Below are 55,904 nucleotides of genomic sequence, written 5' to 3' on the forward strand. Positions count from 1 at the left end.
GCAACATGTTCAACTTCGGCAGGGGTCCACTTTTTCACTTCCTCACGGATACGTTCCATACCGTATACACGTTGGTCGATGAATGTTTGGTCTTCCCAACCATTTTCAAAAATGTGCCACAACAAACCATAAATGTAAGGAATATCCGTACCAGGACGAATATGCACGAACTCGTCAGACTTAGCTGCAGTTCGAGTGAAACGCGGGTCGACTACGATAATTTTCGCGCCGCGCTCTTTACCTTCAAGGATGTGTTGCATTGAAACCGGATGAGCTTCACAAGGGTTCGAACCGATAAACATCATCGCTTTCGAGCTACGCATGTCGTTAAAAGAGTTTGATTGCGCACCGTAGCCCCAAGTGTTTGCAACACCGGCTACAGTGGTAGAGTGACAAATACGTGCAGAGTGGTCGACATTGTTGGTGCCCCACATTGCTGCCAATTTGCGGTACATATAAGCTTGTTCGTTTGAAAACTTCGCACTACCCATGAAAAATACTGAATCAGGACCAGATTCTTGACGAATATCGAGGGCTTTTTGACCCACTTCTTCAATGGCTTGTTCCCAAGAAAGTTTCTTCCATTTGCCTCCTTCTAGCTTCATTGGGTATTTAAGACGTTTTTCACCATGACCATGTTCACGCAGTGCAGCACCTTTGGCGCAATGGCCACCAGCGTTAAATGGGTGATCAAATGCAGGTTCTTGACCTGTCCATACACCATTTTGCACTTCAGCATAAATACCACAGCCCACTGAGCAGTGAGAACAAATAGTACGTATCACTTCAGTCGGCGCATCGTAAGCAACATCTTTTGCTTCAGCTTTACGCATCATTCCGGCGCCCAGCATTGAAGCGGCAGCAATACCACCTGTAGCAAGGGTTGCAGACTTCAAAAATTGGCGACGATTGAGTCCAAGTGCAGGTTTATCTGCGACTTTGACTGCTTCTGTTTTGCGGGTTAATCGCATCACATATTCTCCTTAAATTACTTGCTACTACGTAATGTGTCGTAATAACTACGTACATGGTCTGTTTCTCTATAACCATCACTTTTACCTACAACGGGTGTAGCTTCTGGTGAGGCGGCAAGAGCTTGTCCGCTAACAGTGGCAACTGCGCCAGCGGCACTGCCGACAGCCAATGCTTTTAGCATTTGACGACGACCCATGTCGGAAGCTTGCTTCTTCATAGTCTCTCCTTAATTTAACGCGTGTTATAAGAGTAAAATTACTCTCTGTTTTTATGGAAGTTGCCTTCCTTTTCAGTCTATGCCACAGAGTCAAACTCTGTGGCATAAATCTTTGCACCAACAGCCTAAAAATTACCTAAGAGGCAAGTTCATTGGTTGATGGTTCAATCTTGTCTGCTTCATCAGCAGCAGTTTTTTCGGCTTCAGAACCTGGGCAATTAACTGGAATATCTAAGCTTAGTTGCTCAAACTCATTGGCTTCAATGATGAAAAATGCTTTTGCTAGCTGCGCCACAGGCACATAAAACGCTGCACTCGGTGTTTTCTCTAAGGTGTCACAAAAGCGCGCAATCCAGCTGCCAATATGGCGCTGATAAAATGCTAATTGACGATAACCTGGCGCCTCTAAAATCAAGGTACCCATCACTTCACATAATGCTGCAACATGATCTTCTGGCTCTTTAACGTCTTCTTCGCGAGCAAAACCTAATTGCATTAAATCTTGGCGTAACAGTGCTAATGGCTTATCCATTAACGAGCCTGTCATAAACCAGCTGCCGTATGGCAATACTTCACCACGGCCAACACCGAAGAAAATATTGAAGTATTCTTCTTCAAGTTGCTCTTGTGTGTACTGGGTCGCAGCTGCCTTTAGCGCCAGCCAAGCCGTGCTCATGTCGTTATCATCTTCAGCTTCTGTTTCTATTTCGATGTCAGCTAAAAATGACAGCAGTTCTTCACTCGGATGGCGACGTAGTAATGCAGCTAATAATTGGTAAATATCTGCCCGTAGCTGATCGTTTTCTGAAATTTCTCTAACTAATTCGGTCATATTGGATCTCTTATCGAAGTTGCTTCTCTGGGTCTTCAAGAATGTCTTCAAACATATCTTTTACGCGGCAATCACCACACATTTTTAGGCGCTCAATATTGGCGTTAAATGCAGAATGTCCACCAATCATATCGATCATTCTATGAACCATCGATTGTGTAGCAAAAGCGGTTCCGCAACGAATACACTCGAACGGAGCCTCTTCTTTTAACGTTTGACGCTGCTGACGTGCTGCTTGGTCCAAATTGATTTGCGGCGTTAAGCTAATCACGTTTTCAGGACAAGAGGTTTCACATAAACCACATTGCACACAGTCTTGCTCTACAAAATGCAGTGACGGTGATTCACCACCATCGGTTAATGCTTGTGTTGGGCAGGTTGCTACACAAGACATACACAAGGTACATTTATCAACTTCGACGTTAACTACACCGTAAGGCACATTGCTCATTGCAATGGCACTATCAGTCGCTGCTGCTTGTTCATTTAAATGATCAATTGCAGCGTATAATGTTTCGCGCTTGGTACTTGGCGTGAACGCAGCAGGTACGATTAATGGCCAATCTAGGCTTATGGCTAACTTATCATCTAAGGCTGCTAATGCTTGGGTGTCTATCAAGCTAATGCGCTGTGGCTGACCCATTTCATCTAGAATGCTATTAGCTAATATCAGTTCACCATTTAACATTTGCGTTAACGTGGGTGCAGTCGCATCGGTATTTAAAATTAATACCTGACGTGCGCCCCATGCTAATGCTGACATCCAATGATCAATGCTAGCAACCGTGATTTCTTCCAGCTCAACTGGAATGATGTCACCCACTAGATCAGCGGTAATGTGCTCTGCACCAACGGCACCGTCATGGAATAAGATGACAGGGGCAGCTTGTGCTTGCTCAAGGTAACGACTAACCAGTTTTTGAATATAGCTATGAAGTGCTTGTGGCGTTGGTAAATCAAATGCGATAGCCCCTGTAGGACAAGCATTAGTACAACTACCCGCACCATGACAAAGGTAAGGATCAATTTCGATTTTTTGTTCGATGCTACTAATTGCATCAGCAGGGCAGAAGTTTAAACAGCGATTACAGCCATTGACGCCATTACGGTTATGAGCACAGATATCACTGTTCACCTTCACATAACGTGGCTTATCAAATTCACCAACTAAATCTGGAATTTGCTCCAGCGCATCAGCTAATTTATCTGCATCTTGACCGACATAGAAATAACCTGGTGGTAGCATTTCAAGGTTAAGACATGGCGACATGCTCAGGTCTAAAACCATATCAAAATGCGGCTTACGAATAGCAACAAGACTTAACTCAGTCGCCGCTTGGTTTTCACCCGCGCCTTCATTCTCAACGGTTACCTGAAACTGACCTAAAAAGCCTTTAACAGAAATAAGTTTGTTGTAATAGCTTTCGCTATTTACTGCAGCGTTCATTACCGCTTCAAGATGAGCTTCATCTTGGCTGGTAATGGCTTCATTTGCCAAAATAACCGTATTGGCCATGGTTGACAGTTTATCCGCAGCTAATCGGGCCAAATCTTCTGGGCCGATGACTAACACATTGCCTTCAGTCGTATAACTGACTGTTGGCGGGATCAAGTTTTGGATCACTTGAGTCTGTGCTAATACCTGCTGGCGAACTTGTTTTAGTTCTAGCGGGGTTTGACTATTGCTCACATTGCGTTCCTGAACAGTTTTTTAACGCTTAGGTGATTTATCAGGGCTGCAAATCCATTTTGTATTTAAACATTTATTTAAATACATCAGCTTAAAATGATAAACAAAACACCTTATACGCTAAATAGTGGACTAAAATTTTTAACTACACACTAAGCCTTAGCGCTACTTGAAGCCGTTATAGCTTCTTCATCAACCATTCCCAGAACATCACTCTGGTCTTGGTTGGTATCTAAGTCAGTGGCAGACACGATTTCGCTCTTATCATTTAATACTGGTGAGGCATCAGTTGTATCAACAACTGTGTCATCATCCTCACGAGCAAGTAACTCTTGCTCTTCCGTTTCTTCTTTGTCTTTTACGACGTTACGGAAGACTTTTTTGGCTAATTCAGCCGAAACTTCGGCAGACAATTTAGGTTGATTACTGTAATCAAGGGCGTACTCGAGTAAGCCGTCGATTTCATTGTATTGGGGTTGTTTCCACAGTGCTTTTAACGCTGCTGATTTCGCTTGAGGTGATACATTCGCCCCCATAAACGAAGCAAAACTGCCTCCAACTTCAATTTTTTCGGGATCCGGTAAATCTTCAGCTTCAAGGATCTTCTCAGGCTGAGGCGCTTCTTGTATGGCATCCTCAGTGGAAGAGTCAGCAAGGCTTTCTTCCTCTGCCGCCACACTCTTTTGCTGCAGTTCAGTCTCACGAGCAGCTTCAGCTTCAACTTGCTCACGACGCTCAGTCCAACGAGAGAAAAAACCTTTCGAATTATTGCTCATTAATGTCTCCGAAGGTGATCTGTGCTAGGGCCAGTATCCTTTCGGCGGTTCACATGCTTACGGCGTTTAGCTGATATTTCAACTTCGCCATGACGGGTGATGAAAGCTTCAACCCAACATGCCAGTGCTTCTGGCATTGGGATATTCAGCACTGGGGTTTCAGACTCCAAACAGGCTGCGGCAATATTTTGGTCTGCAGAGATAGCAGCAGGAACCCAAGTGCCATCCGATAACTCATCACAAACGATATATAACATGGTGTTATCCATGTCTAAATTTATCCGGTAACTGCCACGTTCATCTTTATAAAGTTGAAACAATATTAATTTGGCCCCTTCAGGTGCCTCATGAGTCGCAGGAACCATTTGTTCCACTTCCCAAGTGATTGAGGGCCAACGCCCCATCATTTTTTCGACTTTTCTAAGCGAAACATACATAGGCCAAACATTTTCAGTGTGTTGCATACAAGCCTTGCCCTTAAAACATAAATCCACAAGAAATAAATAAAATATATATTAACAACGACTTAAAAGTTGCTCTTGATTATTTTTAGAAGCTAAAAACCACTTTATTTCTCTTAACTAATCAGTACACTGCAAAAATAGTGCCAGATAAATAAGAACAAAAAGCTAGATCCAGATCTCCTAATTACCACTAAGAGTAGGACAATTTGTCTATATTGCTAATTATACTAGGACATAAGGCTACGTTAATTAGTCGCTGCTGATTAACATCAGAGTTAGATCACGCATTTACAAACTACATTGCCGCCTCGGGAATAAAAGTTGCTATGCTGATAGTTAATTAGTTTTCATTACCATCCTCACTACCGAGCTAGTTAACTATTTCAGAGGCCACACTTTCAATGACCCAATCAAATGCTAATAAATCGCTAAAACTGGTCAAAACCAATGCTGAAGTTCCCCTTACAATTGCAGTTAAAGCAATTAATGAGCAAGGAGAGAGTGTTGATAAATTCGTGGCCTGTGAAAGACCATTAACGGTATATTTGAACTGGCAACCCATAGTGACCTTAATGACCTTGGGCGCAAAACCTGAGTCATTAGCTTTGGGTTACTTGAAAAATCAGGGCTTTATTAACGATGCCAGCTTACTTGAATCAATTATCGTCGATTGGGATGTTGACTCTGCAGCCATTTTGACTAAAGAGCAAACAGCTGATTTAGATAAACAATTATCTGAAAAAACCGTCACTTCAGGTTGCGGTCAAGGTACTGTTTACGGTGGTTTCATGCAAGGGCTCGATGATATAAAGCTGCCAACGCCCCAATTACAACAATCAACCTTATATAACCTGCTAAAAAACATTAGTGCTTATAATGAAACCTACAAAAATGCCGGTGCCGTCCATGGTTGCGGCATTTGTAAAGACGACCAAATTTTAGCTTTCATTGAGGATGTTGGCCGCCATAACGCAGTTGATACCCTCGCGGGCGACATGTGGCTTGAAGGTGAAAATGGGCACGATAAGATTTTCTATACCACTGGCCGTTTAACCTCTGAAATGGTGATAAAAATTGCCAAGATGGGTATACCAGTATTGTTATCACGCAGTGGTGTCACTCAGATGGGGTTAGAACTAGCTCAAAAGTTGGGGATCACTATTATTGCCAGAGCCAAGGGGCGTCACTTCTTGGTTTACCACGGCGCAGAAAATATTGAATTTGATGCGATGAAAGTTTAGCGTTACCTATTAACGCAAACAATTGATAACAAGGTGATGACCACCTTGTTATCACTCATCATGTAACCCTATGCTAAATAGCATTATGCCTAAATTTAGCCCACTGCTTTCTTGCCGCTTCGGGCAAATAACTCCAAGCTAAAACCCGGGTAATTTTATTGCCTTGCTTCATGTCAATGGTCTGCACACTATCGGCATGTAACTGTTTTAATAATTGATAACAGGGCTTTAGGTTTTCTGACTTGGACACTAATGAGCTAAACCACAAACATTGTTGCCCAAACTGCTGACTTTCTTTAATCATATTCGTTAAAAACTGCTGCTCACCACCTTCACACCATAACTCAGCTTTTTGCCCACCAAAATTAAGTGCGGCACTACTTGAGCTAACGGCTGGCTTTTGGCTGTGCTTTTTAGCTCTGTTGGCGGCTAAATTGGCATTTTTCTTGGCGCTGCCTTGACTCGCTTCGGCTAATGAGCGATGAAATGGCGGGTTGCACAGAGTAATATCAAAGCGCTCATTATCCCCGATAATTCCGCTAAAAATAGCTTGAGGATTAGTCTGTTGGCGCAGGTCAATTTTCGATGCTAAATCAGGGTTATGGCTAATAATTTCAGCGACATTTGCAATTGAAACTGGGTCAATATCGCTGGCGACAAACTGCCAACCATAGCTTTTAACCCCTAATAATGGATAAATACCATTAGCACCGGTGCCAATATCCAATGCACGGATCTTATTTCCTTTAGGCGCTTTACCATTAACAGCCAGTAAATCAGCAATGTAATGCAAATAATCTACTCGACCTGGTACTGGCGGGCACAAGAACCCTGCCGGAATATCCCACTGCTCAATGTGATAATCAGTCAATAAAATTGCTGCGTTGAGGCTTTTGACCGCTTCAGGATCTGAGAAGTCGATTGAAAGATTACCGTAGGGGTTTGGTCTGACAAAGTGGGACAATTTGGGACACTTTTTTATTAATCCTTCGAAATCATAACCTTGATTATGCTTATTTCGCGGGTGTAGTGTTTTCACTTGAGTATGAGCGACGCCTTTGCTTGCCACCTTAGTCGGCTCAGATGTTTGCTTGTTCGTTTTGTTGCCAGCTTTACTGTTTTTCATGCAAATGTTCATTAATCATATAGGTATTTAGTAAACAGTAAATTAACCACGGACTGTTCACCCGTTTCAGCTTCTAGCAGTCGATTAACCGTTTCAAAGCACGCACGACGAATATCCTCTCTTCCGGTCAAGGACTTAACCTTGTCTTCAGGCTGATTTCCTAGCACTTCAACGATGGCGGCTCGCAGTAACGGATCATGGTGCTCTATCTGCTGCAATTGTTTAGGATCTTTAACCATTAACTCAACACTGATTTTTACAAAACCGAGTTTTTTGCGGTTAGAGATATAGTTAGTGACAATGTCAGGTTCGAAACCATAGTAAGCAAAGTTCCCAGTGGCTTTGTCATCTGCGCTATGCGCATTGGGGAAAAAAAACAGTGCAACTAACACTGCGAATAGGTACTTTGCCATAGTTAATCAAACTCCATTATTTAAATCTGCCTAATAGCAGCGGCTATCCAGCCATTGCTCTGTCATGATAAACTGCACTCGTTTGAGTATATTGTAACGAGTATTGAATGAACGTGACCAGTCTTAGCTTCCCGTATGGTGAATCAATCCAGTGGTTTTCACCTGATGCAATCAATTCTATGCCGCAATCGGCACTAAAAGAATGGTTACTCGCTACCGGTAGTTTAACCCAAAAGCTTAAAGGCTGTTGCCACGATTTTGAAGTTAAAGTCCTTGGCGAACAACTTACTACACCATTAGCAGGGGAATGCCCGCAGCAAAAGCAGGTTTGGGTAAGAGAAGTACTGCTGTGCCTTGATGGCGAGCCTTGGGTGTTTGCACGCACCTTAATCCCTGAGAACCTAGCCAATGATCAACACAACTTTAAAGCCTTAGGTAAGCGCCCATTGGGTGAACTACTGTTTACCAGTGCTGATATTGTCCCGGGCAAAATAGAGGTCGCTGAATTTGAAAGCTGCACTAAGCTAGCCCAACTGGCAACCCGCCTGTCCCAACCTGTCACCTCTTCACTTTGGGGGCGTCGCCGTTACTTTAACTTAGCCAACCAAGACATTATTGTTAGCGAAATTTTCCTTCCTTATGCGGTTAAGCAAATTAACGCCTTAACACTAAAGCAATCTTGTTAAAGTTAGTCCAACAAAGCCATGCGGTTTACCATACGTTGGCAACATCATGGCTATTTGTAAAGTAACCATAAAGCTTATGGCCTTATGTTTTAGTCGAGAGCCTTACAAGAAGTAAGCTCAGTAGCAACAAATACACCCCAGCTAAACTACCGCCACTACTGCTTTGAGATCCATCGTCGCCAGCAATTGTCTGGTTTTCGCCCATAAACTCTGAAGTAACTACACCATTTAGTTTAAATTCGACTATTGCCCTTGAGCTGTCTGACGATTGCGCCTGCACCTCCATAATTAAGCCCAGTTCAGGTAACACCATGCCTGATTGCGGTTGCAGGGGCGCTGAGTAATCAGCATTATCATCAAATAAACTAAAGTTACTTAGAGCGCTATCGTTAGCGTAGCTTGACTGAGGATATAAGCTAAAGCTGGCATCACGTACCTGCACACTTGAAGACCCGCCAGTTATTAGACTCTGGTCAGCATCAATAACCCCAATAAAGCCATAACCTTCATGCTCGGCGACATTGTTATCTTCATAGTTGTTATTTTCGAGCCATAATAAAATACCGGGCTCGTAGCCGACACTTTGCAAGCCCGCATCAATACCTTGATGGTTTCTCAGTTGCACAATATAGCGTTGCGGCAAACCGGGTAAGGTATCATCGATCCTTGAAAAACCCACTAAATCAACTTTGCCTTGCTCTTCGGCCCCGTCTTGGTAAATGTTGACGCCTTGCTGATTAATTTCAATTTGGTCAATAACAATACCGTAGTCACCTACAGCTTGATCCGTTACATAGCTCATTTCAACTTGCACACTTTGCCCTGAAAAATCGCTCAAGTCATAAACCAGTTCAACCCAAGCATCTGTTCCTGAAGCGCCAGCTATATCGCTCGATACCCCAGAAATATAGTGCTCTACATTGTTGAACAGAGGGTTACTGGCACTGGTATGGTTGCCGACAATGGCTACGCCATCAATCAACAATTGCATATAGTCATAATCTGTTTCTATGCTCCAATGTGCCTGCATAACAAGCTCAATCTGTGCGTCAGCGGGTAAATCTACCTCGAAACTCAGACTATTGGTAAGTTGATGGCCTTTACCTGAATGGTATTGATAGTCGCCAACTAAAGGTGACTTAAAGGCGAAGGGGGGATTGGGTAATGCGATGGACAATTGATTCACAGCATCAGCATTAACTGCTGCAAAAACCTCAGCAGTCAAACCTTCAGCAGTAATATCGGCCAAGTCGATGGCTTGCTCATTGACCCACTTGCCTTGGTAACGTTGTTGCAGATATGAACGGGCATAAGGACTTAAGCCCGCAGGCTTACTGCCAGCAATATAAGGATTACCCGCTTGCGCTTGACCCACCCAAGTACCACTTGCCATTAACGACCAGTAACCCACTGGCGCGCCATCCCCCAGATTAGTGTCGTATTCATCAGGCAGGCCTAAATCATGACCAAACTCATGGGTAACGACCCCGGTACCTGAGTCGATAGGCTGAATGGTATAGCCATAAACTTTCATTGACGTGCCAGGAAGAGCTTGTCCTTGGCTATTGGCACCAACAAAAAAGCGATGCGACCAAATAGCATCGGTGCCTAACACGCCGCCGCCCGCCTCTTCACCAATACTGGAATGAAATATGACAATGTGGTCTATGATGCCATCAGGCTCATTTTCATTGCCGTTGTTATTAAAATCAAATGGATCTTCACTATCGAATTCAGCTAATTCTGTCGCGCTCATCCCTTTAACGGCCTGAGTAACGGCTTCCATAACCAATTCAGGTACTGCAATATCATTATCACTGAAAACCGAATTATTGGCGCCATAGTAAGCAGCATTGTTACTGGCGGTTACCCAGCCTTTAACCTGACCACGAAAGAAAAAACTCTCACCAGAGGCTTGAGCAAAATATTGATAAGCCGTTTGAAGCACCTCACGGTTAGGTCCAGAAAATCCAGATCGAGAAAAAAGCAAATCTTGATAATGTTGTACGGAATAATCGTCATAAAACATTGACGTATCAGACTTGGTTAAACGATTGGCGTTATAGGGTAAATCAGGAAAGTCGACCAATACCGCCAGCACATTCACGGTTTTGGTGACATCCGTGTCAGCCAATGCCGGAGCTGATACTGGTGAGACTTTTATTCGTTGGGATCGATTCTTGGCAGCTATTTGCTTTAGTATTTTGACCTCAGCAGGCAGATAATTATGACTTGCTTTGCGAGTGAACTTCTCTACCGCAGCTTGCTTTGCTGCCTCGCTGGCATCAATTGCCAGCTCACCGCGCTTAATCAACCAGTATTGGATCTGTTGCTGATTCATTACCCCAGCATCTGCAGGAGAAGCGTATTGACTCGGCGCTGCCATGGCGTTTAACGAAAAAAGAGTCATTGCCAATATGGTCATAGCACCAGTAAAGATTTTACTCCATTGAATAGGCATCCTATGCCTCCTTTACTTCCTTTGATTGCACTTTTTAAATGCATTGTTACGCTTGGCGATATAACGACGAACAATCTCTTGTTGCTGTTGTTCACTCATATCTGTCGTTATTTCACCACTTTTGATTAAATTCTGTTTAACGCCGGACATATCTAAAGGAGGAGGTATTGCCCCACATTGAATGGTATTATTTTGATGCGTTAATTGGGTCTGATTAGAGCCGTTTTCGGCGCTATTACTATGGCTACAGCCCCAAATAACCCAGCTAAAAAAGATAGCGAATACAATGCGCATAATGAACGCCCAAACAACGAAGATGAATCAAAGAGTAATATTAAGTAAAGTTGCTAAAACGGCTTTACACAACTTTTTAGAGCGATTTTTATACAACTAAAGAAGTAAAAAATAATCGAAGATAAACTGAAAGGTAGAGAATATTGCGTAGAAAACCAAAAGGCCGCATTAAGCGGCCTTGTTGACTATAGCGATGCCTGACATGAGCTGATTAGCCGGCAGTTTTTAAATAGCTCGACACCCCGTCTAAGAACATTTGCACCGAAATCATTACCAGCACCATACCCATTAGACGCTCGACTGCGGTTAAGCCTTTTTCGCCTAATATGCGAGTAAAGACTTTATAGAATAGTAAGATAACTGCGCTCACACCCCAAGCCGCCACTAAGGCAATAGTCCAATCCATCATTCTGCTACTGTCACTGTGCGCCAATAATATTAATGCAGCTAACACTGATGGCCCAGCCATTAACGGTATAGCCATAGGAACAATAAATGGCTCTTCACCGGCGGCTAAACCTACCACGCCGCCCGGTTGTGGGAAAATCATCCTAATGGCAATTAAGAACAAAATAATCCCGCCTGCAATACTCACTGACTCTTGACGCAGGCTAAGAAAATTAAGGATCACCTCGCCGGCAAACAAGAACAGCAACATGATTGCCAGCGCAAACAATAATTCACGAATAAGCACTCGGCGGCGTTTTTTGGGTTCAATATGCCGCAAAATTGAAGCAAAAATAGGCAAGTTGCCCAAAGGGTCCATAATCAGGAAAAGCATGACTGCAGCAGAAAAGATGTCCATTACATTAGTTCTATTAATTATTAACAATGAACTACTATTGTATACTTAATACAGTCATTTGGCAGAAATAACCGTGACTTTCGCTCTATCTTGCAACGCTGAAGGCTATCTTTACCGTGTAAATTGTCATCATGAGTGATAATCAAGCAAAGCAAGTATTAAGTTAATTGAAAGACTGCGATATACTGCGGTGTTTTTTTCGTTTCATTGATTCTTTGGATCCCATGCTCTATCTAGCTGCTAGTTGTATTGCACTTTTATTCGGACCGCTTTTTTATCGCTACTTCTCATCAGGGAGTGGGCTACAAAAAGGCTTAGATGGATTTATCTTCGTCTCATTAGGCGGGTTGGTGCTTATCCATATTTTGCCTGAACTCCTTGAACATGGTGGTTTTATCACTTTGCTGTTCGTGGTGCTTGGCTTATGGGGTCCCACAGCCAGTGAACGGCTTTTCCACCGCTACTCAGATATTACCCATAACGTGACCCTAACTTTAGGGATTGGCGGACTATTGCTGCACACCATTACCGATGGTGGCGCCATGGTTTTAGCCCAACAAGAGGGTAACTCTAGCTTATTAGCGCTGGGAGTGATTATGCATCGCTTACCCGTTGGTGTGGCAATTTGGTGGCTATTAAAACCCCAGGTTGGTACCCGCTGGGCCAGTGCGGTATTAGCTGCGATGATGGTACTCACAGGCTTGGGTTACTTTGCTGGCGAGCAACTACTCGATAGCCTCAGCTTAGATAATACCGTTTATTTACAAGCCTTTGTTACCGGATCAATTTTGCATGTGGTGCTACATCAGCCCCACGGACAACACGAAGAAGATCATCAAGGTCGCTATCAATACCAAGCAGGCATTGGCAGTTTATTGGGGGTCGCATTACTAACTGTATTATTGTTAATGGACAGTGGTGGCCATGCCCACGCACACGCCCATCACAGCCATGGCTCGGATCAGTTTATGTCTTGGTTACTGACCATCTCGCCAATATTAATTGCCAGTTACTTAATTGCCACTGCGCGCTTCAAAGCTGGGTTAACCCCGCAAAACAGTAGCCTCTCCAGTCGCTGGTTACAGCGTCTAGCGGGCCCTGAAGCCTTGCTGATCACCTTGCTATTATTGGGGCCTTGGTTTGCCATATATCAAGCTATTTCATTGTTGGCGATTGGCACGTTACTCAGCTTGGGTAAAGTTGAACTTACCGATCCCCACGAGAATTTACCGCAATCGGCTTGGCGCTTTGGGTTTGCACATTTAGTGGATCGCAGCGCGCCCTGGATTGCCCTTAGCTTAATTTTAGCGAATCTCATTGGTCACCCCTCGGTGCATTTAGAGCATCCAGCGCTGCAAGTATTAATCTTGTTAGTCGTCTTTCTACCGATGCGTTTTTGTAATTTAGGCGCGGCAGTACTGGCATTATCATTAGCCTATAGCGGCTGGAGCAATGTCGCAGTGGCATTTGCACTTATTGCAGCGCCTGTGCTTAGCCTTAGCCAGTTAAAGCTAATGAGCTGGAGCATGCGCTTGTCATTGTCAGCTGTATTAGCCGTCGCGTTGTTATTCGCACACCAGTATCTGGTTGATTGGCACCAGTTACTCACCTTGCCAAATAACGTTAATATTGCGGGATTAGTTGTGGTGGGATTAATCTTTAGTGCTAGCTTACTGCGCTTAGGACCACGTAAGTTCTTAAGTCGCTTAATGATTAAGTTTAGCGGTCATAACCATGATCATAACCACAATCACTCCCATGGTGCTAATACCTCAGATAAATCTGCGGCTGCGCCAACAGAGCATAAACATCACCACTAATTAAGCCGCCGCATTAAGCGAGGGTTACTGTCAGGTTCATGTTATTCAGGCTATGATGTTTTATCATCGACCGAATAACTGAGCCGACTTAACCAAGCCTATGTGTATTTTATTTATCGCGGTAGACATGCATCCCCAATGGCCACTGATTGTGTGCGCTAATCGTGATGAGTTTCATCATCGCGCCACCGATCCAGCCCATTTTTGGCAAACAGTTGCTAACAGCAATTTACCTCAATCTCAGTCGATATTAGCAGGCAAAGACCTACAAGCTGGCGGCACTTGGCTTGGAGTGAATCAACAAGGTCACTTTGCAGGCCTTACCAATATTCGCAATCAACAAGCCGATGGCCTAAGAAGTCGCGGCGAACTGGTGGTTAACGCTCTCGATCTTCGCCAAGATGTCAGCCTTGATTGGCTACGCCAACACAGCGCTAATTACAGTCCGTTTAATCTTGTTTATCAGCAACAGCAGCAACTTTACTGTTTTAATAGCGTCACTGCTGAGAACACGCCATTAACTAAAGGTTTTCATGCTGTGAGTAATGGCGCTATAGATGACGTCTGGCCGAAAATGGCCAAGGGATTACAGGCGTTAGAGCAGCATCTATTAGCTGAAAAGCAGCCCAATATTGAACAAATGTTGGCATTTATGCGTGATGAATCTCAAGCTGAAGATCGCAGCCTACCTAGTACTGGCATTGAAATTGAGTGGGAAAGGCTGTTGTCGTCGATTTTTATTCGCCATCCAGAATATGGCACCCGTTCAACCAGTGTGGTAATGCGAGATAAAAACGGCAACATCGACTTTTATGAAGTGCGTTATGACGGCAAAGCTCGAAACTTAGGGCAACAGCATTTTGTTATAACACCCTAAGTCCGAATTAATCTATTCGCAGCCAAGCAATTAATCAGATGAATGATCATGGGTTATCACCCACTTATCATCAATACGCTCTATCAGTAGGGTGAACACACCATTAGGTTTGTCTTTTGTACGTTCTAATTGCCAACGACCCACAACCAATGCGGCGTAGTTGCTGAGCATTTTAATCTCTTTCACATTGAACGACAGTTTGCCCATGCGCGCTGAATCAGGATAACTTTTTTTATAGCTAGCAAGAATTACATCCCAACCGTAGCTAAACTTACCATTAGACACAAAACGTAAATTGTCACTTTGCCAATAGCCTTGCATGTAGGCATCAATATCGCCGCTATTCCAGGCTTGTTCTTGCTGTGAAATCACTGCTCTAATTCTATCTGTAGGTATAGCACTATTGGTATTAACTTCGTCTAGTGACACGGATTGTTGTTCAAGTGAGACAACTGCGCTGACGGCATCAGGCTCAGTCTCAGCCTCAGCCGGCGCTGAAGTTAAGGTGTCGGTAAAGGCACTAACTAGCTGCTCTGCTGCAATATCTGCTGTATTCGTGGTTTTAGGTGAGCTATCTGAAGGGCTTGGCTCTACCTTTAAATCGGCAACGGGTTCAATCACGCCAACTTCGACCTTGGCAGTTGAAGCAGGTTTTAATGGCACGATTTTTAATTCAGCTTGTTTGAGTGCAACATCTGAGGCGGTTTGAGTCGCTGTTGGTTTATCTTCTGCCGCTAACATAGTAGTAAAACCACCAAAAATAACGGCGAATAAAATAATTATCGGGTGCTTCACACACTCTCCTTAATTTGTACCAAGGTTGAAATTACCCAACACGAGTGCCACAGTAATAACAATGATTTAGTACTTTTGCATTAGATTAATAACCCAGTAAGCATGCTGTGTCGTGTTTATCCCAACTGCGGTTTGGCTTATAAAACATGTTGAGATAAGCGATATCTGTAACATGAGATTCTGTGAAATTAATATATAAATTCATTCTGTTATGGTTAGATTCTAGCGTATCAGAGTGAAATAAACTGGAAAATAGCGCATGTTTAGTAAATTTTGTTTATGGCTATTGGCCATTAATGGCTGGAAATTAGACGGCCAGGTCGCCGCTGATGGACAATTCATTATGGTGGTTGGCCCACATACCAGTAATTGGGACTTTATTGTCGGTATTATCGCCCGCTTTGCTATAGGGGTAAAAATTCACTTTTTAGGCAAACATCAGCTGTTTATTCCCCCTTGGGGTTGGTTTTTTAAAGCCTTAGGCGGCAGCCCTGTGGATCGACGCAAAAACAACAATATGGTCGATGCTGTGGTGCAGCTATTTAATGACGATAACCAATATAAGTTGGCGCTGGCCCCCGAAGGAACCAGAAGCGCGGTTACTCGCTGGAAAACCGGCTTTTATCATATTGCCACTAAAGCCAAGGTGCCGATAATCACCGTGGGATTAGATTTTAAAACCAAGTCTATTGTGATTAATCAACCGCTGCATCCCAGTGGCGATGTTGCCACTGACATGAATCGTATTTTAGATTTTTTCCGTAATATTAACGGTCGCCACCCTAAGGTTATCCCGCACTATATTCCCTCGGATGAGCAGCCAAAAAGCTAGTGTGGCTTGATGCTACGAATATCATCCCCAGTAGGGCTTTGAAAAGCACGTAAACCAAATTCAGGTAAGATGGCAAAGACGTGATCAAAGATATCTGCTTGAATGCCTTCATAAAAGGCCCAGCGGACGTCATTGGTAAACACATATAACTCGATAGGCAGACCTTCTGGCGTTGGCGCAAGTTGGCGCACCATCAGAGTCATGTCTTTGTGTAGCTTATTATTTTGACGTAAATAGGCATCTAAATAAGCTCTAAACGTCCCCACATTGGTTAAGCGTCTGCCATTAACCGGCATATCAATATCACTAACCTGCTCATTGGCATGGGAAATTTCTGAGCATACTTTAGGGAAGTAATCTTTAAGGTAATTCACTTTCGACAACCGAGTAATATCGTCTTCTGTCAGAAAGTGGATACTATTAACATCAAGATTAATTGAACGCTTAATTCGGCGGCCGCCCTTTTCTGACATACCGCGCCAGTTTTTAAAGGCGTCTGATACCAGCGCATAAGCTGGGATCATGGTGATGGTATTGTCCCAGTTACGTACTTTTACGGTATTGAGTGATACCTCATCTACAGCACCATCAGCGCCATATTTGTCCATTTGAATCCAATCGCCTTTACTCACCATACGGTTAGCAGCTAATTGAATCCCAGCAACAAAGCCTAAAATGGTGTCCCTAAACACCAACATCACTAAACCGGTGGCAACACCTAAACCACTTAAAAAGTAAATTGGCGACTCATCTGCAATCACTGATATGCCAATAATAAAACCAACAAAGAATAAAAATAGTTTAAATAGTTGTACGAAGCTTTTAACCGGTAAGCGGCGACTAATCAGCCTGACATCAGCAATTTCATTTACCGCATCTAAACAGGCGTAAATCGCCCGAATAACAAAAATGACCACCAGCACGCTTAGGCCACGGTCAATGACTGAGCCCAGCAACTGTTGATGGGTTAAAATAATCGGGATCAGTAAGTCCAAGGTCATGATTGGCACTAACAAGGACAATTTTTCCAATACGCCATAGCGCATGAAAATATCATCCCAAGTCACGGTCGATTTACGGATCATCGCATTAACCGCTTTTACAAATACCTTTTTGGTAATGTAATAAGCGATAGTTGCCACAATAAAGCTCACCATCAGTAATATTGATGTTGCTACACTGTCAGAGGGCTGACTATTCACCCCAATATCAAGCAACCAACTGGCAATATCATCACGTAACTCGTTATCCACGCATTAATTCCTTACACATTTATACTGATTGAAAGACTAGGTTTACAACATCCAAAGCCATTATAGAGAACAAAGACTTATTGAGAACGATCCAAAATAGCATATTTATCGATTAATTAACCCGCTTTCAATTTGATAACAAGTTCGCCATCAAATCACCACCGCATTCAAACAAGGCGACAGCATACCAAAGTAAACTAATGATATTGGTTGCAAAGTTGAGCACATTAATTGACCTAGAGCTCCCTTCACTTACCATTGGAACATTAAAACGAATTGAGGTTCCTATGAAACACACTTGGCTAGCAGTCATCCTAACACTGAGCATTCTCTCGGTTAGCAGTAACGCCCGCGCAGAAACGGATGAACAAAAGTTTAAGCCTTCGACTGCCTTGTTAGTGGATTTTATCGATAGCCGCGGCGATATGTTTGGTATCACCCTTGCCATGAAACATTTTGACCCTGATTACGCCGACTGGGGCTATTATATTGGTTATGCTTGGGGTGATAAATACGACCTTGATGTACCAGAGCCGGCTGAAGCTTATGCCGAAGAATACATGTGGCGCTTTGGGTTAAGCTATAGCCTAACTGAAAATTTTAATCTCTATGGCGGCGCCACGGTTTTTATAAACGAACAAAACTACACCAACAATATTTCTACCCGCGAAGTTAACGGCAAGCCGCGCTGGGAATCTAACCGTGATAAAGACTGGGGCGCTGAAGTTGGGGTACGCTACACAGTGTTTGATAGCTTTGTCATCGGCGCGGGTTACGACACCAGTGCCGAAGCGGCAATAATCTCCATTGGTTTTACCATGTAAGCATTATCAAAATCGTCATAATAGAAAAAGGACCCGCAGGTCCTTTTTTTGTTTTGAGTCTTTTTGTTCAAGCCTTTTGTTTCAAGCTGCTAACTCGCTACCCCCTAAAAGCTCACTAACATACCCGCAGGTAAGTAAGTATTGAAGCTGGCGCTATAGAGTAAATCTGTCGCCGCTTCGATATCCGGCGCAAAAAAGCGGTCTTTATCGTAATACGCAACCACTTCACGCAGCTCGGCTTTGGCTTTCACTACCGCATCACTGGGTTGTAATGGAGTGCGAAAATCTAACCCTTGCGCTGCAGCTAATAGCTCAATCGCTAACACCCCACGGGTATTTTCAGACATATCACGCAACCGACGAGCTGCAAAAGTTGCCATCGAGACATGATCTTCCTGATTCGCTGAGGTCGGTAAACTATCCACAGAAGCTGGATGCGCAAAGGTTTTGTTTTCAGATGCCAATGCCGCCGCCGTCACCTGTGCAATCATAAAGCCTGAGTTCACCCCACCATTTTTCACTAAAAATGGCGGTAATTTCGATAAGCTAGAGTCAATGAGCAGTGCTATGCGGCGCTCGGCAATTGAGCCTAACTCAGCAATAGCAATAGCCAAATTATCTGCTGCCATAGCAACAGGTTCAGCATGGAAGTTACCACCTGAGATAATATCGCCGGTGTCTTGAAATACCAGTGGGTTATCGGTCACACCATTAGCTTCAACCCCTAACACTTCACCAGCATGGCGAATTTGGGTTAAACATGCCCCCAACACCTGTGGCTGACAGCGCAAAGAATATGGATCTTGCACTTTTTCACAATCAACATGGCTTTGGCTGATCTCAGACTCATCAGCTAGCAAGTGACGGAAGATAGCCGCTGAATCAATTTGACCTTGTTGGCCACGAGCCGCGTGAATACGGGCATCAAACGGGCTACGACTGCCCATAGCCGCTTCAACACTCATGGCGCCAATAACTGAACTTGCAGCAAATAAATCTTCAGCATGGAATAAACCTTCAAGGGCTAGAGCGGTTGACGCTTGGGTGCCATTAAGCAGTGCTAAACCTTCTTTTGCAGCCAGTTCTATTGGTTTAAGCCCTGCAATTTCAAGCCCTTCTGCTGCTGTAATGATTTGACCTTGGTAGCTCATTTCACCTTCTGCCAGCATAGGTAAACACATGTGCGATAGCGGGGCTAAATCACCCGATGCGCCCACTGAGCCTTTTTCTGGAATACAGGGATAAACACCGGCATTAACCAACTGAATAAGAAAGTTAATCACTTCTAAGCGAATACCTGAAAAGCCGCGGCTTAATGAGTTAATTTTTAGCACCATCATTAAACGCACTGTGGCATCTTGCATGTATTGGCCTGTGCCCGCAGCGTGTGATAACACGATTGAGCGCTGCAATAACTGCAAATCCTCAGGGGCAATTTTGGTGTTAGCTAATAAGCCAAAGCCAGTATTAATGCCATATACAGTTCGGCCTTCATCTAATACTTGTTGCACTATCGCGGCACTGGTATTAATTTCAGGAATCGCTTCTTCTGCCAAGGTTAGATGAACTGCACCACGGCCAATACGGCGTAATTGCGCTAACGTCAGTGTGCCAGGTTTTAGCAGCAGTTTATAAGGTGTTGCAGTCATTATTTAGCTCCTTGCATTGGCAAATCTAGGCCTTGCTCTTGGGCGCATTGTTGCGCAAGTTCATATCCAGCATCCGCATGGCGCATCACGCCTGTGGCTGGGTCATTCCATAATACTCGGCCTAAACGCACTGCTGCATCATCACTACCATCGGCTACAATCACCACCCCAGAGTGCTGACTAAAGCCCATTCCCACACCGCCGCCATGGTGCAATGACACCCAAGTTGCGCCGCTAGCCGTATTAAGTAAGGCATTCATTAATGGCCAATCAGAAACCGCATCTGAGCCATCGAGCATGGATTCGGTCTCACGATTAGGACTGGCAACTGAGCCTGAATCTAAATGATCACGGCCAATGACAATCGGCGCTGATAGCTCGCCCGTTTTAACCATCTCGTTAAACGCTAATGCTAAACGGGCGCGGTCTTTTAGTCCCACCCAACAAATTCGTGACGGTAAACCTTGAAAGGCAATCCGCTCGCGCGCCATATCTAACCAGTTGTGCAAGTGAGGGTTATCAGGAATAAGCTCTTTGACCTTGGCATCAGTCTTATAGATATCTTCAGGGTCGCCCGATAATGCCACCCAGCGAAACGGACCAATACCTTCACAGAAAAGAGGACGCACATAAGCTGGCACAAAACCTGGGAAATCAAAGGCGTTTTCAACCCCTTCTTCGAAGGCCATTTGACGAATGTTATTACCATAATCTGTTGTGGCCGCACCTGCCGCTTGCAGCGCCAGCATGGCTCTAACTTGCACCGCCATTGACTGCTTAGCCGCTTTAACCACTGCCGCTTCGTCAGTTTTACGCATTTCGACAGCTTGCTCTAATGTCCAACCTTGGGGTAAATAACCATTGAGTGGATCATGGGCAGAAGTCTGATCGGTCACCACATCAGGGGTAATACCACGCTCAACTAACTCAGCAAAAATATCAGCAGCATTACCCAGCAAACCAACGGATACCGGCTTACCAGAGGCATTAGCCTCATCAATCATGGCTAATGCTTGATCAAGATTAGTGGCTTTCTTATCGACATATTGAGTCCGCAGACGAAAATCAATACGGGTTTCATCTACTTCACAGGTTAATACTGAATAACCCGCCATAGTGCCCGCTAAAGGCTGCGCGCCGCCCATGCCGCCAAGGCCACCAGTTAAAATCCACTTACCCGCAGATGAGCCACCAAAGTGCTGCTTGGCCATGGCGACAAAGGTTTCATAAGTGCCCTGAACAATGCCTTGGGAGCCAATATAAATCCACGAACCGGCGGTCATTTGGCCGTACATAGCCAAACCTTTTTTATCCAGCTCGTTAAAGTGTTCCCAGTTAGCCCAATGTGGCACTAGGTTGGAGTTAGCAATAATCACCCGCGGCGCATTAGTGTGGGTTTTGAATACCCCCACAGGTTTACCTGACTGCACCATCAAGGTTTCGTCATCTTCTAGACGTTGCAGTACTTCAATTATTTTGTCGTAACACTGCCAATCACGCGCCGCGCGGCCAATACCGCCATAAACCACTAAATCTTCAGGGCGTTCGGCTACATCAGGATGCAGATTGTTCATTAACATCCGCATTGGCGCTTCTGTCATCCAGCTTTTACAACTCAATTGACTGCCATGAGGGGCAATAATGCGGCGGCTAGGGTCGTGTCTTTTACTAATGGTGTTATCCATATTTTCCTCTTCAACTAACATTGTCAGCTTGATGTCTAATATTTTTAGGTTTTTTTAATGATGTTCTGTTTAGAAGCAGTTAACTGTTAAAGGTTAAATGGCCCCCTAAACTAAATTTACTGCCGGGGTGAACCAAGCGCGCAAAGCTCACCACGCCTTTGCGTGACCAAGTGCGACGCAAAATTTGTAAGCAAGGCTCTGTTGGCTCAATATTTAATAATTGCTGCATTTGCTCGCTGGCAATAATGGCTTCGATGCGATGACGGGCTTCGGTTAAAGGCGCCACCTTGGATAAATATTCATGGGGGGTTAATTGGGTAAAGTCTTGCAGTAAGTAGTCAGGCACTAATTCTGGATTCACAAAGCGCTCTTCGACCTGTAATGGCGCATCTTGCTCGCAGTGCAGCAATACCGAGTAATACACAAGGTCGCCAATTTCTAATCCTAAGGCCACCGCAACGGGTCTTGTGGCAGCAATTTGGGTTAACTTAAGCTGCTTAACACTGTAGCCATGACCACGGTCTTTAATTTCATCGGCAATGTTTCGAATGGCCAATAATGATGACTGCGATTTAATCCCCGCCACAAAAGTACCAATACCTTGAGTGCGCTCTAACACCCCAGCCTCCACCAGCTCAGTCAATGCTCTTCTTGCTGTCATGCGACTACAAGAAAACAACTCAGCAAGTTGATTTTCTGATGGCACTTGATCATTTTCTTGCCACTCACCCGCTTCGATACGAGCCAGAATGGATTGCTTTATTTGTGCAAATTTAGCCAACACGGATTTCGCCCAGCCCTTGATGTGATTAAAAATCTACCAACAACCTTACCTTGTATATACAAGTTAAAACAAGTACTGTTTTGTGATAAAGTCTAAAAAATGAGTATTTTCAGGAGCGGTTATGTCGTGGGATCATGTGTGGATTGATGTCAATATTGCAACAATGGATCCAAGCAGTTCAGTCGCTTATGGCGCAATAACCGATGCCGCCATTGCAGTAAAAGACGGTAAAATTGCTTGGATGGGCCCGCGTAAAGAAATGCCTGAATTTGATGTATTTAAAATGCCCATCTATCGCGGCAAAGGCGGCTGGATCACCCCAGGGCTGATTGATGCCCACACCCATTTAATTTTTGCTGGCAATCGCGCTAACGAATTTGAAATGCGCCTCAAAGGCGCCAGCTATGAAGATATCGCCCGCGCTGGCGGTGGGATTATTTCAACCGTAAAAGCGTGTCGTGAAGCTGACGAAGCCGAGCTATTTGAACTTGGCAGACAAAGATTAAACGCCTTAGCCAAAGAAGGCGTCACCACGGTCGAGATTAAATCAGGCTATGGTTTGGATACCCAAACCGAAGTCAAAATCCTTAAAGTGGCCCGCGAACTTGGCCGTAATCATCATGTTGATGTTAAAACCACTTTCTTAGGCGCTCATGCGATACCTGAGGAATATAAAGACACTGCAAACAGCACCGCACGAAGTGATGCCTATATTGATATGGTGATTAACGACATGCTGCCTGCGGTTATCGAGCAAAACCTTGCCGATGCAGTGGATGTTTTTTGTGAAAACATTGCCTTTAACCTTGAGCAAACCGAGCGAGTATTAACCGCCGCCAAACAGGCCGGTTTAGATATCAAACTCCACGCTGAGCAGTTATCTAACTTAGGCGGCTCCGCTATGGCGGCAAGAATGGGGGCTAAATCAGTCGATCATATTGAATACCTTGATGAAGCAGGGGTTATCGCGCTCAGTGAACATGGTACCTGCGCAACCTTGTTACCCGGCGCGTATTACTTTTTACGTGAAACCCAAATGCCGCCAATAGATCTGTTACGCAAACATAATGTACCTATGGTGGTCGCCAGTGATTTTAATCCGGGCTCATCGCCGATTTGCTCAACCTTATTAATGCTCAACATGGTCTGCACCTTATTTAAGCTGACTCCAGAGGAAGCCTTAAAAGGCGTGACCATTAATGCCGCCAAAGCTTTAGGTATTGAAGCCAATGTCGGCAGTTTAGCCGCCGGCATGACAGCTGATTTCTGCTTATGGGATATCAGCACTCCAGCGCAACTGGCCTACTCTTATGGGGTGAATCCTTGTAAGGATGTGGTTAAAAACGGCGTGTTAGTGCATCAATAAAGCCTTGCTTTAACTTGCGACTATTGAGTCAGCTCAATCTCGACCCGCCGCGAGTATTTCCTTTGACTCAAGCGTAACAACAAAAAAGTGCTTAACCTTTTCGGGCTAAGCACTTTTTAATCACTGTAAACAAGGTTCAAATTTAAACGATTTTGATTAAACCAATAACCTTAATCAGTTGGGTGACGTTTGCCCTTTTTATTCTTCATTGGGTCGCCGTCATAACCTAATGCTTGCCAATCAAGGCGCTGACCTTTGTTATGGCAATCGCTACATTGTAGGGCTTGCTCTTTAGGTGAAACCATGTGATTGATACGCCACCACATTTCAGTTTCCACAAAGCCATGTTCACCGCTATAACTGAGGCCTTTGTCTTTCATGGTGGTATTAGCTTCCATGCCAAGTTTTGATGCTAAGTCCCAATCGAACTTGTCCCAATAGCCATTTTTACCAAACACTTTAGGGGTAATTAAAATATTCAATTTGCTGTCGAATATCTGTTTACCAGTATGGACTTTAAACGGGTAGATTTTGGCTTTGCTGTCATTGATATCACCCAAAGGATAAGTGAGTTTTATCACCTGAGCTGGATCAATTTTATCACCCGCCATATAGGCATCAGCTTTACCGTTAAACCAAGCATATTGCGGCGGCACCATTTTTTGCCATTCAAAACTCCCTTTCTTATTCATAAAGGTTTTTTTGCCGTTTTTGTCTTTGGTTTCAGTTAACTCTTGCCCTGCTGTTGACCAGTCCCAGCGCATTTTTGTTGGCTCATTACGAGCAAAAAATGGGATGTGACAGGTTTGACAGGCGACCGCAGCAGTATGAGTATTAAGCTTTTTATTGTCATGGGGCGCACTGTCATGGCAGTTTTCACAACCAATGGGGTTTTCTCCCCCCGGTGACACGCCCATGGCATTGCCAGAGATTTGATGACTTGCAGTGGTATGACAGGTTTGGCATTGGAAGTCATTGCCGTCAGTGTCCATATGCACATCGGTATCTTTTTCAGGATATGACATGGAAGAGTCTAAATCCCCATGCTTCACCGCGTCACCACCGCCACCATAAAAATGGCAAGTACCGCAGTTATCTCGAACCGGTTGGCCGACATTTTGTGCTACCCGCTCAAGATTCACTTTCGCCATCGCTTCACCCGCGCCTGCAGGCTCTTTGATATAAGTTCCTGTGGTGTCATGGCACACTAAACAATCCACTTTAGTCATATCAGTAAAGTCAAAGCTGTTGTCTTTCCAGCCATAACCCGCATGACAACTGGTGCAGCGCGGCTCGTTACCACTAATGGAGACACAAAAATTATTGATACTATTTTTTTTACCGCGCTTCACAGTGCGGCCTGGTAATTCTTGCTCTAACTCCCAAGTCCAATGGGAAGATTTCATAAACTCTTTCGCATGGTCTTCATGGCATTCAATACATTGCTCAGTGACGTCAGAGCCTTGGGTAAACGGCCCCTCAATCACTTCTTTATGATCAAATTCTGCATAGGCCATCTGACTGCAAAAGGCTAATGCGACTACTAATTTCATGGTTTTCATATAGCACTCCTAGCCCCTGCCACGCAGGGGCACCATGTTTAGAAATTAACTGTTAATGATGCATTTACATCATAAGCAGTATCAACAACAGGCAACATGGAATAGGCAGAGCCTGCAATCACATCATCAATTTTTTGCGGTGCGCCCACAGGAGTGCCACTACCGGTATATTCATAGTCGTAATACAGCCCTGCGACCTTGATAAACATTTTAGGATTGATATCAAAGATGTAATAGGCTTCAGCAACATGGCCACGAGTCGCTAATTTGCTGCCAATTGGGTCATCTTGAGCTTGGGTGAACGGCGTCCAGAATTCAGAGCCATAGTTATATTCAAGGCCAAATTTACCCATTGGTGCAGGCATTTGGAAACCAACATAAATACCATAGCCGTCTTTTGTTGAGGCATCATCAGCAACCGTTGGCATCATAATGATTTCTGTACCAGTGCTGTTAAGCTGCGCTTCAAAAACGGCATCAGATAACATGCCACCAAACATACCGCTGTTGCCATTTGGCTCAGCGCGAGTCCAGCCTAATGAAGCAAAGGCTTTAAAGTCTTCATCACTTTCATAGGCATAACCCAAACCACCTAAGTACATATCACCAATCACGCCACTGGGTTGTACGCGGGTGACAAAGTTAAAGTTGTCGAACTTTTGCATATCTTGATACATGGTTGGCGCAAATATACCTGCCAACTGAGTTGGAAATGCCATGGTGCCTTTGAAGCCATCATTAACATCTTTGGCGCCAAATAAGGTGAACTGTAAGAAGTGGTTACCATCGTTAATGGCATCAATATTAAAGCCGCCTAAATGGGTATCTTTGGTGACGATATCGCCAAACATTTCGCCATTCCCCCACTGAGACTCAAAACCTTGGCCATAGCAAAAGCGCACCACTTGGCCATCAATACCAGTAATTTCACCGAGTTTGTAACCTAAAGTGGCGCCGTCAAAGTTAAAGTTAACTAAATGACCAGATGGGGTACCGCCACGCATTTCGTTTTCACGGTAATGACTTGGTGGGCCGTAAGTTGATGGACGACGACCAATTGACAGGTAAGTTTGACTGCCACCTATATTACGCCAGTCAAAATAGGCTCTTTCCACTCTGAGCCAATCACCACTGGTATTGCCACTACTGGTGCCATCCATGGTGAATGAGCGCCATGAATCAAACACTTGTGTGCCAGTTGAATCGCCCCAGTTTTTATACATAGATAAACGACCCGCAAAGCTGACGTTATCCCACACTTTAGCTTTCATATTTAAGCGTAAACGAGTGGTATAAAGTAAGTCATTGTCGATGTCTTGAACTGTTTTAGGCGCGAGTACATAGGGCATAACACCTTGTAATTGGCCACTTTGAAATGCTTGAGCTAAAGCAGGATTGGTCGCCATCATTTGCCCAAGTGGTGAGTCAGCGCTAGTAGGGTCGCCAAATGCTCCTGACATGGCTTTGGCGCCAAAATCTGAAAAATTAACATTAATGGCAGGATTCCAAGTCACATCTTGATAGTGCAATGAATGCACTTTGGTTCTAAAGTCACCTGTGATAGTTAATCTATCTAAGGCGCTATGGCGCTCAGTTTTATCCACCCGTGAATTAAGATCGTCAAGCTCTTCGGTTATTTCGGTTAATTGCTGTTTTAGCTCTGCCATTTTTTGAGCATCATCATTGGCTGATGACGGTGCTGCGGCCATGGCCGCACCACTAAACGCTAATGCATTGGCAACGAGTATTGATATTAAGGTACGCATAATTTGGCTTCCTTTTATTTTGCCTAAACCATCCAAATACATAGGTTTAGGCTAAATTTTGGCTGCAGAAATCCCTGAGCGATAAACTCAATTTTTCTGCTTTTTATCTGGATTAACTGATGGTGTTGCTGGCTTATTCTGACTTTTGCATTAAGTCTAAGCCGCCATCAGGACGCACGATTTCCGCTAGCCGCAGGTTTGTGGCTGATCAGAGTCCGCTGCGTGGTCATATAAAAACTGCTGAATATCTTTCAGATCTTTTTCTGATAGGGCTTTGAATACTTCAGGCTTAGCCTTATGTTGATCGCGCTTGAAAAATCTGTCCCACTGGCTCATGGTTTTTGCCATTGGGGTTAACTCAGGGCCTTCGGTGCCGACACTATGGCAAGCTTTACATTGTTTTTTATACAGATGTTTACCCTTTTTAGGGTTGCCGCCATCAGCTGCAAAACTGCCGCCAATCATGCACATTGCCACTAAGGCTACTGTCATCGCTATTTTTTTGTTCATCATTACTACCTCATCAATTTTTCTTTAGTTCTTTTTATCAATCAAGACAAACCAAATCTTTAATGCCTTGTTAAAGATGTTACTTAAAATAGGTAGACATTAATTTGACCTTGATCATATTCATGAGATAAATCTAATTGATAAAAACATAATTGAATAAAATCTAATTGAGCGAGTAATAACAATACTGATTTTTATACTTTTTAAGTATTAGTAAGTTGTGAAAAACTTAGCTAGGGGGTGAATGAGTACAGCAGTGAAATAAAATGACGCAAGCTATAACCCGAAAATCAACCACAAAAAAAGTCGCCAATAAGGCGACTTCTTCAGCGTATTAGTTACAGTAAGGTTAATCGTCGCTAAGTTCGTTTATCGGTAACCAGTTCACTTTAACCCCAGCTTGTAAAAACATATCTTGGCTAATTTTAATCTTGTCGCCCCAGCGAGACAAAAAGTCTGTGCTTTGCTCAGGGCAGAACACCCCGGTTATCCCGGTTTGGATAATCTTGGCAGCACAGTTAGGGCAAGGAAAATGGGTCACCCAAATATCACAACCATCTAAATCTCGCTTAGCAAATAAAATGGCATTTTCTTCCGCATGCAGGGTTTTAAGTAGCTTCATATCACGGTCATCGGTTTCTGCACTGTCAGAAATACCATGGGGATAACCATTAAAGCCAACAGACACTATACGGTTATGCTTGGTGATCACCGCGCCCACTTGGGTAGAGGGATCTTTACTCCAAGAGCCTACCAGTTCTGCCATTTGGAAAAATCGTTTTGCCCATTTTGAGATCATAGTAATAGCCTTTTAAGGTGATGATGTTTTTAGCTAAGTAACTGAATTCATCATACCTAATGTTGTTAACATTCTCACCTTTTCTACAGTAAGATTGTTGAATATTGGCTGTTTTCATCTGCGTAGCTAGCAAAAATATAAATACTGCCGACTGATTTGTGCGTTACTGCGCCACAAGTTGTTATTTGGACTAGCCAATAGCCCCAATAAAGCTTAGGATCTTCAGCAGGCAAACTTAAGGATTGGAGTACATATTCATTATGGGTATTAGAGCGATTATCGTAGATACAGCGGGCACCACCACTGATCTAGATTTTATTCAAGATGTACTATTTCCTTATTCAAAAAAGGCTATGGGTGATTTTCTAGCGCAAAATCAACATAACCCGCTAGTTGAATACTGTATCAGTGATGTACGCGACTTAGCATTAGAAGCAGACGCTTCAATTGAACGCGTTACTGAAATCCTCTCTCAATGGATTGATGAAGACCGCAAAGCTACGCCATTAAAAACCTTACAAGGGTTAATTTGGAAGCAAGGTTATGCCGCTAACGAGTTTACAGGCCATATCTATCCAGATTTTATTGATGCCATGCCAGGCTTAGAAGCGAGCAATATTCGTCTTTATAGCTTTTCGTCAGGCTCTGCTGAAGCGCAAAAACTATTATTTAGCCACAGCGATGCGGGTGATTTAACCCCTAAATTTAGTGGCCATTTTGATACCCGTACCGGTAACAAATTAGACAAGCAGGCTTACTGCAATATCTTAAATACCATCAGCTTGAGCCCTAAGCAGGTATTGTTTATCTCTGATGTGGTAGAAGAGCTAAAAGCCGCTGAAGCAGCAGGTCTACATACCCGCCATATGGTGCGTTTTGAAAACCAAAAAACGGCTAAGTTTGCACAAATCAAAAGCTTTGCTGAGTTAACCATTGATTAAGCATGGTTAACGACCATAAAAAAACGACCTTGATGGTCGTTTTTTTATGGCTTACGTCTTACAAAATAAGCTATCTAAAACCAGCCTTCAAATTTGCAAAACCACTTATTGGGCCGAATAATAAGACGCTGGAAACGCAGGAGAAATACACTGCTTAACTGTAAATGTGTAGCCGTATTTACCTTTCTCTTTATCAGCGCTAATCTCTAAAATTTCATAGTCATTAAGCTCAACCACTTTACTGTCTTTAATGTGCTCACAACGAGAAAATTGGTCAGCTTCAAAATAATACACAAAGCCTGCTACCATGCTTCTTACCAACACTCGGTAAGCTTCACGCACTAAGTCATAACGGCGCTCAGTATTTTCATCGCTAAAGTTAATATTAAATGAATCAGCGGCCTCAATATCTTCGGTTGATTCTCCGGTAATATCTTCAATCAGCTGCTTAGTCTTTTCAAATTCAACTTCTTCAAAGCCAACTTGTTCAGGTGTTGATTGTTCAGAGGTAGGCTCTGCTAAATCTGCAGTAATATCCGCTGGCGCTAAATTACCCTGGTTAATTTCAGCGATAGAATTACCCGTCATATCTTTAACCAGCTGTTCAAGCTCTTGGGGGATTTTCTCTTCAGCGATTGGCTTTGCAGGAATTGGCTCTTGCGTTGTAGGCTCTGGCGCTTTAACAACATTTCTTCCCTGCACACTGGCTTCTTCTTTTAATAAGCTCGCCATTCTGGCCTTGGGGTCAATGCTATCAAAACTGTGTTCAAAATCTCCCAGCAGCAAGATATTGGTCAGCACGATATAAGCCAGGATCACCCGTAACAAAATAGTCCGTTTACGGTAATGCTCGCTGTTGGTAAAGCTAATCGCTTTCACACCAACCAATTTAAAAAATGGTCGGAATACAAAATATAGTGGGATAGCAAACTGAAGCAGCATTAAAGCGATGCCACTGATCACCACAAACCACACAGGCATATACAGCAGCACCACTAAATTGTGGGTATAAGCTAAGTGCTGAGCCGAAATACCGGTGACTTCATTCACCACGGTACCAGCCCATACTAGTGAAAAGTTAGCTATCACCGCATAAAATAATAATAAAAAGGCTTTGCCGGCCAAACTATGCCAGGTTTTAGTAAATAGTGGCCAAAACTCGACCATCATCGCAATCATGGCAATGATAGCCACTAAGGTGAAACCATCAAAAACCAGCATCAGCAGAAACGCAATAAAGTATAGCTTTTGCGCCACGGTGAGCTTGCCGATAACGGTTTTAAAGTAGGTGAGAATAGCGCCTGGCAAGGCGCGCCAACTACTTATGGGTTCGCTGATTAGCTGCTGCAAGCGAGCATAGTTTAAGGATTTCAAGTTCTGCGCGTTCCCTAGCAATGACATCATTATTAATCATCAAAGCATATTGGCAAATCGATAGCAAAGAATTAGCCGAGGTTGTTGAATTTGTTAGCGACTGATATGCTGCATAAAATTCAAACAAACGTTTAAATGAAGTGGTGTTATGGAACAGTTTATCGCGCAAAACTCAATTATTACTGAAATCCCTGTGGCATGGGGAGAAATGGATGCTCTTAATCACGTCAATAATGCGGTGTATTTTCGCTATTTTGAAACCGCAAGAATTGATTTTTTCAGTCAAATAAACATGATGGATGAATTGAAAAAAACCTCGGTGGGCCCAGTGCTTAGTGAAACTCAAGCGAAATTTAAGCGCCCAGTGACCTTTCCTGACTCGCTACTGGTTGGCATCACTATCAGCGATATTAAACAAGACCGCTTTATGATGCATTACCGTGTTTTTAGTAAAGCCCAACAAGCGATTACCACTACAGGCAGCGCAAAAGTGGTGATGTTTAACTTTAAAACTGGCCAAAAAGCCACTCTGACTGCTGAATTATTAGCAGCATTAGAGCAGCATGGCGAATAGCTTATAAGCTAGATTACTCTGCAGGGCCAGTTAGTTGCGCTAGTTGGCTTTTTACTGCATCAGTTAACGGCTTACTCTTTTCTGCTTGATAATCGTAATGCACCATAGTGGTTTTGGCCTCTGCTGTTTGGCGACCATTTTGCCAACAGCTTTGAGCTATTTCAAAACTGCTGTTACCCACTCGGCTCACATAGGTTTTTACCGTTACTTCAGCACCATAAAAAGTCGGTGCGTTAAAAGCTATCGTAAAACCAGCAATAATCATGTTCCATTTCGACAAATCTTGGCCGGGATTCACAATCTCAAAAATCGGCTCACGCGCCGCTTCAAACCACACTGGGATCACTGTGTTATTGATATGGCCTAAGGCATCGGTTTCGCAAAAACGTGGCGTAAGATTCAGGGTAAATTGAGTATCAGACACAGGTAAGTCCTTTTATTATTATTGTTTTTAAGCTGTTATAACCAGCGGATTTAAACTCGGCAGCCGATAGCTTAAGCGACCTTCGTGTTTGAGTCACCTATAAATAATGGCCACAAAAAAAGGGAGCTATCAGCTCCCTTTTGAAATAAATGTAAACCAGTAACTTATTCGTACTGCCGTACTGATTTAATCCGTACTAGCGAGCGTACATCGCATTAATTTCACGGTCATATTTAGTATAAATATTCTTACGACGCAACTTCATGGTTGGGGTGATTAACCCTGACTCAGTCGAGAATGCTTCCGGTAGTAAGGTGAATTTTTTAATTTTTTCAAACCCAGCCAATTCATGTTGTAGCTCTTTTAAGCTTTGCTCAAAATGCTCAATCACATGAGAGTGACGCAGTAATTCCAGCGGCGACTCGTAAGTAATACCTTTCTGTTTTGCCCACGCATCTAACGACTCAAATGCAGGTACGATCAAAGCAGAAACATAGTTGCGCGCATCTGCGACAATAGCCACTTGCTCGATGAACGGACAACAGCTGACCTTACCTTCAACCCGTTGCGGCGCAATATACTTACCGTTTGAGGTTTTCATTAACTCTTTAATGCGATCGGTAATATATAAGTTACCTTCAGCATCTAGCATGCCGGCATCACCGGTTTTTAACCAACCCTCTTCAAAAGCTTCTGCGGTATCTTGTGGGCGATTATAATAACCACGCATTACCGTCTCACCGCGAATTAGAATTTCGTTGTTATCGCCAATTTTAACTTCCATTGCATGTAATGGCTTGCCGTTTGACCCCGATACTCGGTTATCTAACGTATTACAGGTTACTGTAGCGCAGGTTTCTGTCATGCCATAACCACATAAAATAGGTACGCCAATGCTATGGAAAAAACCGCCGACATTAACATCTAATGCAGCGCCGCCCACAGGCATAAATTTAAGGCGTCCGCCCAGTACATTTTGCAATTTACTAAAGACTAATTTGTTGGCCAATTTCCACTGTGTAGATAAAGCGAAACTGGCACGTTTACGGCCTTGGCTTACTTCAAACTGACGCGCACCCACACCGATTGCCCAGTTAAACAGCTTTTGACGGATTGCCGGGGCGCTATTCACCTTGTCATGAACTGCGCTATACACTTTTTCTAAAAAGCGTGGCACCACACATAAAGTATGAGGCCTAACCGCAGCAATGGCTTCTTTAACGCGGTTGGTGTCATTTAGATATACATTATGACCGCCGCGGCAAAGTACGTAGAAGGTCCAACCACGCTCAAATACATGGCTTAATGGTAAAAAGGCTAACGATACATCACCTGATTTAAAGGCGATTTCAGCATCATGCTGCTCAACCATAGAAGCGATATTACGGTAATCCAGCATCACACCTTTTGGGTCACCTGTGGTGCCTGAGGTATAAATAAGGGTCAGTAAATCATCAAGGCTGGTTTGTGATAAACGAGACTCTAGCTCGGTTGCACTTGCTGGCGAGGTCTCAGAAATTAATAAGTCATCAAAATGAAAATGCTCATCTGATACTAATGCGACTTGACTGTCGAATACAATCACGTGCTCTACACTTGGGCATTGAGCTTGAATTTTACGAGCGGTGACATACTGGCTTTCATCACCAGCAAAAATAACTTTAGCGCGAGCATCGTTAACGATAAACACCGCTTGTTCCATTGTACTTGTTGGGTATACAGGTACGACAACAGTACGGGCTTTTAATGCGCCGATATCAGCACAGCTCCACTGGGGGCTGTTTTGCGCCACAATGACAACTTTGTCCTGGGCTTTTAGTCCAAAGTCGATCAACAGTTGTGCGACTTTGTTGGTAATAGTATCAAACTGGCTCCAAGAAACTTTATTCCATGGAGCGGCCATCTCAAATCCTTCGAGGGCGATTTTATCTTTTAATGCTTGGCTTTGCTGCTGTAGCAGTCTTACTAAGTGAAATTTTTCAAGAGACATTACTAACCACCTTTAAGCTTACAAGTGTTCCGCTTTTGCGGGCATTCTACTGCAAGCCATCAGGAATAATAAGCGTTTTTAGTCTAAATTAAGCGCAATTCACAGTTTTAGGGCGATTATTACATTTGGGTAACAGGGTTTTCCCATAACTTGTCTTTGTTGATAACCAGCAAAATAGCCATTAACACCAGTAACTCGATGTCACCGCAATAATATATTGCCTCAATCTCGCCCTGCTCTGGTAACTGCAACAAGACACTCGCTAACCATATAAGCTGTATGAGTATGATAATTAGCGACTGGCTGTGGTTTACTATATTGATCAACTTATCTAACAATTGTCATCGGACAATGTAGCCTTACAACTTGCGATATTGTGGCTTTAAAGCGACTACCAGCAAAAAAGTAACCTCATTATTCGCGTTATAGTCATTAACAAGCGCTGTTGAGGCTTACAAAATGGACCCGCTAAACCCTGTTTCGCGCTAAAATTTGGCAATACAAATACACTTGAGGTACATAGACAATACTGGACACGTGTTCGATAAATTAGTGAACACACCGCCAGTAGCTAACAGGTGATTAAGTCATAATGCTCAAATAACCTTAATTGACAGCTTCATAGTGAGCTTATAAATAAGTACACTCTAAGTAATTGACAGCAATGTTATTTAGAATCAATTTAAGAATTTACAACATGACTGCTATCGCAGTGCGAGTTAAAGCTACAAGTTAGAGATTTTCAGCATTTATTAAAGCTAAAATTTGCCGTCGGATTAACTGTGAGGTCCTTTGCCAGCCTCCTTAACGACGGTCGCACTTAAGCAAGCAGTCATGATTTATCCATAATCATCATGAAATGCAAAAAGGAAAGATGTCATGAACATCAACCAACTAATGTCACAAGGAGAGTCAGACATGGTTAACCAACCAATAAAGGTGGGCAGCAAAAAGCGTTCGTCTTTATTACTTTCGGCGCTAAGCATCAGTATTGGTCTAAGCGTTGCTATGAGCATCTGTAGCTTGGGGCTTAGTAGCGCCGCTTTGGCTGATGCTAGTCAAAACAAGATTGCAGTAAGTAACAGCGACATCTTATCTAGCTGCTACCTCGATGGTTTATCAGAGCAAATGCAATGTGGCTCACTTGAGCTTGCTGAAAACCCAGCCAAACCTGATGGCAAACAAATTGCGGTTCATTACGCAGTATTGCCAGCCATCAAGCCCAGCTTTAAAAAACAAGCCATGCTCGCCATTGCAGGCGGCCCTGGTCAATCGGCCATTGAAAATGCCGCGGGCTTTGATCGCATGTTAGCCAAAGTACGCCAAGATAGGGATATATTACTGATAGATCAGCGCGGCACGGGCCAATCAAACCTGCTGGCTTGTGATGATGACAATATGTCGATGCTATCTTTTAATGATGACGATATTGATATCACCAAAGACACCCAAGAATGCCTTGATAACCTTGATGCCGATGTCAGCCAATATGGCAGCTTAACTGCACTAACCGATTTTGAAGCCGTGCGTCAGCATTTAGGTTATGAAAAACTGCACCTTTATGGTGTATCTTACGGTACCCGCATGGCGCAGCTTTATATGCGTGAATACCCGCAAGCCATAGCCACAGTAACCTTAGATGGCGTTGTGCCAATGCAGCAAAGTGTTATCGCCATTGGCAGCGCTATTGACCGTGGCTATGATTTATTATTTAAAGATTGCCAGCAAAACGCCCAATGTCAGCAGCAGTTCCCTGAGTTGAAGCAAGAGTTTGAAACAGTAGACTCAGCCCTAGCTAAAGCGCCTATTATTACCCAAACTCGCGACCCACAAACCGATGAGATAGCCAGCTTTACCCTCACTCGCGGTAAATATAATGGCGCTATCAGAATGGCGTTATATATGCCCAATATTCGCGCTTTAATCCCTCATGCTATTCATCAAGCGGCATTAGGGAATTACCAACCAATACTTGGTATTTACACCCTGACAGCTGATAGCACAGGTATCGCCATGGGCATGCACGCTTCTGTCGTGTGTGGTGAAGATATTCACCGCATTACCGATGATATACGCCAGCAAGCGCAAAACTCTTATATGAGTAGAACCATGCTCGAAGGCTTAGAAGCGACCTGTAACGTGTGGGCAATTCCTGCGGTAGATGACAGCTTTAGTGACGCCATTGAAAGTGATATTCCAACGCTTTTATTATCAGGTGAGTTAGATCCAGCAACACCGCCAAGTTGGGGCGATATGGCCACCGAAAAGCTCACCAATGCTAAACATTTTACCTCTCAGTATGCAACTCACGGCGTAGCTTATCAAAGCTGTGGTAATGAATTAATCGCCGATTTAGTCAAGTCAGGTTCAATTGACGATATCGATGCTGAATGCCTTGAACAAGACACCCGCCGCAGCTTTTACCTCAATGCCAATACTGTTGAAACCATTCCAGCAGGGGAAGAATAATCATGATTACCGTATCTAATCTCTCGAAGAAAATTGGTGACGTACAAGCGTTAGACAACTTAAGTTTCAGTGCCCATGACGGCCATATTACTGGCCTACTTGGCCCCAATGGCGCAGGTAAAACCACCTGTCTGCGCACAGTATTTGGCTTACTCGCTGCCGATGAAGGTCATGCTGAAATCGACGGTATTGATGTCGCCAAAGAGCCCACTAAAGCCAAAGCCCAGTTAGGCTTATTTCCTGATCCATTTGGCCTCTATGAGCGTTTATCTCCTAGAGAATATATCAGTTATTTTGCCCAACTTAGCGGCATGTCAAAAGCTGATGCTAAGCAAGCAACCACTAATGTGATTGCACAGCTTAAGCTAGAAGATATTGCCGATAGACGCTGCAAAGGGTTTTCCCAAGGTCAGCGGATGAAAACAGCATTAGCCCAGGCCATAGTCCACCAGCCAACTAATATTATTTTGGATGAGCCAACCCGTGGTTTGGATGTGATGAGTACCCGCTTACTGCGTGACATTCTAATCGAGCTTAAAGAAGCCGGTCATTGTGTGTTGTTCTCAAGCCATGTGATGCAAGAAGTCGCCGCGCTGTGTGACCAAGTGATTGTGATGGCCGACGGTAAGGTTGTTGCCACTGGTAGCCCTGCCGAGTTATGCCAGCAAACAGGCGAAGACTCATTAGAAGAAGCCTTTATAAAACTGATTGGAACTGACGAAGGGATCGCAGCCTAATGAAAACCATATTAGCCATAATTGAAAAAGAACTTATCCCGTTCAAAAGTAAAATGCAGCCAGCAAATAACCCCGCATTGATCAATCTTGATTTCAATACTGACAAAGGAATGCCAGCCTAATGAAAACAGTGATAGCTATGGTTCAAAAAGAACTGATTGATGCAATGCGTGACAAGCGTTCGGTGATGGCGGGATTATATTACGCCATTGGTACACCATTACTTATGTGCGGCATGTTCATGGTGCTTATTGGTCAGGTTACCAGCCCTGAAGATCTCAACATTAAAATCAGCAATGCTGACAATGCCCCTGACTTAGTACGCTATTTAAATAATCAAGGTATTACCCATAGCGATGATAACGACACCAAAGACATTGAGTTAATCATCAGTGCTGATTACGCTGCACAAATGGCGGCTGCAAAGCCTGCTGAAGTCACTCTGATTGCCGATAACTCCAATGAAAAACTGCAAAAATCTATTCGCCGGGTAGAAATGCAATTGCAAGCCTACAGCGGTGAAATGGGCAGCTTACGCTTAATTGCCCGCGGCATTAATCCTGCTGTAGTGCAGCCGATTAAAGTGATTGTGGAAGATCGAGCAACACCCGACTCAAAAGGCGGCTTTATTCTCGGCATTGCGATTTTTACCATGATTTATTCGGTGTTTATCTCAGGAATGAACCTTGCTATTGATACTAGCGCGGGGGAACGTGAACGTAACTCGCTGGCATTACTGTTAAGCCACCCGATTAGCACCCGCCAGTTAGTGTTAGGCAAAATTATCGCAGTTACTTGCTTTGCCTTGCTGGGGTTAATCTTGATTTTAATCGTCTCTAAATTCGCTTATACCTTTGTGCCTTGGCAGCAGCTGGGCTTTAGCGTCACTATTTCGCCTGACTTTATGGCGCTGATGCTACTCATTGGCATCCCATTAGCGATTATGGCAGCAACACTGCAGCTGTTTGTGTCTTTCATGGCCAAAAGCTTTAAAGAGGCCCAGTCTTATTTAACCATGGTGTTATTTGTACCGCTGGCATTATCCATGGCCGCCAGTTATAACATCGCCCCTGATGTGCTTGAGTGGCTTCCGGTTTCAGGCCAGCAGCAAGCGTTAATGGCGTTTATTAAAGGCCGTGAAGTGCCTATGTTGCAGCTGTTAGTTTCATCAGCTGCCACCATAGTGATTTCAATCGCCCTTGCACTAGGGTTAGAGCGACTACTTAAAAGTGAAAAAGTGGTCTTTGGATTGTAATGCCTGTTAATTAATCATTTGAACATGACTGGCTCAAGTAACATCGAGCCAGTCATGTTCAATCATCTACAAGGAGTTTGCTCGAAACAGGCAATGAACTTAAGCAGCTGATTAATTGACTGTCATTGTCATAGACTTCGTCATCATGAATAACCAGATTAAGGTTACCAACGGATATTCATATTAAATTTTTGCCTGTATGCCCTAGGGCTTAAGCTGGTGAGTTGAATAAACAGCTTTCTAAATGAACTGACATCCTCATAGCCGACCCGCTGAACAATGTGCTCAATGGCAAGATCGGTAGTTTCCAGTAAGCGTTTCGCCTCATCCACACGTAAGCGCTGCATATAACTGGCTGGGGTTTCATTAACCGCTTTTTTAAAGCGTCTGATTAAGGTGCGTTTACCCACAGCAAATTTATCGGCAATGTCATCCAATGACCAATGCTGACTCAAATCTACTTGCATCCATAACTGCACCTTTTGGATCAGCTCATCATTATGTTGCTCAGGATTAATCGACATGGTCATAAAAGGCTGTTGAGAGCGATTGGGGTCAATCAATAATATCTTCGACATCTGTTGCGCCAACTCCTCGCCAGCCAGCATTGATACCAAATGCAGCGCCAAACTTAAATTTGAGGTAGTCGCCCCAGCGGTGTGAAACTGACCATCAGACACAATGAATGTATCCATACTCAAATCAACTTCTTTAAAGTTGCGCTCAAACATTTCCCTTAGCCACCACACCGTCGTGGCTCGCCTTTGGTTAAGTAGCCCCGATGCCGCTAGCAATAGTGTCCCAGAACAATAAGCCGCTAACGGTTTTTCACTTTCCACAAAGGTGGCTAGCGGCGCAAACAATGGCTCAAAATCGGTTAACAGCGCTTGAAATTCCTGCCGATTGGTCACAAAAGAGGCTGCCAAAATAACCGCATCAGCTTGCAAAATATCTTCAGGATGCTCAAAGCCTTTGGCAGGAATTTCGAATCCTTGGGTGGTTTTAACGTTTTCGCCATCACTGGAAATGACCTGACAATGGAATAAGTCTTCAGTCACCTCGGCATGCATCCGCCGCCAATAACTATTACAGAAACTGAACACATCGAGAAAACTGACTAAACCACCTGCGACAACATTACCCGCAGCAAGAATGTAAATCCTTTTCATGATAAACCCCAAACAATGTCACTATCGACCCTGATTTTGTCAATAATGACACTTACGAACGGATTGTCTAGTTTTTATACTGATAGAGGTAAGTTTAAAGCTGGTCATTGAGGAGCTCAGCCAGTAACAACTTAGTGAATGAAATACCCAGTAAGGAAACTACAATGAAAAAGTACATACCACATATCGCACTCAGCATTGGCTATTTATTAATAAGCTGGGGATTACTATTTTGGCTAAACTTTAGTACTGAACCCGATATATTTGCCCACCTTGTTGCCATACCAAGTTTGGTGTTATTTACTGGTTACAGTGCCAATTTAATCCTCCGAAAAGGGGCTTAAATGCTAGATTACAAACATAAAAACCAGCCGCGGCTGGTTTTTATTCATCGCTATAACAAACTTCTCAGCTCATTATTTAGCTTTCGGTCTAAATGGCTTAATTACCGCTTCATCACATTCTAAGAATGGGCCATCCATTAAATCAATACAGTAAGGGATCGCTGGGAACACTGCATCTAAGCATTCACGAATTGACTTAGGCTTGCCTGGTAAATTAACAATCAGTGAATCACCGCGTAAACCTGCTGTTTGACGAGACAAAATAGCCGTTGGTACAAACTTTAATGACTCAGCGCGCATTAGCTCACCAAAACCTGGCATCATTCTATCGCACACCGCTTCTGTGGCTTCAGGAGTAACATCACGCTTAGCAGGGCCGGTACCACCAGTGGTCACAATCAAACTGCAATTTTGCTCATCGGCCATTTTTATCAAGGTGGCTTCAATCACATCTTGCTCATCAGGGATAACTTTATAAACAGGTTCCCATTCAGAGGTTAAGTACTCATTTAGTACAGCAATGATGGCCTTACCTGATAAATCTTCGTATACACCTGCACTGGCACGATCACTTACAGTAACAATACCGATTTTAGCTTTAGTCATGACTGGGTCCTTAAACTTGATCACATAAACAATAACGACTTAGATGAGGCTAAAATAACATAATTTATCTGCCATAGCGGAGAGATTGATCAACAGATAGCGAAACGGTGTTAAATACGACTAGCAAACCAGTATCGCGGTTTCCAATAAACATTATCCATACTGGAAATAATCACCCCTTTTTTGGTCGATACATGTAAAAAGCGATTACCAGACAAATACACCCCAACATGACGTCCACTGCCCGTGGTTTTAAAAAACACTAAATCACCACTTTGTAAGTCACTTTTAGCAATGCGAGTACCTAAGCTTGTTTGACCTTGCACAGTTCTTGGAATACTGGGCCCCACGAGATCTTGATAAGCCACATACACCAAACCAGAACAATCTAAGCCTTTTTTGGTTAATCCGCCTAATCGATATGGTGTGCCCTGCCACTGCTGGTGAAATTGCAGTAAACGAGCTTCATTCCATCGTTGAGCATCAGTCATTACGCTATACCCATCGACAGCTATGCCATTGCCAGCAGTTTGCTCAATACGTGCAGCACAACCACTAATGACAAGTGCAATAAACGCAATAAGGATTTTTTTGTACAAAGTCACCTCTGTGATGTATTCCGCTACTAACTCGCCATTATCTAGGAAACTATCAATACTTTTACGCTTTATCTGCGTATTGGGAATGGTTTTCATTAATTAAAGCCCCCTGTGACCAACAAGGCAGATAAAAGTTTAGCATCTTAAACCTCAACGTCACCAAACCAGAACAAACCAACAACAAGCACCTCAAATTAATGCAGTATCTAACTGAATATAATGAGAAATAGATCGTACAAACCCCAAAACATACCCCTATTTAGGTATTTGTGTGATTTAAGCACACTTTAGCAGCTACATATTATGCTAACTTACTCATCCAGACTGGCTCACTTGGTAAAAAACTATGCAAAAACAACTGTCAAGACTAGATTATTTTACGTTAAAAGTGCTGATCGGTTTATTCGAATTTAAAAATGGCAGCATAGTGGCAGAGAAACTCAATAGCACTCAGCCTAAGATAAGCCGAGCGCTAAGCAACATGCGTGAAGTTATCCATGATGAACTGTTTATCAGAAAGCAATATGGCTTACAGCCCAACGCCATGGCCTCGCGCCTATACCCTTTAGCGAAAGCCATCATTGCCGCTTACGATGAAATGGCCCAGGTTGCAAACAGGCAGCCATTGCAGCAGAAAGTGCTACATATCGCTGCGCCAGAGCATATGTCGAGCTTTATTCTTGATGCCATTGAACAGGTTAATCAAGACTTAGGCATATCTAGAACCGTTGACATCCACCCCTGGGCTGACAACGTTGAACAATATATTGCCCAAGGTAAAATTGATTACGCTTTTGGCACTCGTACTCGTCAGCAGGAAAATGTCCAAATTAGCACGTTAGCTGAGGTGAAATATTGGTTTTTAGCCGTCAAAAAGAACCACCCTATTTTGAAAAATGAAATCACCATGGAGGCCATTTTTAATCACAAACTGGTATTAACCAATAATGGTCCCATTGCAGACTTGAATGACCTTTTTGAACTTTGCGCGCAAAAAGTTAACCAGAAACCCGAGGTAAGCTTAATGACTTCAAGCCTATTTATGGCATTTGAAAAAGTGGTAAATTCTAATGATATTTGCTTGGCATCAACGATATTTCCCTACTTTATCGGTGAAAAACGCGATGATATTGAACTGGTTGATATAACTGACTTTTATAATAAAAATATTAAGATCATGCATGAATGGAAAGTACCACTACATTCATTGCAATACCATGATTCCCATGAGCAAGAGTTCACAGATGCGTTAACTCAGGTGATGACAACGAACCTAGCTGAATATCAGGCTTGCTATGAAAATACCCAGCTGCAGTAGTGAGCTTGTTTACCCTGCTCTGGCGCGATAAACAAGCTAAACCGCCATCCCGGCCGCCACACCAGACGACCAAGCCCATTGAAAGTTGAACCCTCCGAGCCAACCACTGACGTCCATCACTTCACCAATAAAGTACAATCCAGTAACCTTGCTAGACTGCATGGTTTTAGATGATAACTCATTAGTATCAACGCCACCCAAGGTGACTTCAGCAGTGCGATAGCCTTCGGTACCGTTCATCACGATTGACCATTCATTAAGGTCTTGTGCTATTTGCTCACGCTCACCGTGGCCTAACTGGTTTAAGGCTTTATCAAGCAGTGCTGCTTCAAATAACGCTTCAACCAAGCGCTTTGGTAGCCATTGGCTGATGGTGTTACGTAGGCTTTGCTTAGGGTGATTTGCAAGCGCTAGCTCGATTTTATCTTTCGCTGACTCATTGGGTAACAGGTTAATGCTAATACTTTGGCCTGCTTGCCAGTAATTTGAAATTTGTAAAATTGCCGGGCCTGATAAGCCGCGATGGGTAAATAACAATGCTTCGCTAAACTGAGTGCCGTCTTCTGCCGTGATTGTTGATGGCACCGCAATACCCGAAACACCGCGTAAACATCTAGCCCCATCGCTCTAACTCCTAGCAGCTAGCTCCAAATTCTTAAATCATAATTACCTGACCATTGTAAAGGCATCAGGTAATTTAGCTGTATTTGATTGAAGCGAGTTTAGCCGCCAAACCCATAAAAATATCTATGCGCAGAATGAAATAAGATACCGACTTTATATTTTGATGTGACCCAAACTAACGTATACCTGGATTAGATAAGGCTGACGTACCATTTCTTTCAATCTTAAACTGCTCAGAAAGAGTCGCTAATGTAGAAGCTATTTTACTTATTTCTTCACTTGAAGATGATACTTGGCTTGCTGCAGCTGAATTCTCATATGCTACATCGCTAATTGAAGTAATATTTAAGCTAATCTCGTTAGATACACATGATTGCTCCTCTACAGCAGCCGCGATAAGTTCAGTCATTTGGGTGATACTCCCAATCTCATCGTTGACAGACTTGATCATTTCAGCGGTATCTTGCGCATTAGACCTAGTACGACTACAAACCTCACGGCTTACACCCATCACAGCAACAGCTTCATTAGAAGCACGTTGCAGCCTGGCTATCATTACTTCGATGTTTTTTGTTGAATCCTGAGTTTTCAAGGCAAGCGAGCGAACTTCATCAGCAACAACAGCAAAGCCGCGCCCCTGATCGCCAGCTCTTGCAGCTTCAATCGCAGCGTTCAGTGCTAGTAAATTCGTTTGATCAGCAATGCCACGAATGACATCTAACACCGAACCAATCTCTTTTGAGTCAGCTTCTAATGATTTAATAACCTCACTTGCACTTTGAATCTCATTATCTAAATCTGACAGGTCTTTAATTGTCACAATAACTTTCTCATTGGCATTAAAAGAGCTATTTTGAGCTGAAAGCGCCGAAACTGCAGCACTAGAGGCACTTTGAGCAACATCATTTACGCTTGTTGTCATTTGCTCAACGGCTGTTGCTACTTGTTCAATACTCTCTTTTTGTTGCTCAAGGCTAGTTGTTGATTGTAAGCTAAGTGCGCTTGTTTCTTCTGCTGAACTCGCCAAACTACTACTGTTATCGACTATTTTACTCACTATTTCTAGTAGGTTATTAGCCATGAGTTTCATTGCACCATAAACACTATCAGTGTTTCGACTATCATCAAATTGAATGGTTAAATCGCCTTTCGCGATCGCTTCTGAAATATGTCTCATATCAGAAGGTTCACCTCCAAGAGGGCCAGTAATTGATTTGCTGATGAAAAAAGCGATCACACTTATTAGTAATATGAAAAAAGAAACAATTATTCCAATTAACCAGTTAAGTTTATAAATGGAACTGAACGCTTCATCGACATCTATTTCTGATATCAATGCCCAGTTGATACCATTGATAGAAAGGGGGGTATAAGCTGATAGAACTGGATTACCATTATAATCAACAATCAGTTCTTCATCTGTAATGCCCGTTAATGCTTTCTGAGTTGCTTCTGTGTTTACTCCATTAAATTCAACATTCCCAGCAAATGACGCTTTTACTGATCGCCCGACAGGATCTAAAAATGAATCGGATCGCATTAGTAAATCACTACCAACAAGGTAGCTCTCACCAGAGTTCCCCATTCCAGCCCGCTGATGCATAATGGCATCAATTGATTGAATTGATAGCTGTAACGCAACTACGACTGACTCCCCCTTTAGGTTTTTTATAGGTATGGCAATAAAACTCGCGGGTTCGTTATTACTAGCACTATACTGCCTAAAATCAGCCATCTCGAACTCTTGACTGCTGCGAACGGTACGAAATAACTCTCCGAGGCCTGAGTCACTGTATATACCGGTTATTAGATTCGTCTGATAGTCAGCTTCTTTCTTTGTCGTATAGAAGACATAACCAGACTCATTGATTAGAAATAAATCATAATAGCCATAAGATTCGATGAAATTATCAAAATACTCATGCATCGTGATTGATGACGCTCTTAACCCTTCAGTAGACTCGAAATTCAAGGTCTTCTCAATTGTGCTCCTAAGCACCTCCATGTCTCCTCGCCGCTCTGCGAAATAATTTTCTATTTGTGACTTGGTAATTTCTCTTACAGCAACTAATTGAGAGAATGCTTGCTGCTCTATTGCAGAGCTAGCAATTCTATTTGATAAAAAACCAACGATTAATGTGGGTAAAAGTGATAAAAATAAGAATGAAAACAGAAGTTTCTTTTGAAGTTTCATTACGCAGCCAAATGTTATTGCTATTGTTATAAAGGCAATTGTCGCACCGACAACAACTAAAACCAAACAAAAGCATAACGTTAACACTGAGCCACCAAACAAAATAACACCACACACACCAATCAAACCCCGATGCGAAACCATTAGCAAACAAGCGCAACCTAAAGACATCAAACGTTACAGAGCCGAACAATGAGAAGAAAGAATGCGAAACAGCGACGTTGGAAGACTTACGAGTATAAAACCCTAAAATACTGAGGTTAACGTGGCAAAGACTAAATTATTAATTAGAGGCCAAAATCAGACAAACTAAAGACTTCCCTGAACGGCTTCGGGTTAGATTGATGTGAAATAACAGCAGTATTAAAACGGCAAAATTGCACAAGATGTGCAACTAACCTATCGAACAAGTCATTGGCAATTGAGGGAAAATCTGATGATGAAAAGTCGCCATCAATTTCATTCAAAGGGACACTAAACCGCCATCCCAGCTGCGAAGCCAGACGACCAAGCCCATTGAAAGTTGAACCCTCCGAGCCAACCACTGACGTCCATCACTTCACCAATAAAGTACAATCCAGTAACCTTGCTAGACTGCATGGTTTTAGATGATAACTCATTAGTATCAACGCCACCCAAGGTGACTTCAGCAGTGCGATAGCCTTCGGTACCGTTCATCACGATTGACCATTCATTAAGGTCTTGTGCTATTTGCTCACGCTCACCGTGGCCTAACTGGTTTAAGGCTTTATCAAGCAGTGCTGCTTCAAATAACGCTTCAACCAAGCGCTTTGGTAGCCATTGGCTGATGGTGTTACGTAGGCTTTGCTTAGGGTGATTTGCAAGCGCTAGCTCGATTTTATCTTTCGCTGACTCATTGGGTAACAGGTTAATGCTAATACTTTGGCCTGCTTGCCAGTAATTTGAAATTTGTAAAATTGCCGGGCCTGATAAGCCGCGATGGGTAAATAACAATGCTTCGCTAAACTGAGTGCCGTCTTCTGCCGTGATTGTTGTTGGCACCGCAATGCCCGACAGAGGCTCAAAACGCGCTTTTTGCTCCGTATGCCATGTAAACGGCACTAAGCCTGCTGTGGTCGGTAACACCTTTAGTCCAAATTGTTCTGCAAGCTTGTAACCGTAAGGTGATGCGCCAAGTTTGGGCATTGATAAGCCGCCCGTGGCAATCACCAGTGACTCACAACTAAACTCACCGTTTGAGGTCACGACTGCAAACTGCCCAGCATCATTTTTGGTGACCGACACAATCTCAGTGCGTAGCTGTATTTGCGCGCCAGCCCATTCACACTCTGTCATTAACATGCTGACAATTTCTTTAGCTGAGTCATTACAAAATAACTGCCCATGATCACGCTCGTGATATTCAATGCCATGACGCTCAACTAACTCGATAAAGTCACTTGAACGGTAACGTGCTAAGGCAGATTTTACAAAGTGGCTGTTACCACACAAGAAGTTGTGAGGTTCCACTTTTTGATTAGTGAAGTTACAACGACCGCCGCCACTGATGAGAATTTTACGGCCTGCTTGCTTAGCATTATCTAGCACTAGAACATCACGACCTCGATAGCCAGCAGTAGAGGCGCACATGAGTCCTGCTGCGCCAGCGCCAATAATGATCACGTCATGATGTTTCACAAGCTTACTCTCTTTAAAATGATTGGGGGCGATTATTGTGACAGTTTACGCTGCCTACTCGACAGCGTTAATCAGCTAGCAAGCGGTATATTTAAGCCACAAAAAAGGGCGCTATATTAGCACCCTTTTAGTCGCATTCACACTTACACACATGCCTTTAGCTATTCACTAATGGTTTCAGACTTTTGGTCTCGACCCAGTAGCTCTTTAGCGGCATCTGTTGGGCTTTTACCTTGATATAACACTTGGTAAATTTGCTCAGTGATAGGCATTTCAACATTAAGACGTTTAGCTAAAGTGTAAACTTCTTTGGTGTTGCGATAGCCTTCAACCACTTGACCGATTTCGTCTTGAGCAGTATCGACATCGCAGCCTTTACCTAATGCCAAGCCAAAACGACGGTTACGTGATTGGTTATCGGTACAAGTTAGTACTAAGTCACCAAGGCCTGCCATACCCATAAAGGTATTAGCATCAGCACCTAAAGCAACGCCTAAACGGGTTAGCTCAACCAAACCACGAGTGATTAATGCGGTGCGTGCATTGGCACCAAAGCCAATGCCATCAGACATGCCAGCGCCAATTGCGATAACGTTTTTAACTGCGCCACCTAATTGTAAGCCGGTAAAATCATCATTAGCGTAAACACGTAAACGTTTCGGGCTATGCAGTAGTTCCACTAAATCATTAGTGAAGCTTGGGCAGGTGCCCGCTACCGAAATTGCTGTTGGCATACCTGCAGCCAGTTCTTTTGCAAAGGTTGGGCCTGATAATACTGCTAATGGAAATTTATCCCCAAGATGCTCAAGAGCAACATCTTGCAGTAATCGACCTGTTTCAGGCTCTAAACCTTTTGTCGCCCAGACAATGCGTGCATCATCTCGTAGCAAAGGCTTGGCCTGTTGCAGTACTAAACCAAACACATGGCTTGGCACCACAACCAATACATTTTTAGTGGCAGCAAGTGCGGTGGCTAAGTCGGCTTCAATTTCAAGACTATCAGGAAAGGTAATCCCTGGTAGAAAGGCATTATTGGCGCGATCGTTAGTTAACGCGGTCATGTGCTCAGGCTCATGACCCCAAAGTAAGGTCTTGTGGCCACTTCTTGCAAGAGAAATGGCAAGGGCGGTGCCGTAAGACCCCGCCCCTAAAACCGCAATTTCAGCAGTGTTATTCATATATTATGCGTTTGCTTCTTCAGCAGCTGGTGCTGCAGCAGCTTCTTGCTGACGCTGTTGAACATATTGTGCAAATAGTGCATCAAAGTTCACTGGAGCAAGGTTAAGCTGTGGGAAAGTACCACGAGAAACTAAGTTACCTACTGTTTCACGTGCGTATGGGAATAGTACGTTAGGGCAGTAAGCACCTAAAGAGTGAGCAAGTTGTTGCTCAGTTAAGCCAGTGATAGAGAAGATACCCGCTTGTTGAACTTCACATAAGAAAGCAGTTTGCTCGCCATTTTGTGCAGTAACAGTTAGAGAAAGGATCACTTCATAAACATCATCAGATAGCTTGTTGCTACGAGTATCAAGATCCAGCTTAACTTCTGGATTCCATTCTTTTTGGAAAACTTCTGGGCTGTTTGGCGTTTCAAAAGACACATCTTTTGTGTAAACGCGTTGGATGTTGAATTGTGGTGCTTGCTCTTCGTTGTTTGCTACTTCAGCCATGATTTCCTACCTTCAAATGTTTTTTAGCTCTTCTGCGAAGCTAATCGTAAATTTGGGCTTGTCGCTAAAATGTGGCCGTTAGACAACATTTTAGACCATCCCGGTAAATTGGGTCTTACCAGTTTGTTATCTTACTTCTTACCTTTAACAACAGGTAAGTTTGCCGCTTGCCAATCACCCATACCGCCTTTTAGGTTATGAACATTCTCAAACCCTTGAGCGACAAGAAGTTGAGCAGCTTGCGAAGATGTCATTCCAGCAGCACATACAGTAATAATGGGACTGGTTTTAAACTTTTCAAGGGCAGTCGCTTTATTATTTTTGATTTCTGCTAATGGCACATGAATAGCGTCAACGATGTGACCTTTGCGGTAATCGTCTTGAGAGCGCACATCAACAACTTTAGCGCCTTGCTTGTTCATTAGCATGGTCAGTTCTTGAGTATTGACGTTGCTCACTTTTGAGGTTGCTGATTTAATGGTCATCACCACAACTGCAGCAAATAAACCAACCCATGCGATACTTAATACAGGGTTAGCTTGAAAAAATTCGATATATTCTTGCATCTTCTCTGCCTACTTTAAAAATGGCTAAAATTAATAAGCCACAGAGTATACCGATTGCATCTTTATAATGCAGCAAATTCAAGCCTAATCATCTTCTCTACTGTGCCATGGGCAGCACTTTAACGACGAAACATTGCATTTGCTTACTATCCTAAGGGCAATAGCTCACAGGTTTTTGACTAAATGTGTTGTTATTGAGCCTTATTCATCTTGCACGGGATTGTGACTGGGCAAGCTATTCATCGTAAATTGCCTCTACTGAGCCGCTCTTCAAAGGTAAATTTCTTTTTCAGGAGCTGAAAAAGAAGTAATATCCATACCATTAAAATTTTAGCTTTCTCTTAAAACTTTTTCTTTTAAAACTTAAAGGTACTCCCATGACGACACCAAAACGTCCACTGGCATTACTTATCTTAGATGGCTGGGGTCATCGTGAAAATACGCATAAAAATGCGGTTTTTCATGCGAAAACTCCAGTTTTAGATAAGTTAACCGCCCAATATGCAAGCAGTTTAATTTCCGGATCAGGTATGGATGTTGGCCTACCTGACGGTCAAATGGGCAACTCAGAAGTGGGTCATATCAATATTGGTTCTGGCCGTATTGTTTACCAAGAGCTTACCCGCATTAGCAAAGCCATTGCTGACAATGAGTTTAATCAAAATGAGGCACTGTGCGCTTCAATCGATAAAGCTATCGCCAATAATGGCGCTGTGCATATTATGGGTTTAATGTCGCCAGGTGGTGTTCACAGCCATGAAGAGCACATTGAAGCCATGTGCCGCATGGCGGTTGAGCGCGGTGCCACTAAGGTGTATTTACATGCCTTTTTAGATGGTCGTGATACCCCACCTCGTAGCGCAAAAAACTCTTTGATCCATTTTGATGAGTTATTTGCAAGCTTGGGTCACGGTAAGGTAGCCTCATTGATTGGTCGTTACTACGCCATGGATCGCGACAACCGCTGGGATCGAGTTGAAAAAGCGTTCAACTTAATTGCTCAAGGTAAAGGTGACTTTAATTACCCAAGCGCAGTTGCGGCATTAGACGCCGCTTACGAACGTGATGAAAACGATGAGTTTGTCGCTGCATCGACCATAGGTGAGGCCGCAAGCTTAGCTGATGGCGATGCGTTAATCTTCATGAACTTTCGCGCTGACCGCGCCCGAGAAATCACTCGTTGTTTTGTCGAAACCGATTTTGCTGGCTTTACACGTGAAGTTACCCCTGCAATCAACTTCGTGATGCTAACCAACTATGCTAATGACATTGACGCTGTGGTGGCATTTCCATCAACAGATCTGGTCAATACCTTAGGTGAAACCTTACAAAAACAGGGTAAAAAACAGCTGCGTATTTCTGAAACAGAAAAATATGCCCATGTGACCTTCTTTTTTAATGGCGGCAAAGAAGAGCCATTTGAAGGCGAAGATCGCACCTTAATTAAGTCGCCAGATGTGGCAACTTATGATTTGCAGCCTGAAATGAACTCAACCGAGCTCACAGATAAATTAGTTGCTGCCATTGAGTCTACTGACTATGACGTGATTATTTGTAATTATCCAAATGGTGACATGGTCGGTCATACCGGTAAATTTGATGCTGCGGTTAAAGCCTGTGAAGCAGTCGATGCTTGTATTGGTCGTGTAGTAGAGGCGCTAGCGAAAGTCGGCGGCGAATGCATTATTACTGCCGATCATGGTAATGCTGAGCAAATGACCAATGAACAAACGGGTCAAGCTCATACTGCCCATACCAGTGAGTTGGTACCTTTCATTTATGTAGGCCGTGAAGCCACCATTGATGCAGGTGGACGATTGAGCGATATTGCGCCGACTATGTTAACCTTGATGGAACAAGAAGTGCCGCAGGAAATGACCGGCCGTTCAATCATTAAACTCAAAGAGTAACTAGCCACTCGTGAAAAAACGACTTTTGTTTAAAGCCAGCATGTTTGCTGGCTTGGTGATACTGACATCATCAGTTCAAAGTGCCGATCTTGGTAAGCGTCAATCAGAGCTGAAATCTATTCAGGCTCAGATTAACCAACAACAAAGCTCTTTGAAGGACACCAGTCGTCAACGAGAAAAGCTCATTTCGTTGTTAAAGCGAGATGAGCAAGCTATCTCTAATGCTGCTCAAAAAGTTAATCAAACCCAAAACTCACTGTCTGCGGTAAATACTAAACTTCGCGAACTTGATGCTGAAAAAGTCAACTTAGATACACTGCGAGTTACGCAGCAAAAGACCTTATCTAAACAATTATCTAGCGCTTACCTTGCCGGTAACCATGACTATTCAAAGATGATGCTTAACCAGCAAAACCCTGCCACAGTTGAGCGGATGTTAGCGTATTATCAATACCTTAATAATGCCCGTATTAAAGCCATTACCAGTTTAAAAACAACTATTGAGCAATTAGAGCTAGTTAAAGTTGAGCAAGTTAATGAACAGCAAAAACTTAATTCCTTAATTCTTGAGCAACAAAAGCAGGCTAAACAACTCGCTAAAGAACAATCACAACGTCAACAAACCTTAGCACAAATTCAACGCACCTTGACCAGCAAAGGCGCAGAGCTTGAACAACTACAAATTGAAGAAGCCAGCTTAAAACACCTTATTGAACAAGCGGTGCTGGCGGCCAAAAATAGCCCCTCAATGGATGGCTTAGCCAAGCTGCGCGGTAAATTAAAATGGCCAACTAAAGGACGAGTTTCGTCTAAATTTGGCAGTAGCCGCTCAGGACAAATCAGCTGGAAAGGTGCGGTAATTGCCGCTCCTGAAGGACAAACCATCACCGCTATTGCTCACGGCACCGTTATTTATTCAGACTGGTTACGAGGCTTTGGTATGGTTATGGTAATCGATCACGGCGAAGGCTATATGAGTTTATATGGTCACGCGCAGTCATTACTTATTCCACCTGGCGAAACCGTTAAAAAAGGAGAATCCATTGCACTTGTTGGGAGTTCAGGCGGACAAACAGAATCTGGCCTATACTTTGAAATAAGACACAAAGGGCAAGCCATTAACCCAGCGAGATATTGTCGATAACACGCTAATAATAAAGTAATTTAATCTTTGGCGGTTATCAAACCTTCCGTAGGTTTAATCGTTGAACAATCGACGCCCTAATAATACCGCAAGGTATCTAAGGGGCAGTTATGATGCAAATTACACGTTATTTCTTGTGCTTCATATTAGGCGTTAGCGTTGCATTTTCATTGAACTTATCCAGTTCAGAGCAACACTATAAAACCCAATCTGAATACAGTTACTCACTCTTACTTGATGTCATCGATACGGTTCATACCTATTACTTTAACGAAGTAGACCGTGAAGACTTAATTGAATACGCCATCGAAGGAATATTCAATAAACTAGACCCCTATTCAGGCTTTTTAGATACTGGCGATTATCAAAGCATTAATGACAGTAATAATGGCCAGTACTTTGGTTTCGGCTTTGAAGTGGCAACTGATGACAACCAAATCACTATCATTACTCCTTATGCCAACTCACCTGCGGCCCGCGCTAATATTCAACCTGGCGATAAGGTCCTGCAACTTAACGACACCCTGATTGATCAAACCAATTTAACCGATGTACTTACCGAGATTAAGCAGCACAGTATCAACAAGCGACCAATAACACTCACCATTGAGCGCCAAGCTAACGAAACACTTCTATTTAATCTCGCCCCTGAGCTAATTCATATTAAATCAATTAATGCGAAAATTATTGATAATAATATCGGCTATATACAACTTAACTCGTTTCAGGAAGACGCTACCAATGCCATTATTAACCAAGCTAAACTATGGCAACAACAGCAATTAAAAGGTCTTATTATAGATGTTAGAAACAATCCCGGCGGGCTACTCAGTCAAGCCATCAGTATTGCTGATTTGTTTTTGCAAAAAGGTTTAATTGTTTCAACTGAAGGGCGTTTTTTCGATGCAAATGAAAACTACTATGCATCGCAACCTACCATATTTAAAGGCGTGCCTATGGTAGTACTTATTAATAAGGGCTCAGCATCGGCATCAGAAGTACTGGCTGCAGCATTACAAGAAAATAACCGCGCCACGCTAGTGGGAGAAACCAGCTTTGGAAAAGGTACGGTGCAAAGTTTGATCCCCATGCTGGATATGGGCAACGCTATAAAGCTCACGATTGCAAAATATAGCACGCCAGATGGTAACGACATTCACACTAAAGGCATTGAACCGGACATTAAAATATCAAATGATGCTATCCTAAAAACAGATTATCTGGATATAATTGAACAAACTACAGCGCAATATGATGAACCACAGGATGGTCAAATTTCTTCCGCTATTGCATGGATAACAACTCATAATTAAAGCAGACTTTGTGCGCTATATATTGATACTTTTAGCTTTACTGTTAACGGCTCCAGTTCAAGCAACCCAAATCGCTATCATCATTGACGATATTGGTTATCGTCAAACCGATGAGGCGGTTTTGTCTTTACCAAACGGCATTACCCTTTCGGTAATACCTCATACTCCATTAGGTCAGCAACTTGCAAAGCAAGGCCATCAGCGTGGCAATGAAATTATGCTGCATATTCCCATGCAGGCACTCAATGGTAAAAACCTAGGCCAAGGTGGTTTAACGAATGAAATGGATGAGCAAGAGTTAAAACACCAGCTAAAAGATTCTATTGCCAATATCCCTTATGCTAAAGGGGCAAATAACCATATGGGCAGTTTGCTCACACAACTTGAAAGCCCAATGACTTGGCTGATGCAAAGCTTAAAAGAGCAGGACTTGTATTTTGTCGATAGCAGGACAACCCGCTTTAGTGTTGCCAGTGAGCAGGCGCAGCAACATGAGGTGCCATTATTACGCAGACAAATTTTTTTAGATAACGATGTCAGTGAGCAGGCACTAGAGAAACAATTTAAGCTGATCATGCTAAAAGCAAAAAACGATGAAAATATTGTTGTAATAGCACACCCATATCCTGAAACAGTGCACTTTTTGAATCAAAATTTACATCGCTTAGAAGCCGAAGGAATTAGCCTAGTCCATACTTCAAAGCTGTTGCCCGTAACAATGATCAGTAATAAAGCCACTAGTTCAGTTCAAGTATTGAGATAGATAAATCAGGTAAGGTATCCATTAACTCATCTGCATTCTTAACGATATCAGCCAAAGTGCAGTCATTCAGCACGTTCATATATGCAGCAACTGCGTTCGCAAGAATACCTTTTAAACTACATGCTGGCGTAAAGCGGCAATAGGGTTCACTGCAATTAACAGGGGCCAGTGAAGGCTCTAATTCACCAACAAGCTGACCAAGATTAATGTCACTAGGCTTCACTGCTAATTTAAACCCACCACTTTTACCACGTAAAGTTTGTATATAACCTAGCTTACCCAGATGATGAATAATCTTTGCAACATGATTAGAAGACAGCTCAAAGACTTCCGTGACTTCAGCAATACGAAATAAAGTCTCTCTTTTTGGCTGTGCAGCAAGGTACATTAAAATACGGATGCCATAATCGGTATAACGGGTCAGTTGCATAAAGTCATATCCAAACTAATTAAAGGTACATACTAAGACGTTGAAGCTTCTAGCTCAGTAATCAAAATCAATGCTTGCTCATTTGATGTACTGCAAACATCCATTGTCGCGGTAAATTCTGCGCAAACAGCAGGTCTTGATGGATCGCCGAAAATCTTACACAAATTATCGTCATTTAACTGAATACAGCGAACCCCTGCAGGTTTACCGTTAGGCATGCCGGGTATTGGACTGGTAATTGACGGAGCAATACAACATGCACCACAACCTAAACGACAATCCATACTTCCACCTACCTGCTTAAAAGAGCAATATATCTTACTCATCACTAATATAAAAACATCTAAATCAAAAAAAGTACATTAAATGCATCTTTTGTTTAAAAATGTGAGTTTTGGGTACAATCGAAACTACTTGTATCTGTATTGACTAGAGTTAAAGAGTCAAAGCCTTTACCCATAATGACAAAAAGCCTTTACTTTCATTTAGACAAGATTGATGCAATAAGCCAAAAACTTTCTTAATTTGCTAAAAACAAAAAGTCTGCATGTTGCAATAGAACCTTAATTCTTGGATCTTGAAATTCGAACGTCTCATAGGTCGGCAGTTTCTAAAAACATCCTGACCAACCGAATATTCTACTTCTGCATTAATATTGAGTAAATAAAAACTAAATTCCAGAACTAAAAAAGCCTCTACCTTGCACTAAATCACTACGGTAGAGGCTTTGATCTTTATTCTTTATGTTGCCGCAGATAACTTACTCTTATCAAGAGTTATACCAGTGCGTCTTAGCGTGTGACGAGTCGACAGTCTCTAATAACAATCACATTATCAGATTCACACAGCTGAACTTTCGCTTTCTCGCTGACAATTCATTCATTTCTAAAACGAAATAAGCCTCTACATTGCTGTATAGGCTTTCGTCTTTACGTTGGCGGAGCGGACTTACTCTTATCAAGAGACGACCCCTCGCCGCCATCGTGACAGGCCGTTGATCTCTAATCAAGCGTCTAAGCAACTGAATTACCACTGCTTTAGCAAACTACTTTTGCATGTCACTATTATTCATTCTTTAAATAACAGATACAAAAAAGCCCTGCTATTGCTAGCAGGGCTTATCGTAATGTTGGCGGAGCGGACTTACTCTTATCAAGAGACGAACCCTCGCCCCCGGCGTGACAGGCCGTTGATCTCTAATCAAGCGTCTAAGCAACTGAATTACCGCTGCTTTAGCAAACTACTTTAGCAGGTCACTATTATTCATTCTTTAAATAACAGATACGAAAAAGCCCTGCTATTGCTAGCAGGGCTTATCGTAATGTTGGC

Annotated in this window: 53 protein-coding genes and 1 pseudogene (1 of these 54 only partly in view); 19 read left to right on the forward strand and 35 right to left on the reverse strand. The window is 43.2% G+C overall.

Translation table 11 applies throughout. The features are described from left to right. The 6 genes from Q4546_RS09295 to Q4546_RS09320 form a co-directional block, all read right to left on the reverse strand. A protein-coding gene (locus Q4546_RS09295; RefSeq protein WP_102435965.1) for a formate dehydrogenase subunit alpha crosses the window boundary here: on the reverse strand, positions 1–971 show its beginning. Its footprint begins 1,879 nt before the window's first position; only the first 971 of its 2,850 coding nucleotides appear in the window; the start codon lies at positions 969–971; its stop codon lies beyond the left edge, outside the window. Between the two features lie 17 nt (positions 972–988). After that, positions 989–1,192 (reverse strand): twin-arginine translocation signal domain-containing protein, encoded by a 204-nt coding sequence (locus tag Q4546_RS09300; RefSeq protein WP_102435964.1) that lies wholly within the window; start codon positions 1,190–1,192, stop codon positions 989–991. Positions 1,193–1,328: 136 nt separating this feature from the next. After that, positions 1,329–2,024 carry a molecular chaperone gene (locus Q4546_RS09305; RefSeq protein WP_102435962.1) on the reverse strand — a complete coding sequence of 232 codons (696 nt, stop codon included), beginning with the start codon at positions 2,022–2,024 and terminating at the stop codon, positions 1,329–1,331. Positions 2,025–2,034: 10 nt separating this feature from the next. Then, complete coding sequence (locus tag Q4546_RS09310; protein ID WP_102435960.1) at positions 2,035–3,714, reverse strand: 4Fe-4S binding protein; 1,680 nt, start codon at positions 3,712–3,714, stop codon at positions 2,035–2,037. Between the two features lie 152 nt (positions 3,715–3,866). Then, positions 3,867–4,490 carry a DUF3306 domain-containing protein gene (locus Q4546_RS09315; protein ID WP_102435958.1) on the reverse strand — a complete coding sequence of 208 codons (624 nt, stop codon included), beginning with the start codon at positions 4,488–4,490 and terminating at the stop codon, positions 3,867–3,869. Beyond that, entirely contained in the window at positions 4,490–4,954 is a 465-nt protein-coding gene (locus Q4546_RS09320; protein ID WP_076541409.1) for a DUF3305 domain-containing protein, read from the reverse strand. The genes Q4546_RS09315 and Q4546_RS09320 overlap by 1 nt, the downstream gene beginning before the upstream one ends. Positions 4,955–5,355: 401 nt before the next feature. On the opposite strand from Q4546_RS09320, the gene Q4546_RS09325 reads away from it, so the two are divergent. Further along, complete coding sequence (locus Q4546_RS09325) at positions 5,356–6,195, forward strand: formate dehydrogenase accessory sulfurtransferase FdhD (RefSeq protein ID WP_303446149.1); 840 nt, start codon at positions 5,356–5,358, stop codon at positions 6,193–6,195. 73 nt (positions 6,196–6,268) lie between these two features. Here Q4546_RS09325 and rlmF read toward each other — a convergent pair whose 3' ends face one another. Both rlmF and Q4546_RS09335 read right to left on the reverse strand, forming a co-directional pair. After that, positions 6,269–7,321, reverse strand: a complete 1,053-nt coding sequence (gene rlmF / locus Q4546_RS09330; protein WP_303446150.1) for a 23S rRNA (adenine(1618)-N(6))-methyltransferase RlmF — start codon at positions 7,319–7,321, stop codon at positions 6,269–6,271. Positions 7,322–7,332: 11 nt separating this feature from the next. After that, positions 7,333–7,734, reverse strand: a complete 402-nt coding sequence (locus tag Q4546_RS09335) for a flagellar basal body-associated protein FliL (RefSeq protein ID WP_102435952.1) — start codon at positions 7,732–7,734, stop codon at positions 7,333–7,335. A gap of 107 nt (positions 7,735–7,841) precedes the next feature. On the opposite strand from Q4546_RS09335, the gene Q4546_RS09340 reads away from it, so the two are divergent. Then, entirely contained in the window at positions 7,842–8,420 is a 579-nt protein-coding gene (locus Q4546_RS09340) for a chorismate lyase (protein WP_102435951.1), read from the forward strand. 82 nt (positions 8,421–8,502) lie between these two features. On the opposite strand, the gene Q4546_RS09345 is transcribed toward Q4546_RS09340, so the two are convergent. The 3 genes from Q4546_RS09345 to Q4546_RS09355 form a co-directional block, all read right to left on the reverse strand. Beyond that, on the reverse strand, positions 8,503–10,881 hold the full coding sequence (locus tag Q4546_RS09345) for an immune inhibitor A domain-containing protein (protein ID WP_303446151.1): 2,379 nt from the start codon (positions 10,879–10,881) through the stop codon (positions 8,503–8,505). 12 nt (positions 10,882–10,893) lie between these two features. Next, positions 10,894–11,175, reverse strand: coding sequence for a hypothetical protein (locus tag Q4546_RS09350; protein ID WP_102435947.1), 282 nt, complete (start codon positions 11,173–11,175; stop codon positions 10,894–10,896). A gap of 211 nt (positions 11,176–11,386) precedes the next feature. Next, a complete protein-coding gene (locus Q4546_RS09355) occupies positions 11,387–11,980 on the reverse strand; it encodes a YhgN family NAAT transporter (protein WP_102435945.1) in 594 nt (197 codons plus the stop codon). 224 nt (positions 11,981–12,204) lie between these two features. Between Q4546_RS09355 and Q4546_RS09360 the strand changes: the two genes are divergently transcribed. Together Q4546_RS09360 and Q4546_RS09365 are read left to right on the forward strand one after the other, a co-directional pair. Continuing rightward, entirely contained in the window at positions 12,205–13,800 is a 1,596-nt protein-coding gene (locus Q4546_RS09360; RefSeq protein WP_303446152.1) for a metal transporter, read from the forward strand. Positions 13,801–13,900: 100 nt separating this feature from the next. Beyond that, positions 13,901–14,677 carry an NRDE family protein gene (locus Q4546_RS09365; protein ID WP_303446153.1) on the forward strand — a complete coding sequence of 259 codons (777 nt, stop codon included), beginning with the start codon at positions 13,901–13,903 and terminating at the stop codon, positions 14,675–14,677. A 30-nt stretch (positions 14,678–14,707) separates the two neighbouring features. Here Q4546_RS09365 and Q4546_RS09370 read toward each other — a convergent pair whose 3' ends face one another. Beyond that, positions 14,708–15,106 carry an SgcJ/EcaC family oxidoreductase gene (locus Q4546_RS09370; RefSeq protein ID WP_102435939.1) on the reverse strand — a complete coding sequence of 133 codons (399 nt, stop codon included), beginning with the start codon at positions 15,104–15,106 and terminating at the stop codon, positions 14,708–14,710. 625 nt (positions 15,107–15,731) lie between these two features. Between Q4546_RS09370 and Q4546_RS09375 the strand changes: the two genes are divergently transcribed. Then, a complete protein-coding gene (locus tag Q4546_RS09375; RefSeq protein WP_303446154.1) occupies positions 15,732–16,304 on the forward strand; it encodes a lysophospholipid acyltransferase family protein in 573 nt (190 codons plus the stop codon). On the opposite strand, the gene Q4546_RS09380 is transcribed toward Q4546_RS09375, so the two are convergent. Then, a complete protein-coding gene (locus Q4546_RS09380; protein WP_102476488.1) occupies positions 16,301–17,557 on the reverse strand; it encodes a mechanosensitive ion channel family protein in 1,257 nt (418 codons plus the stop codon). The genes Q4546_RS09375 and Q4546_RS09380 overlap by 4 nt on opposite strands. Positions 17,558–17,844: 287 nt before the next feature. On the opposite strand from Q4546_RS09380, the gene Q4546_RS09385 reads away from it, so the two are divergent. Next, the gene (locus tag Q4546_RS09385; RefSeq protein WP_102476489.1) at positions 17,845–18,381 is read left to right on the forward strand and encodes a hypothetical protein; all 537 of its coding nucleotides are present in this window, start codon (positions 17,845–17,847) and stop codon (positions 18,379–18,381) included. 104 nt (positions 18,382–18,485) lie between these two features. Here Q4546_RS09385 and hutH read toward each other — a convergent pair whose 3' ends face one another. From hutH to hutC, 3 genes are all read right to left on the reverse strand, one after another. After that, entirely contained in the window at positions 18,486–20,030 is a 1,545-nt protein-coding gene (gene hutH, locus Q4546_RS09390) for a histidine ammonia-lyase (RefSeq protein WP_102520195.1), read from the reverse strand. Beyond that, positions 20,030–21,703, reverse strand: coding sequence for a urocanate hydratase (gene hutU / locus Q4546_RS09395; protein WP_303446169.1), 1,674 nt, complete (start codon positions 21,701–21,703; stop codon positions 20,030–20,032). Before hutU ends, hutH begins: the two co-directional genes overlap by 1 nt. A gap of 91 nt (positions 21,704–21,794) precedes the next feature. Further along, positions 21,795–22,499, reverse strand: coding sequence for a histidine utilization repressor (gene hutC / locus Q4546_RS09400; RefSeq protein ID WP_102435927.1), 705 nt, complete (start codon positions 22,497–22,499; stop codon positions 21,795–21,797). Positions 22,500–22,620: 121 nt separating this feature from the next. Here hutC and hutI point away from each other — a divergent pair, with 121 nt between their 5' ends. Continuing rightward, entirely contained in the window at positions 22,621–23,865 is a 1,245-nt protein-coding gene (gene hutI, locus Q4546_RS09405; protein WP_303446155.1) for an imidazolonepropionase, read from the forward strand. 170 nt (positions 23,866–24,035) lie between these two features. Here the strand turns inward: hutI and Q4546_RS09410 are convergent, their stop codons facing one another. The 4 genes from Q4546_RS09410 to Q4546_RS09425 form a co-directional block, all read right to left on the reverse strand. Next, positions 24,036–25,427: a tetrathionate reductase family octaheme c-type cytochrome gene (locus Q4546_RS09410; RefSeq protein WP_303412877.1), complete on the reverse strand. Its 1,392-nt coding sequence runs from the start codon at positions 25,425–25,427 to the stop codon at positions 24,036–24,038. Between the two features lie 38 nt (positions 25,428–25,465). Further along, a complete protein-coding gene (locus Q4546_RS09415) occupies positions 25,466–27,193 on the reverse strand; it encodes a DUF3373 domain-containing protein (RefSeq protein ID WP_303446157.1) in 1,728 nt (575 codons plus the stop codon). Positions 27,194–27,379: 186 nt separating this feature from the next. Next, positions 27,380–27,706 (reverse strand): c-type cytochrome, encoded by a 327-nt coding sequence (locus Q4546_RS09420; protein WP_102435919.1) that lies wholly within the window; start codon positions 27,704–27,706, stop codon positions 27,380–27,382. Between the two features lie 346 nt (positions 27,707–28,052). Then, positions 28,053–28,502 carry a dCMP deaminase family protein gene (locus tag Q4546_RS09425; RefSeq protein ID WP_102435917.1) on the reverse strand — a complete coding sequence of 150 codons (450 nt, stop codon included), beginning with the start codon at positions 28,500–28,502 and terminating at the stop codon, positions 28,053–28,055. Positions 28,503–28,762: 260 nt separating this feature from the next. Here Q4546_RS09425 and mtnC point away from each other — a divergent pair, with 260 nt between their 5' ends. Beyond that, a complete protein-coding gene (mtnC, locus tag Q4546_RS09430) occupies positions 28,763–29,443 on the forward strand; it encodes an acireductone synthase (protein WP_076541452.1) in 681 nt (226 codons plus the stop codon). A 105-nt stretch (positions 29,444–29,548) separates the two neighbouring features. Here the strand turns inward: mtnC and Q4546_RS09435 are convergent, their stop codons facing one another. Further along, complete coding sequence (locus Q4546_RS09435; protein ID WP_303446158.1) at positions 29,549–30,817, reverse strand: hypothetical protein; 1,269 nt, start codon at positions 30,815–30,817, stop codon at positions 29,549–29,551. Between the two features lie 148 nt (positions 30,818–30,965). Between Q4546_RS09435 and Q4546_RS09440 the strand changes: the two genes are divergently transcribed. Beyond that, complete coding sequence (locus Q4546_RS09440) at positions 30,966–31,391, forward strand: thioesterase family protein (RefSeq protein WP_303446159.1); 426 nt, start codon at positions 30,966–30,968, stop codon at positions 31,389–31,391. Between the two features lie 13 nt (positions 31,392–31,404). Here Q4546_RS09440 and Q4546_RS09445 read toward each other — a convergent pair whose 3' ends face one another. From Q4546_RS09445 to Q4546_RS09455, 3 genes are all read right to left on the reverse strand, one after another. Continuing rightward, complete coding sequence (locus Q4546_RS09445) at positions 31,405–31,815, reverse strand: thioesterase family protein (RefSeq protein WP_102476496.1); 411 nt, start codon at positions 31,813–31,815, stop codon at positions 31,405–31,407. 196 nt (positions 31,816–32,011) lie between these two features. Beyond that, positions 32,012–33,805 carry a long-chain fatty acid--CoA ligase gene (locus Q4546_RS09450; RefSeq protein ID WP_303446160.1) on the reverse strand — a complete coding sequence of 598 codons (1,794 nt, stop codon included), beginning with the start codon at positions 33,803–33,805 and terminating at the stop codon, positions 32,012–32,014. Between the two features lie 119 nt (positions 33,806–33,924). Further along, positions 33,925–34,059, reverse strand: a complete 135-nt coding sequence (locus tag Q4546_RS09455; RefSeq protein ID WP_303446161.1) for a hypothetical protein — start codon at positions 34,057–34,059, stop codon at positions 33,925–33,927. Positions 34,060–34,723: 664 nt separating this feature from the next. On the opposite strand from Q4546_RS09455, the gene Q4546_RS09460 reads away from it, so the two are divergent. From Q4546_RS09460 to Q4546_RS09475, 4 genes are read left to right on the forward strand one after another with little or no spacing between them, the layout of a single operon-like run. After that, positions 34,724–36,274 carry an alpha/beta hydrolase gene (locus tag Q4546_RS09460; protein WP_303446170.1) on the forward strand — a complete coding sequence of 517 codons (1,551 nt, stop codon included), beginning with the start codon at positions 34,724–34,726 and terminating at the stop codon, positions 36,272–36,274. 2 nt (positions 36,275–36,276) lie between these two features. Then, positions 36,277–37,011, forward strand: a complete 735-nt coding sequence (locus Q4546_RS09465) for an ATP-binding cassette domain-containing protein (protein ID WP_102435907.1) — start codon at positions 36,277–36,279, stop codon at positions 37,009–37,011. Further along, positions 37,011–37,133, forward strand: a complete 123-nt coding sequence (locus tag Q4546_RS09470; protein ID WP_277869075.1) for a hypothetical protein — start codon at positions 37,011–37,013, stop codon at positions 37,131–37,133. The genes Q4546_RS09465 and Q4546_RS09470 overlap by 1 nt, the downstream gene beginning before the upstream one ends. Beyond that, positions 37,133–38,266 (forward strand): ABC transporter permease, encoded by a 1,134-nt coding sequence (locus tag Q4546_RS09475; RefSeq protein ID WP_303446162.1) that lies wholly within the window; start codon positions 37,133–37,135, stop codon positions 38,264–38,266. The genes Q4546_RS09470 and Q4546_RS09475 overlap by 1 nt, the downstream gene beginning before the upstream one ends. A 164-nt stretch (positions 38,267–38,430) precedes the next feature. Here the strand turns inward: Q4546_RS09475 and Q4546_RS09480 are convergent, their stop codons facing one another. Next, positions 38,431–39,435, reverse strand: coding sequence for a GlxA family transcriptional regulator (locus tag Q4546_RS09480; RefSeq protein WP_102476500.1), 1,005 nt, complete (start codon positions 39,433–39,435; stop codon positions 38,431–38,433). 164 nt (positions 39,436–39,599) lie between these two features. Here Q4546_RS09480 and Q4546_RS09485 point away from each other — a divergent pair, with 164 nt between their 5' ends. Continuing rightward, positions 39,600–39,779 (forward strand): hypothetical protein, encoded by a 180-nt coding sequence (locus tag Q4546_RS09485; RefSeq protein WP_102435901.1) that lies wholly within the window; start codon positions 39,600–39,602, stop codon positions 39,777–39,779. Positions 39,780–39,851: 72 nt separating this feature from the next. On the opposite strand, the gene mog is transcribed toward Q4546_RS09485, so the two are convergent. Together mog and Q4546_RS09495 are read right to left on the reverse strand one after the other, a co-directional pair. Then, entirely contained in the window at positions 39,852–40,385 is a 534-nt protein-coding gene (mog, locus tag Q4546_RS09490) for a molybdopterin adenylyltransferase (protein WP_102531651.1), read from the reverse strand. Between the two features lie 110 nt (positions 40,386–40,495). After that, complete coding sequence (locus Q4546_RS09495) at positions 40,496–41,080, reverse strand: C40 family peptidase (RefSeq protein ID WP_303446163.1); 585 nt, start codon at positions 41,078–41,080, stop codon at positions 40,496–40,498. Between the two features lie 250 nt (positions 41,081–41,330). Between Q4546_RS09495 and Q4546_RS09500 the strand changes: the two genes are divergently transcribed. Beyond that, complete coding sequence (locus Q4546_RS09500; RefSeq protein WP_102476501.1) at positions 41,331–42,302, forward strand: LysR family transcriptional regulator; 972 nt, start codon at positions 41,331–41,333, stop codon at positions 42,300–42,302. A 36-nt stretch (positions 42,303–42,338) separates the two neighbouring features. Here the strand turns inward: Q4546_RS09500 and Q4546_RS09505 are convergent. The 6 genes and pseudogenes from Q4546_RS09505 to Q4546_RS09530 form a co-directional block, all read right to left on the reverse strand. Beyond that, a pseudogene (locus tag Q4546_RS09505) lies at positions 42,339–42,902 on the reverse strand (aminoacetone oxidase family FAD-binding enzyme); the annotation flags it as partial. Positions 42,903–43,101: 199 nt separating this feature from the next. Beyond that, complete coding sequence (locus Q4546_RS09510) at positions 43,102–45,291, reverse strand: methyl-accepting chemotaxis protein (protein WP_303446171.1); 2,190 nt, start codon at positions 45,289–45,291, stop codon at positions 43,102–43,104. A 303-nt stretch (positions 45,292–45,594) separates the two neighbouring features. Further along, complete coding sequence (locus tag Q4546_RS09515) at positions 45,595–46,779, reverse strand: NAD(P)/FAD-dependent oxidoreductase (RefSeq protein WP_303446164.1); 1,185 nt, start codon at positions 46,777–46,779, stop codon at positions 45,595–45,597. Positions 46,780–46,940: 161 nt separating this feature from the next. Further along, positions 46,941–47,957 carry an NAD(P)H-dependent glycerol-3-phosphate dehydrogenase gene (gpsA, locus tag Q4546_RS09520; RefSeq protein ID WP_102435372.1) on the reverse strand — a complete coding sequence of 339 codons (1,017 nt, stop codon included), beginning with the start codon at positions 47,955–47,957 and terminating at the stop codon, positions 46,941–46,943. Between the two features lie 3 nt (positions 47,958–47,960). Continuing rightward, a complete protein-coding gene (gene secB / locus Q4546_RS09525; RefSeq protein WP_102435374.1) occupies positions 47,961–48,449 on the reverse strand; it encodes a protein-export chaperone SecB in 489 nt (162 codons plus the stop codon). Positions 48,450–48,580: 131 nt separating this feature from the next. Continuing rightward, the gene (locus Q4546_RS09530; RefSeq protein WP_076541491.1) at positions 48,581–49,015 is read right to left on the reverse strand and encodes a rhodanese-like domain-containing protein; all 435 of its coding nucleotides are present in this window, start codon (positions 49,013–49,015) and stop codon (positions 48,581–48,583) included. 377 nt (positions 49,016–49,392) lie between these two features. On the opposite strand from Q4546_RS09530, the gene gpmM reads away from it, so the two are divergent. The 4 genes from gpmM to Q4546_RS09550 all read left to right on the forward strand — a co-directional run bounded on the left by gpmM (position 49,393) and on the right by Q4546_RS09550 (position 54,145). Beyond that, the gene (gpmM, locus tag Q4546_RS09535; protein WP_102476992.1) at positions 49,393–50,925 is read left to right on the forward strand and encodes a 2,3-bisphosphoglycerate-independent phosphoglycerate mutase; all 1,533 of its coding nucleotides are present in this window, start codon (positions 49,393–49,395) and stop codon (positions 50,923–50,925) included. A 10-nt stretch (positions 50,926–50,935) separates the two neighbouring features. Further along, the gene (locus Q4546_RS09540) at positions 50,936–52,069 is read left to right on the forward strand and encodes a murein hydrolase activator EnvC (RefSeq protein WP_198589350.1); all 1,134 of its coding nucleotides are present in this window, start codon (positions 50,936–50,938) and stop codon (positions 52,067–52,069) included. Between the two features lie 110 nt (positions 52,070–52,179). Next, on the forward strand, positions 52,180–53,382 hold the full coding sequence (locus tag Q4546_RS09545; protein ID WP_102476993.1) for a S41 family peptidase: 1,203 nt from the start codon (positions 52,180–52,182) through the stop codon (positions 53,380–53,382). Positions 53,383–53,392: 10 nt separating this feature from the next. Next, positions 53,393–54,145: a divergent polysaccharide deacetylase family protein gene (locus tag Q4546_RS09550; protein WP_303446165.1), complete on the forward strand. Its 753-nt coding sequence runs from the start codon at positions 53,393–53,395 to the stop codon at positions 54,143–54,145. Here the strand turns inward: Q4546_RS09550 and Q4546_RS09555 are convergent. Together Q4546_RS09555 and Q4546_RS09560 are read right to left on the reverse strand one after the other, a co-directional pair. Further along, positions 54,120–54,575: an Rrf2 family transcriptional regulator gene (locus Q4546_RS09555; RefSeq protein ID WP_102435383.1), complete on the reverse strand. Its 456-nt coding sequence runs from the start codon at positions 54,573–54,575 to the stop codon at positions 54,120–54,122. The genes Q4546_RS09550 and Q4546_RS09555 overlap by 26 nt on opposite strands. 32 nt (positions 54,576–54,607) lie before the next feature. Beyond that, the gene (locus Q4546_RS09560) at positions 54,608–54,859 is read right to left on the reverse strand and encodes a YkgJ family cysteine cluster protein (protein WP_102435385.1); all 252 of its coding nucleotides are present in this window, start codon (positions 54,857–54,859) and stop codon (positions 54,608–54,610) included. Positions 54,860–55,904: the final 1,045 nt, after the last annotated feature.

It is taken from the genome of Shewanella sp. 4_MG-2023 (assembly GCF_030548015.1).
In the GTDB taxonomy this organism is placed as follows: domain Bacteria; phylum Pseudomonadota; class Gammaproteobacteria; order Enterobacterales; family Shewanellaceae; genus Shewanella.

Coding starts and splice junctions, on each gene's coding strand:
- Q4546_RS09300 (WP_102435964.1), bottom strand. CDS start 1,192: ATGAAGAAGCAAGCTTCCGACATGGGTCGTCGTCAAATGCTAAAAGCA.
- Q4546_RS09305 (WP_102435962.1), bottom strand. CDS start 2,024: ATGACCGAATTAGTTAGAGAAATTTCAGAAAACGATCAGCTACGGGCA.
- Q4546_RS09315 (WP_102435958.1), bottom strand. CDS start 4,490: ATGAGCAATAATTCGAAAGGTTTTTTCTCTCGTTGGACTGAGCGTCGT.
- Q4546_RS09320 (WP_076541409.1), bottom strand. CDS start 4,954: ATGCAACACACTGAAAATGTTTGGCCTATGTATGTTTCGCTTAGAAAA.
- Q4546_RS09325 (WP_303446149.1), top strand. CDS start 5,356: ATGACCCAATCAAATGCTAATAAATCGCTAAAACTGGTCAAAACCAAT.
- rlmF (WP_303446150.1), bottom strand. CDS start 7,321: ATGAAAAACAGTAAAGCTGGCAACAAAACGAACAAGCAAACATCTGAG.
- Q4546_RS09335 (WP_102435952.1), bottom strand. CDS start 7,734: ATGGCAAAGTACCTATTCGCAGTGTTAGTTGCACTGTTTTTTTTCCCC.
- Q4546_RS09340 (WP_102435951.1), top strand. CDS start 7,842: ATGAACGTGACCAGTCTTAGCTTCCCGTATGGTGAATCAATCCAGTGG.
- Q4546_RS09345 (WP_303446151.1), bottom strand. CDS start 10,881: ATGCCTATTCAATGGAGTAAAATCTTTACTGGTGCTATGACCATATTG.
- Q4546_RS09350 (WP_102435947.1), bottom strand. CDS start 11,175: ATGCGCATTGTATTCGCTATCTTTTTTAGCTGGGTTATTTGGGGCTGT.
- Q4546_RS09355 (WP_102435945.1), bottom strand. CDS start 11,980: ATGGACATCTTTTCTGCTGCAGTCATGCTTTTCCTGATTATGGACCCT.
- Q4546_RS09360 (WP_303446152.1), top strand. CDS start 12,205: ATGCTCTATCTAGCTGCTAGTTGTATTGCACTTTTATTCGGACCGCTT.
- Q4546_RS09365 (WP_303446153.1), top strand. CDS start 13,901: ATGTGTATTTTATTTATCGCGGTAGACATGCATCCCCAATGGCCACTG.
- Q4546_RS09375 (WP_303446154.1), top strand. CDS start 15,732: ATGTTTAGTAAATTTTGTTTATGGCTATTGGCCATTAATGGCTGGAAA.
- Q4546_RS09385 (WP_102476489.1), top strand. CDS start 17,845: ATGAAACACACTTGGCTAGCAGTCATCCTAACACTGAGCATTCTCTCG.
- hutH (WP_102520195.1), bottom strand. CDS start 20,030: ATGACTGCAACACCTTATAAACTGCTGCTAAAACCTGGCACACTGACG.
- hutI (WP_303446155.1), top strand. CDS start 22,621: ATGTCGTGGGATCATGTGTGGATTGATGTCAATATTGCAACAATGGAT.
- Q4546_RS09410 (WP_303412877.1), bottom strand. CDS start 25,427: ATGAAAACCATGAAATTAGTAGTCGCATTAGCCTTTTGCAGTCAGATG.
- Q4546_RS09415 (WP_303446157.1), bottom strand. CDS start 27,193: ATGCGTACCTTAATATCAATACTCGTTGCCAATGCATTAGCGTTTAGT.
- Q4546_RS09420 (WP_102435919.1), bottom strand. CDS start 27,706: ATGATGAACAAAAAAATAGCGATGACAGTAGCCTTAGTGGCAATGTGC.
- Q4546_RS09425 (WP_102435917.1), bottom strand. CDS start 28,502: ATGATCTCAAAATGGGCAAAACGATTTTTCCAAATGGCAGAACTGGTA.
- mtnC (WP_076541452.1), top strand. CDS start 28,763: ATGGGTATTAGAGCGATTATCGTAGATACAGCGGGCACCACCACTGAT.
- Q4546_RS09440 (WP_303446159.1), top strand. CDS start 30,966: ATGGAACAGTTTATCGCGCAAAACTCAATTATTACTGAAATCCCTGTG.
- Q4546_RS09450 (WP_303446160.1), bottom strand. CDS start 33,805: ATGTCTCTTGAAAAATTTCACTTAGTAAGACTGCTACAGCAGCAAAGC.
- Q4546_RS09460 (WP_303446170.1), top strand. CDS start 34,724: ATGGTTAACCAACCAATAAAGGTGGGCAGCAAAAAGCGTTCGTCTTTA.
- Q4546_RS09465 (WP_102435907.1), top strand. CDS start 36,277: ATGATTACCGTATCTAATCTCTCGAAGAAAATTGGTGACGTACAAGCG.
- Q4546_RS09470 (WP_277869075.1), top strand. CDS start 37,011: ATGAAAACCATATTAGCCATAATTGAAAAAGAACTTATCCCGTTCAAA.
- Q4546_RS09475 (WP_303446162.1), top strand. CDS start 37,133: ATGAAAACAGTGATAGCTATGGTTCAAAAAGAACTGATTGATGCAATG.
- Q4546_RS09480 (WP_102476500.1), bottom strand. CDS start 39,435: ATGAAAAGGATTTACATTCTTGCTGCGGGTAATGTTGTCGCAGGTGGT.
- Q4546_RS09485 (WP_102435901.1), top strand. CDS start 39,600: ATGAAAAAGTACATACCACATATCGCACTCAGCATTGGCTATTTATTA.
- mog (WP_102531651.1), bottom strand. CDS start 40,385: ATGACTAAAGCTAAAATCGGTATTGTTACTGTAAGTGATCGTGCCAGT.
- Q4546_RS09495 (WP_303446163.1), bottom strand. CDS start 41,080: ATGAAAACCATTCCCAATACGCAGATAAAGCGTAAAAGTATTGATAGT.
- Q4546_RS09500 (WP_102476501.1), top strand. CDS start 41,331: ATGCAAAAACAACTGTCAAGACTAGATTATTTTACGTTAAAAGTGCTG.
- Q4546_RS09510 (WP_303446171.1), bottom strand. CDS start 45,291: ATGTCTTTAGGTTGCGCTTGTTTGCTAATGGTTTCGCATCGGGGTTTG.
- gpsA (WP_102435372.1), bottom strand. CDS start 47,957: ATGAATAACACTGCTGAAATTGCGGTTTTAGGGGCGGGGTCTTACGGC.
- secB (WP_102435374.1), bottom strand. CDS start 48,449: ATGGCTGAAGTAGCAAACAACGAAGAGCAAGCACCACAATTCAACATC.
- Q4546_RS09530 (WP_076541491.1), bottom strand. CDS start 49,015: ATGCAAGAATATATCGAATTTTTTCAAGCTAACCCTGTATTAAGTATC.
- gpmM (WP_102476992.1), top strand. CDS start 49,393: ATGACGACACCAAAACGTCCACTGGCATTACTTATCTTAGATGGCTGG.
- Q4546_RS09545 (WP_102476993.1), top strand. CDS start 52,180: ATGATGCAAATTACACGTTATTTCTTGTGCTTCATATTAGGCGTTAGC.
- Q4546_RS09555 (WP_102435383.1), bottom strand. CDS start 54,575: ATGCAACTGACCCGTTATACCGATTATGGCATCCGTATTTTAATGTAC.
- Q4546_RS09560 (WP_102435385.1), bottom strand. CDS start 54,859: ATGGATTGTCGTTTAGGTTGTGGTGCATGTTGTATTGCTCCGTCAATT.